This window comes from Candidatus Saccharimonadales bacterium (assembly GCA_039928925.1).
Classification (GTDB): domain Bacteria; phylum Patescibacteriota; class Saccharimonadia; order Saccharimonadales; family Saccharimonadaceae; genus UBA6022.
Genome location: JBDSSF010000001.1, coordinates 173015 through 229788, shown reverse-complemented (window position 1 = coordinate 229788; position 56774 = coordinate 173015). Strand labels below are relative to the sequence as shown.

At 40.8% G+C, this 56774-nt stretch carries 65 protein-coding genes and 1 tRNA gene (2 of these 66 running past the window's edge); 21 read left to right on the top strand and 45 right to left on the bottom strand.

Annotated elements, in window-relative coordinates; all coding sequences use genetic code 11:
* The 13 genes from ABIS22_01220 to ABIS22_01160 form a co-directional block, all read right to left on the bottom strand.
* Positions 1 to 17: the beginning of an FKBP-type peptidyl-prolyl cis-trans isomerase gene (locus tag ABIS22_01220; protein MEO7740516.1), read on the bottom strand. Its footprint begins 550 nt before the window's first position; the window shows 17 of its 567 coding nt (coding positions 1–17); its start codon is at positions 15 to 17; its stop codon lies off the left edge, out of view.
* Positions 18 to 65: 48 nt separating this feature from the next.
* Positions 66 to 1259 (bottom strand): FAD-dependent oxidoreductase, encoded by a 1194-nt coding sequence (locus tag ABIS22_01215; GenBank protein ID MEO7740515.1) that lies wholly within the window; start codon positions 1257 to 1259, stop codon positions 66 to 68.
* 38 nt (positions 1260 to 1297) lie between these two features.
* Positions 1298 to 1570, bottom strand: coding sequence for a hypothetical protein (locus tag ABIS22_01210; GenBank protein MEO7740514.1), 273 nt, complete (start codon positions 1568 to 1570; stop codon positions 1298 to 1300).
* 16 nt (positions 1571 to 1586) lie between these two features.
* Complete coding sequence (cyoE, locus tag ABIS22_01205; protein MEO7740513.1) at positions 1587 to 2456, bottom strand: heme o synthase; 870 nt, start codon at positions 2454 to 2456, stop codon at positions 1587 to 1589.
* Between the two features lie 5 nt (positions 2457 to 2461).
* A complete protein-coding gene (gene cyoD / locus ABIS22_01200; protein ID MEO7740512.1) occupies positions 2462 to 2845 on the bottom strand; it encodes a cytochrome o ubiquinol oxidase subunit IV in 384 nt (127 codons plus the stop codon).
* 1 nt (position 2846) lies between these two features.
* Positions 2847 to 3452 (bottom strand): cytochrome o ubiquinol oxidase subunit III, encoded by a 606-nt coding sequence (cyoC, locus tag ABIS22_01195; protein ID MEO7740511.1) that lies wholly within the window; start codon positions 3450 to 3452, stop codon positions 2847 to 2849.
* The gene (locus ABIS22_01190; protein MEO7740510.1) at positions 3452 to 5443 is read right to left on the bottom strand and encodes a cbb3-type cytochrome c oxidase subunit I; all 1992 of its coding nucleotides are present in this window, start codon (positions 5441 to 5443) and stop codon (positions 3452 to 3454) included. Before ABIS22_01190 ends, cyoC begins: the two co-directional genes overlap by 1 nt.
* On the bottom strand, positions 5443 to 6378 hold the full coding sequence (gene cyoA / locus ABIS22_01185; protein ID MEO7740509.1) for a ubiquinol oxidase subunit II: 936 nt from the start codon (positions 6376 to 6378) through the stop codon (positions 5443 to 5445). The genes ABIS22_01190 and cyoA overlap by 1 nt, the downstream gene beginning before the upstream one ends.
* Before the next feature lie 41 nt (positions 6379 to 6419).
* Positions 6420 to 8912 (bottom strand): phenylalanine--tRNA ligase subunit beta, encoded by a 2493-nt coding sequence (gene pheT / locus ABIS22_01180; protein MEO7740508.1) that lies wholly within the window; start codon positions 8910 to 8912, stop codon positions 6420 to 6422.
* Positions 8909 to 9346, bottom strand: a complete 438-nt coding sequence (locus ABIS22_01175; protein MEO7740507.1) for a pyridoxamine 5'-phosphate oxidase family protein — start codon at positions 9344 to 9346, stop codon at positions 8909 to 8911. The genes pheT and ABIS22_01175 overlap by 4 nt, the downstream gene beginning before the upstream one ends.
* Positions 9343 to 10353, bottom strand: coding sequence for a phenylalanine--tRNA ligase subunit alpha (locus ABIS22_01170; GenBank protein MEO7740506.1), 1011 nt, complete (start codon positions 10351 to 10353; stop codon positions 9343 to 9345). The genes ABIS22_01175 and ABIS22_01170 overlap by 4 nt, the downstream gene beginning before the upstream one ends.
* 79 nt (positions 10354 to 10432) lie before the next feature.
* A complete protein-coding gene (locus ABIS22_01165; GenBank protein ID MEO7740505.1) occupies positions 10433 to 11476 on the bottom strand; it encodes a hypothetical protein in 1044 nt (347 codons plus the stop codon).
* A gap of 38 nt (positions 11477 to 11514) precedes the next feature.
* Positions 11515 to 11757 carry a hypothetical protein gene (locus ABIS22_01160; GenBank protein MEO7740504.1) on the bottom strand — a complete coding sequence of 81 codons (243 nt, stop codon included), beginning with the start codon at positions 11755 to 11757 and terminating at the stop codon, positions 11515 to 11517.
* An 80-nt stretch (positions 11758 to 11837) separates the two neighbouring features.
* On the opposite strand from ABIS22_01160, the gene ABIS22_01155 reads away from it, so the two are divergent.
* Entirely contained in the window at positions 11838 to 12680 is an 843-nt protein-coding gene (locus ABIS22_01155; protein MEO7740503.1) for an aquaporin, read from the top strand.
* Positions 12681 to 12740: 60 nt separating this feature from the next.
* On the opposite strand, the gene ABIS22_01150 is transcribed toward ABIS22_01155, so the two are convergent.
* The 4 genes from ABIS22_01150 to ABIS22_01135 are packed head-to-tail and all read right to left on the bottom strand — an operon-like array spanning position 12741 to position 15250.
* Positions 12741 to 13811: a DNA recombination protein RmuC gene (locus ABIS22_01150; protein MEO7740502.1), complete on the bottom strand. Its 1071-nt coding sequence runs from the start codon at positions 13809 to 13811 to the stop codon at positions 12741 to 12743.
* A gap of 19 nt (positions 13812 to 13830) precedes the next feature.
* Complete coding sequence (locus ABIS22_01145; GenBank protein MEO7740501.1) at positions 13831 to 14316, bottom strand: hypothetical protein; 486 nt, start codon at positions 14314 to 14316, stop codon at positions 13831 to 13833.
* 27 nt (positions 14317 to 14343) lie between these two features.
* The gene (locus ABIS22_01140; GenBank protein MEO7740500.1) at positions 14344 to 14856 is read right to left on the bottom strand and encodes a phosphatase PAP2 family protein; all 513 of its coding nucleotides are present in this window, start codon (positions 14854 to 14856) and stop codon (positions 14344 to 14346) included.
* Positions 14857 to 14884: 28 nt separating this feature from the next.
* A complete protein-coding gene (locus ABIS22_01135) occupies positions 14885 to 15250 on the bottom strand; it encodes a hypothetical protein (protein MEO7740499.1) in 366 nt (121 codons plus the stop codon).
* 128 nt (positions 15251 to 15378) lie between these two features.
* Here ABIS22_01135 and ABIS22_01130 point away from each other — a divergent pair.
* Positions 15379 to 15453, top strand: a tRNA-Gln gene (locus ABIS22_01130).
* 1670 nt (positions 15454 to 17123) lie between these two features.
* Here ABIS22_01130 and ABIS22_01125 read toward each other — a convergent pair.
* Both ABIS22_01125 and ABIS22_01120 read right to left on the bottom strand, forming a co-directional pair.
* On the bottom strand, positions 17124 to 17918 hold the full coding sequence (locus ABIS22_01125; GenBank protein ID MEO7740498.1) for a hypothetical protein: 795 nt from the start codon (positions 17916 to 17918) through the stop codon (positions 17124 to 17126).
* Positions 17919 to 18445: 527 nt separating this feature from the next.
* On the bottom strand, positions 18446 to 19798 hold the full coding sequence (locus ABIS22_01120; GenBank protein ID MEO7740497.1) for a hypothetical protein: 1353 nt from the start codon (positions 19796 to 19798) through the stop codon (positions 18446 to 18448).
* Positions 19799 to 19999: 201 nt separating this feature from the next.
* Here ABIS22_01120 and ABIS22_01115 point away from each other — a divergent pair, with 201 nt between their 5' ends.
* Positions 20000 to 20506 (top strand): DUF2726 domain-containing protein, encoded by a 507-nt coding sequence (locus tag ABIS22_01115; protein MEO7740496.1) that lies wholly within the window; start codon positions 20000 to 20002, stop codon positions 20504 to 20506.
* A gap of 243 nt (positions 20507 to 20749) precedes the next feature.
* Here ABIS22_01115 and ABIS22_01110 read toward each other — a convergent pair whose 3' ends face one another.
* Positions 20750 to 21277 (bottom strand): hypothetical protein, encoded by a 528-nt coding sequence (locus ABIS22_01110; GenBank protein MEO7740495.1) that lies wholly within the window; start codon positions 21275 to 21277, stop codon positions 20750 to 20752.
* Between the two features lie 172 nt (positions 21278 to 21449).
* Here ABIS22_01110 and ABIS22_01105 point away from each other — a divergent pair, with 172 nt between their 5' ends.
* From ABIS22_01105 to ABIS22_01095, 3 genes are all read left to right on the top strand, one after another.
* A complete protein-coding gene (locus ABIS22_01105) occupies positions 21450 to 21860 on the top strand; it encodes an NUDIX domain-containing protein (GenBank protein MEO7740494.1) in 411 nt (136 codons plus the stop codon).
* A 367-nt stretch (positions 21861 to 22227) separates the two neighbouring features.
* Positions 22228 to 23025, top strand: a complete 798-nt coding sequence (locus tag ABIS22_01100; GenBank protein ID MEO7740493.1) for a hypothetical protein — start codon at positions 22228 to 22230, stop codon at positions 23023 to 23025.
* Positions 23026 to 23320: 295 nt separating this feature from the next.
* The gene (locus ABIS22_01095) at positions 23321 to 24415 is read left to right on the top strand and encodes a reverse transcriptase/maturase family protein (protein MEO7740492.1); all 1095 of its coding nucleotides are present in this window, start codon (positions 23321 to 23323) and stop codon (positions 24413 to 24415) included.
* Here the strand turns inward: ABIS22_01095 and ABIS22_01090 are convergent.
* Positions 24405 to 24797, bottom strand: coding sequence for a hypothetical protein (locus ABIS22_01090; GenBank protein MEO7740491.1), 393 nt, complete (start codon positions 24795 to 24797; stop codon positions 24405 to 24407). The genes ABIS22_01095 and ABIS22_01090 overlap by 11 nt on opposite strands.
* 365 nt (positions 24798 to 25162) lie before the next feature.
* Here ABIS22_01090 and ABIS22_01085 point away from each other — a divergent pair, with 365 nt between their 5' ends.
* Entirely contained in the window at positions 25163 to 25606 is a 444-nt protein-coding gene (locus ABIS22_01085) for a hypothetical protein (protein MEO7740490.1), read from the top strand.
* Positions 25607 to 25810: 204 nt separating this feature from the next.
* Positions 25811 to 26302, top strand: a complete 492-nt coding sequence (locus tag ABIS22_01080; GenBank protein ID MEO7740489.1) for a YbaK/EbsC family protein — start codon at positions 25811 to 25813, stop codon at positions 26300 to 26302.
* A 148-nt stretch (positions 26303 to 26450) separates the two neighbouring features.
* Here the strand turns inward: ABIS22_01080 and ABIS22_01075 are convergent, their stop codons facing one another.
* From ABIS22_01075 to ABIS22_01030, 10 genes are all read right to left on the bottom strand, one after another.
* Entirely contained in the window at positions 26451 to 27686 is a 1236-nt protein-coding gene (locus ABIS22_01075; GenBank protein MEO7740488.1) for a hypothetical protein, read from the bottom strand.
* Complete coding sequence (locus ABIS22_01070; GenBank protein MEO7740487.1) at positions 27683 to 28201, bottom strand: RNA polymerase sigma factor; 519 nt, start codon at positions 28199 to 28201, stop codon at positions 27683 to 27685. The genes ABIS22_01075 and ABIS22_01070 overlap by 4 nt, the downstream gene beginning before the upstream one ends.
* Positions 28202 to 28472: 271 nt before the next feature.
* Positions 28473 to 29696 (bottom strand): hypothetical protein, encoded by a 1224-nt coding sequence (locus ABIS22_01065; GenBank protein ID MEO7740486.1) that lies wholly within the window; start codon positions 29694 to 29696, stop codon positions 28473 to 28475.
* Entirely contained in the window at positions 29693 to 30220 is a 528-nt protein-coding gene (locus ABIS22_01060; protein MEO7740485.1) for an RNA polymerase sigma factor, read from the bottom strand. Before ABIS22_01060 ends, ABIS22_01065 begins: the two co-directional genes overlap by 4 nt.
* 255 nt (positions 30221 to 30475) lie before the next feature.
* Positions 30476 to 31330 (bottom strand): prenyltransferase, encoded by an 855-nt coding sequence (locus tag ABIS22_01055; GenBank protein ID MEO7740484.1) that lies wholly within the window; start codon positions 31328 to 31330, stop codon positions 30476 to 30478.
* Complete coding sequence (locus ABIS22_01050; GenBank protein ID MEO7740483.1) at positions 31323 to 31613, bottom strand: lycopene cyclase domain-containing protein; 291 nt, start codon at positions 31611 to 31613, stop codon at positions 31323 to 31325. Before ABIS22_01050 ends, ABIS22_01055 begins: the two co-directional genes overlap by 8 nt.
* The gene (locus tag ABIS22_01045; protein MEO7740482.1) at positions 31607 to 31915 is read right to left on the bottom strand and encodes a lycopene cyclase domain-containing protein; all 309 of its coding nucleotides are present in this window, start codon (positions 31913 to 31915) and stop codon (positions 31607 to 31609) included. Before ABIS22_01045 ends, ABIS22_01050 begins: the two co-directional genes overlap by 7 nt.
* Positions 31912 to 33441: a phytoene desaturase family protein gene (crtI, locus tag ABIS22_01040; GenBank protein ID MEO7740481.1), complete on the bottom strand. Its 1530-nt coding sequence runs from the start codon at positions 33439 to 33441 to the stop codon at positions 31912 to 31914. The genes ABIS22_01045 and crtI overlap by 4 nt, the downstream gene beginning before the upstream one ends.
* Complete coding sequence (locus ABIS22_01035; protein ID MEO7740480.1) at positions 33438 to 34268, bottom strand: squalene/phytoene synthase family protein; 831 nt, start codon at positions 34266 to 34268, stop codon at positions 33438 to 33440. Before ABIS22_01035 ends, crtI begins: the two co-directional genes overlap by 4 nt.
* Positions 34268 to 35335, bottom strand: coding sequence for a polyprenyl synthetase family protein (locus tag ABIS22_01030; protein ID MEO7740479.1), 1068 nt, complete (start codon positions 35333 to 35335; stop codon positions 34268 to 34270). The genes ABIS22_01035 and ABIS22_01030 overlap by 1 nt, the downstream gene beginning before the upstream one ends.
* Positions 35336 to 35607: 272 nt before the next feature.
* On the opposite strand from ABIS22_01030, the gene ABIS22_01025 reads away from it, so the two are divergent.
* The 3 genes from ABIS22_01025 (at position 35608) to ABIS22_01015 (ending at position 37938) form a co-directional block, all read left to right on the top strand.
* On the top strand, positions 35608 to 36813 hold the full coding sequence (locus ABIS22_01025; GenBank protein ID MEO7740478.1) for an MFS transporter: 1206 nt from the start codon (positions 35608 to 35610) through the stop codon (positions 36811 to 36813).
* 62 nt (positions 36814 to 36875) lie between these two features.
* Positions 36876 to 37235 (top strand): hypothetical protein, encoded by a 360-nt coding sequence (locus tag ABIS22_01020; protein MEO7740477.1) that lies wholly within the window; start codon positions 36876 to 36878, stop codon positions 37233 to 37235.
* Positions 37236 to 37248: 13 nt separating this feature from the next.
* The gene (locus ABIS22_01015; protein ID MEO7740476.1) at positions 37249 to 37938 is read left to right on the top strand and encodes an FAD-dependent oxidoreductase; all 690 of its coding nucleotides are present in this window, start codon (positions 37249 to 37251) and stop codon (positions 37936 to 37938) included.
* A 373-nt stretch (positions 37939 to 38311) separates the two neighbouring features.
* Here the strand turns inward: ABIS22_01015 and ABIS22_01010 are convergent, their stop codons facing one another.
* On the bottom strand, positions 38312 to 38791 hold the full coding sequence (locus ABIS22_01010; protein ID MEO7740475.1) for a hypothetical protein: 480 nt from the start codon (positions 38789 to 38791) through the stop codon (positions 38312 to 38314).
* 113 nt (positions 38792 to 38904) lie between these two features.
* Between ABIS22_01010 and ABIS22_01005 the strand changes: the two genes are divergently transcribed.
* Entirely contained in the window at positions 38905 to 41133 is a 2229-nt protein-coding gene (locus tag ABIS22_01005; protein ID MEO7740474.1) for an excinuclease ABC subunit UvrA, read from the top strand.
* A gap of 17 nt (positions 41134 to 41150) precedes the next feature.
* Here ABIS22_01005 and ABIS22_01000 read toward each other — a convergent pair whose 3' ends face one another.
* Positions 41151 to 41483 carry a glyoxalase gene (locus ABIS22_01000; GenBank protein ID MEO7740473.1) on the bottom strand — a complete coding sequence of 111 codons (333 nt, stop codon included), beginning with the start codon at positions 41481 to 41483 and terminating at the stop codon, positions 41151 to 41153.
* 78 nt (positions 41484 to 41561) lie between these two features.
* On the opposite strand from ABIS22_01000, the gene ABIS22_00995 reads away from it, so the two are divergent.
* From ABIS22_00995 to ABIS22_00985, 3 genes are all read left to right on the top strand, one after another.
* On the top strand, positions 41562 to 41819 hold the full coding sequence (locus ABIS22_00995; GenBank protein ID MEO7740472.1) for a helix-hairpin-helix domain-containing protein: 258 nt from the start codon (positions 41562 to 41564) through the stop codon (positions 41817 to 41819).
* 28 nt (positions 41820 to 41847) lie between these two features.
* Positions 41848 to 42378 (top strand): hypothetical protein, encoded by a 531-nt coding sequence (locus ABIS22_00990; GenBank protein MEO7740471.1) that lies wholly within the window; start codon positions 41848 to 41850, stop codon positions 42376 to 42378.
* 97 nt (positions 42379 to 42475) lie between these two features.
* Complete coding sequence (locus ABIS22_00985) at positions 42476 to 42670, top strand: hypothetical protein (protein MEO7740470.1); 195 nt, start codon at positions 42476 to 42478, stop codon at positions 42668 to 42670.
* 69 nt (positions 42671 to 42739) lie between these two features.
* On the opposite strand, the gene ABIS22_00980 is transcribed toward ABIS22_00985, so the two are convergent.
* The 4 genes from ABIS22_00980 to ABIS22_00965 form a co-directional block, all read right to left on the bottom strand.
* On the bottom strand, positions 42740 to 44107 hold the full coding sequence (locus tag ABIS22_00980) for a ferredoxin reductase family protein (GenBank protein ID MEO7740469.1): 1368 nt from the start codon (positions 44105 to 44107) through the stop codon (positions 42740 to 42742).
* 12 nt (positions 44108 to 44119) lie between these two features.
* Positions 44120 to 44491, bottom strand: a complete 372-nt coding sequence (locus ABIS22_00975; GenBank protein MEO7740468.1) for a cupredoxin family copper-binding protein — start codon at positions 44489 to 44491, stop codon at positions 44120 to 44122.
* Between the two features lie 94 nt (positions 44492 to 44585).
* On the bottom strand, positions 44586 to 45275 hold the full coding sequence (locus ABIS22_00970; GenBank protein MEO7740467.1) for a hypothetical protein: 690 nt from the start codon (positions 45273 to 45275) through the stop codon (positions 44586 to 44588).
* Between the two features lie 306 nt (positions 45276 to 45581).
* On the bottom strand, positions 45582 to 46448 hold the full coding sequence (locus ABIS22_00965) for a hypothetical protein (GenBank protein ID MEO7740466.1): 867 nt from the start codon (positions 46446 to 46448) through the stop codon (positions 45582 to 45584).
* A 119-nt stretch (positions 46449 to 46567) separates the two neighbouring features.
* On the opposite strand from ABIS22_00965, the gene ABIS22_00960 reads away from it, so the two are divergent.
* The 3 genes from ABIS22_00960 (at position 46568) to ABIS22_00950 (ending at position 48201) form a co-directional block, all read left to right on the top strand.
* On the top strand, positions 46568 to 47230 hold the full coding sequence (locus ABIS22_00960) for a hypothetical protein (GenBank protein MEO7740465.1): 663 nt from the start codon (positions 46568 to 46570) through the stop codon (positions 47228 to 47230).
* Positions 47231 to 47371: 141 nt separating this feature from the next.
* A complete protein-coding gene (locus tag ABIS22_00955) occupies positions 47372 to 47680 on the top strand; it encodes a hypothetical protein (protein ID MEO7740464.1) in 309 nt (102 codons plus the stop codon).
* 131 nt (positions 47681 to 47811) lie between these two features.
* Entirely contained in the window at positions 47812 to 48201 is a 390-nt protein-coding gene (locus tag ABIS22_00950) for a VOC family protein (GenBank protein MEO7740463.1), read from the top strand.
* 224 nt (positions 48202 to 48425) lie between these two features.
* On the opposite strand, the gene rsgA is transcribed toward ABIS22_00950, so the two are convergent.
* The gene (gene rsgA / locus ABIS22_00945) at positions 48426 to 49496 is read right to left on the bottom strand and encodes a ribosome small subunit-dependent GTPase A (protein ID MEO7740462.1); all 1071 of its coding nucleotides are present in this window, start codon (positions 49494 to 49496) and stop codon (positions 48426 to 48428) included.
* Position 49497: 1 nt separating this feature from the next.
* The gene (locus ABIS22_00940; GenBank protein ID MEO7740461.1) at positions 49498 to 50478 is read right to left on the bottom strand and encodes a D-alanine--D-alanine ligase; all 981 of its coding nucleotides are present in this window, start codon (positions 50476 to 50478) and stop codon (positions 49498 to 49500) included.
* 253 nt (positions 50479 to 50731) lie between these two features.
* On the opposite strand from ABIS22_00940, the gene ABIS22_00935 reads away from it, so the two are divergent.
* The gene (locus ABIS22_00935) at positions 50732 to 51700 is read left to right on the top strand and encodes an ATP-binding cassette domain-containing protein (protein MEO7740460.1); all 969 of its coding nucleotides are present in this window, start codon (positions 50732 to 50734) and stop codon (positions 51698 to 51700) included.
* Positions 51700 to 52509 carry an ABC transporter permease gene (locus ABIS22_00930; protein ID MEO7740459.1) on the top strand — a complete coding sequence of 270 codons (810 nt, stop codon included), beginning with the start codon at positions 51700 to 51702 and terminating at the stop codon, positions 52507 to 52509. Before ABIS22_00935 ends, ABIS22_00930 begins: the two co-directional genes overlap by 1 nt.
* A gap of 46 nt (positions 52510 to 52555) precedes the next feature.
* Here ABIS22_00930 and ABIS22_00925 read toward each other — a convergent pair whose 3' ends face one another.
* From ABIS22_00925 to trmD, 3 genes are all read right to left on the bottom strand, one after another.
* A complete protein-coding gene (locus ABIS22_00925; GenBank protein ID MEO7740458.1) occupies positions 52556 to 53089 on the bottom strand; it encodes a hypothetical protein in 534 nt (177 codons plus the stop codon).
* Positions 53090 to 53144: 55 nt separating this feature from the next.
* Positions 53145 to 53624, bottom strand: coding sequence for a hypothetical protein (locus ABIS22_00920; protein ID MEO7740457.1), 480 nt, complete (start codon positions 53622 to 53624; stop codon positions 53145 to 53147).
* Positions 53625 to 53855: 231 nt separating this feature from the next.
* Positions 53856 to 54509, bottom strand: coding sequence for a tRNA (guanosine(37)-N1)-methyltransferase TrmD (gene trmD, locus ABIS22_00915; GenBank protein ID MEO7740456.1), 654 nt, complete (start codon positions 54507 to 54509; stop codon positions 53856 to 53858).
* A 20-nt stretch (positions 54510 to 54529) separates the two neighbouring features.
* On the opposite strand from trmD, the gene ABIS22_00910 reads away from it, so the two are divergent.
* Positions 54530 to 54955 (top strand): hypothetical protein, encoded by a 426-nt coding sequence (locus ABIS22_00910; protein MEO7740455.1) that lies wholly within the window; start codon positions 54530 to 54532, stop codon positions 54953 to 54955.
* A 605-nt stretch (positions 54956 to 55560) separates the two neighbouring features.
* Here the strand turns inward: ABIS22_00910 and ABIS22_00905 are convergent.
* The 3 genes from ABIS22_00905 to rnc all read right to left on the bottom strand — a co-directional run.
* Entirely contained in the window at positions 55561 to 55953 is a 393-nt protein-coding gene (locus ABIS22_00905) for a KH domain-containing protein (GenBank protein ID MEO7740454.1), read from the bottom strand.
* A 115-nt stretch (positions 55954 to 56068) separates the two neighbouring features.
* Positions 56069 to 56434, bottom strand: a complete 366-nt coding sequence (gene rpsP / locus ABIS22_00900) for a 30S ribosomal protein S16 (protein MEO7740453.1) — start codon at positions 56432 to 56434, stop codon at positions 56069 to 56071.
* A gap of 54 nt (positions 56435 to 56488) precedes the next feature.
* On the bottom strand, positions 56489 to 56774 hold the end of the coding sequence (gene rnc, locus ABIS22_00895; protein ID MEO7740452.1) for a ribonuclease III. Its footprint extends 455 nt past the window's final position; the window shows 286 of its 741 coding nt (coding positions 456–741); its start codon lies off the right edge, out of view; its stop codon occupies positions 56489 to 56491.

The window sequence follows — 56774 nt, the reverse complement described above, 5'->3', positions numbered from 1 at the left end:
CCTTTTGGTGTGGCCATATCTATATCCCCCTGAAATTTAACTCTCTTAAGTATAGCAAATTTTTACTATTTGGCGTCAGGTTTTTCGCTTGCAGGAAAATAATCATCCTCAAGTACTTTATGCGCGCGCCATGCACCAAGTGCTTGGCCAAATGGCAATATATCTGAATAGCCAACCATGTCAGCTGCATTACGAATTAGTGAAGCCATCCATCCGCTAAGACGAATCTTTCTCCATTCGAAGACTGCCCACATATCACCCACAGGAACGACAACTGGAGGTAGTTTTGCTTTGTATAGTTTACGCTTTTTACCAATCTGTTTTCTTTCAAGATTCCGTGCGACAAAAATAGCATCATGAAGGGCAGTTTGAGCAAGTCCGCTATAGGCAGTAAATGCGTTATCACCTATTACATGGACATCCTTAAATGCCCTCATGTGTTCGTCAACGACAACCTTACCATTTTTTGCAAAAACAAAATGCTCTGCATTAGCCTGATAGAAAGGTGAGTTAGCAACACCCGCTGTCCAAATTACCGTATGGCTCTTAATAGTCTTTCCGTTTACGATAAGCGAGTCTGCAGTCTGCTCTTCAACTTTTTGATTTGTCATCACATGAACACCAAGTTGCTGAAGACGCTTTGCCACCTTCTTACTCGATGCTTCAGACATACGAGGAAGTACTCGTGGAGATGCTTCGATAAGATTAATGCGAACCCTCTTTTTAGGAAGTCTATAGTCAACTCGAAGGCGCTCTATATACTCATTCATAGCCGATGCAAGTTCAACGCCTGTTGCACCAGCGCCAATAATAACGTAGTCCTTTTCCATCTTATGCTCTTCGAACATGGACTTGTAAAGATGCTGTTTTAGTTCGCGGATTTCTTCTGCAGACTTTATACCGTATGAATATGTTTCAATTCCCTTTATACCAAAGTAGCTTGTAATTCCACCAAGAGCAAGGATCAGTAGATTGTATTTATATGTTCTTCCAGAGTTACCAATAAGCATTTTTGTGCTTGGATCAATCTTAACCATTTCATCAATAATAACATCGATATTTGGTCGATTTGCAAATATTTTTCCAAGTGGAACCCATGATTGAAGATGGCTTTGGCCAGTAGCTGTTCCGTAGAGTGCTGGGTAATATTGGAAATCTGCTTTATCACTGATAAGTGTCACATGATTTTTACGATTTTTTGCAAGTTCGAGTGTTGCCTTCACACCACCAAAGCCGCCACCAACAACAGTAATATTCATTATAAATCCTTTTTAATTTCGTTTATTACACGGACCACTTAGTTAGAAGTCACATTACTGTGATCAAGCTTACTTAGTTTCGCTCTCACAGCAACTGTGCCACTTGCTACAACGACTAGATAAAATACACCGATACTACATGCCTCAAGCATATGAGATGGTGATTGCACTACCATATAGATACCACTTGCTAACGTTAGTCCAATAAACGCATAACTTGCATTAAGCAGTTTACGTGATGGTCGAAAGAACGCATAAGTTGTCAAAATGATACTTGAAAGTGCAATTAAAACATGGAGAAAAACAATCATAGGATCAGTATAACACTTACGGTAATAGACTACTAGCACTTATTAATGCACAAAATACGAGTAGAATTATAAGTGAAAATCTAAACATTTTTCGTGCCCAATCATCGCTATCTTTTTCTTCAACACGAAGCCCTTTTGCGCCTAGGTATAGCCAGTACCCACCAAGAATCATCATAATTACTAAATAGATATATCCCGTATAGCCAAATGCGGTTAACATTGCCGTTGCTATAACAAACGCCGCCGTGTAAAAATAAATTTGTGTTCGTGTTTTCTTAGCGCCTTTTATAACTGAGATGACTGGAACCCCAGCGGCTTCATACTCCTTACGTCGATACACAGAAATGGAATAAAATTCTGGCATCTGCCACAAGAATAAAATTGCAAAAACGATTATGGCTCCTGGATCAATGACTCCACCAACGGCACAGTATCCAGCAAGAATTGGCGTTGCTCCAGAAATACTCCCAACAAGTGTTCCGTGATACGAAAGACGTTTTGATAGCATGCCATAGAATAAAACATACACGATAAAGCCAATAATACCGATATATACAACGAGAAGATTCGTATAAAGAAGGAGTATAGCAAGTCCAACAATACCGAGCACGATTGATAGTACGACTGCGTGTGATCCAGGAACAATACCTGCAACGATGACCCTTTTTTTCGTACGGGCCATCTTGCTATCAATATCTTGATCAAGAAAGTTATTAAGTGCACAGGCCGATGCAATAATAAGTGTCGTTCCGACACACAGCGCAATGAATAGCCATACATCAATGTGACCCCTACTTGCTAATAAAAATCCAGCAGCAGCAGTCAGTGCGTTTCCATACAAAACACCAGGTTTGGTCAGAGAATAATAGTCCTTAAAACTTGCCATATAAATTAAAACCCTTTATTGCTCTGTGTTTGCATGTAGGTATTTTTTTGATCAGGTGTCATTGTCATCATATTGTAATTTAAGTTATACATAATCCATATCGAACCGGCCACAACGACAAACAACATAATGCCCATGAAACAAAACGCGAGCATGTTCCAACGTGGCCTTTTCTCGTGACCAAAGTGCAAGAAAAATACCAGCTGAACCATGAGCTGAACTAATGCTAGGATAACAAGCACTACTGTTGCCGTAACGCTATCTTTAATATTACCAACTGCAACAAAGTAAGCACAAAGCGTCAAACTGACAGACAGAACGAATCCAGCCGTAAGACTCCAAAATGCAACAAATTGAGGTGATCGAACTAGCTTAGTATCGTGATTCATATTATATAACCCCCAATAAATAGACAAATGTGAATATGAATATCCAAATTACATCAAGAAAATGCCAGAATAAGCTAAAGAGTGTCAATCGGCGTACTACGCCCTCCGTAAGCCCAATCCGAGATATTTGCCATATCATCACACCGATCCAAAGTAATCCAGCTGTTATGTGCAGTCCATGGGTTCCAACCAGCGTGAAAAACGCTGAAAGAAACGCACTCGCTTGCCAACTATGACCTTCTGTCGCAAGTTTTGTAAACTCAGTCAACTCAAGCGTTAGAAAAGCTGCACCAAGTAAGAATGTCATGACGAGGCCAGTGATAACAAGTTTTTTACGGTTTGCTTTTGCAGCAAGCATCAGTAAGCCACATATAAAACTACTCGTAAGTAGTATGAGTGTTTCAACAAGCACAAATGGCATGTCAAACAGTTCTTTACCGGATGGACCACCGAATGTACTGTCGCGGAGGACAGCATAAGTGGCGAAGAGAGCGCCAAATAGTAGACAGTCAGTCATAAGGTAAATCCAGAAGCCGAGTGCTGAGGTACCCTGCCTGGCTTTATCGACCATGTCCATCTTTACATCTTCACTATGTTTTACATTCATTAGATAGTACCTCCATGAGCTGCTCGGTCAAGTCGCTCAATCTCTGCAGCTGAAATTGTATACTCGGTATCGTCATTACTTGTGCGAATAATTATTGTAATAATAATGCCCAGTAAACCAGCAATGGCAAGCCACCACATATGCCAGATAAGTCCAAAACCTAGAATATAAGCAAACCCAGCAATAATTACTCCAATACCACTACTCTTTGGTAATTCGATAGCTTCGTATACGCGTTTTGCTGGTTTTGATCCATTTTTTATAGCTTGTTTTTGTTCCCAGAATTCATCTCGGGATGTGACTACAGGGCTAATTGCAAAATTATAAAAAGGAGCAGGCGAAGGTACTGACCACTCAAGAGTTCGGCCATTCCATGGGTCGCCTGTTGTATCAAGATTCTTTTTACGTTGCCACACGCTCACGCCTATTTGAAGCAGTTGCAAGAATATACCAAAGCAAATGATCACAACACCTACTCCTGCGACAATGAATAGACCTTGCCAACCAGTTGATGCTTCGTAGTGATCAAGTCGTCTCGTTGCGCCCATAAGCCCTAGAATATAAAGCGGCAAGAAAGCTGCTAAAAATCCAACTGTCCAGCAATATGATGCGTATTTTCCAAGGCGTTCGTTAAGAGTAAAGCCAAATATCTTCGGGAACCAGTACGAAAGTCCCGCAAAGTAGCCGAACACAACTCCACCAATAATTACGTTGTGGAAATGGGCGACCAGGAACAAACTGTTGTGCACCTGGAAGTCGATTGCTGGTACCGCCATGAGCACACCGGTCACACCACCGAGTGTAAAAGTCATAACAAAGCTAAAGAACCAAAACATTGGTGATTTAAAATGAATACGGCCGCGATACATCGTAAATAGCCAGTTGAATATTTTAACGCCTGTAGGAATTGCAATAATCATTGTAGTTATACCAAAGAATGCATTTACGTTTGCACCCGCGCCCATCGTGAAAAAGTGGTGCAACCAAACAACAAATGAAAGAAATGTAATAGCAAAGAGTGCAACTACCATTGTCTTGTAACCGAATAAACGCTTTTGAGAATATGTTGCGACTATTTCTGAGAATATGCCAAATGCTGGCAAAATAAGAATGTAGACCTCTGGATGTCCCCATGCCCAGATGAGGTTGATATACATCATCGGATTACCGCCAAAATCAGACGTAAAGAAGTGCATGCCCATCAGACGGTCTAGCCCTAACATACCGAGTGTAGCCGTAAGGATCGGGAAAGCAAATATAATTAAAATTGTCGTGACAAGGACGCTCCACGCAAAAATTGGCATTTTCATAAGTGTCATGCCTTTAGCTCGTTTACGAAGAATCGTTACGAGAAAGTTTATGCCTGATAGTAAACTTCCAACACCTGCTATTTGGAGTGACCAGATCCAAAAATCAACTCCTGCTCCTGGATTATAAGCAAGTTCTGTAAGAGGTGGATATCCAAGCCAACCACCAGGTGAAAAACCGCCGACAAGAAGAGATGTGTTTATGAGGATCATCCCAGCTGTAAATAGCCAAAAGCTAACCGAGTTTAGAAATGGAAACGCAACATCACGAGCACCTATAAGTAACGGTAGTACAAGATTGATGAGTCCAAACATGAGGCCCATTGCAACGAAGAAAATCATAATCGTACCGTGCGCTGAGAAGACTTGTTGGAATGTATCAGAACTTACAAGGTGCTCAGTTCCGCCACTTCCTATTACTTGCTGAGCACGGATCATCATTGCATCTGCAACTCCTCGAAGCCCCATGATAACGGCAACGATGATGTACATAACACCAATTTTCTTTGCATCAAGTGTTGTTAGCCAATTATTCCAGAGCCATGTCCATTTTTTAAAGTAGAACATAGCTGATACGGCAAGAATTCCCATAACAACAATGCTTACCGCTCCAACTTGTGTTACGAGTTCTTTTGGAAAGGAATCGAAACTGAGTCTGCCAAACACATCGTCAATAAAACTCATTACATTCCCTCCATTTGCATGCGCGACATACTATCATGACTATCGTCAATGACTGGTGCCATATATTTCATCACTATCTTATCATAGAGGCTATTATCAGCGAGTAAATATGTGCGTGGATTATCAAGTGTTCCAGGCTTAACCAGGTCACCATAGCTTACATCATCAAGAGTCATAGAAGACTTTTTACTATTTTTAACCCAATCGTCAAAGTCAGATCTTGAACTTGAACGTGCAATAAAATTCATGTCCGCAAATCCTGTACCGCTAATATTTGACGAAGAGCCTCTGAAGTCACCCTTACTATTTGCGATTAGGCTCAGTTTTGTCGACATGCCGCTCATGGCATAAACCTGACCCCCAAGACTAGGAATCCAGAATGAATTCATTGGTGCATCAGATGTCAGAGTAAAATTAACTGGTGTATTTTCAGGGATTTGTAAAAGATTCACACTAGCAATATGCTGATCTGGATAAATGAATAACCACTTCCACTGAAGTGAAACAACCTGCACATCGATCGCTTTTACTGGAGAATCAAGTTTTTTAAACGGATCAAGATCATGGCTTGATTGCCAGGTTACAACGCTTAACACTAGGATGATAATACATGGTATGCCCCACCAAATTGTTTCAAGTGTTCTACTTCCATCCCAATCAGGAGTGTATCTAGCTTTTTTTATATTGTTAGCATTGTAGCGCAGGGAGAAAACAATAAGCATCGTAAAGACTGGGACGACAACCACAAGACTTAAAAGTAGTGTGAACATAATTAAGTTACGTTCTTTCATTGCAACTTCACCTTGTGGATTTAATACATCAATATTTAAGCCATTTAGGAGCATGCGGACACCAAAAAATAGTGCACCAATTACTACAAGAAGAGCGAGAACTTTCGCAAATCTCTTCACCGCACGACGTTTAAGCTTAGGCATATCTCCCTCCATCATACACTGGTATAAGCATAAATGGTACTCTAGATAACGATTGCGTTTGTGGCGCTTATAACTGCATCAGTCAGGTTATTTACCACTTCATGTACGTCATCGCTTGTCAGTGTTTTATCACGAGGAGTGAGTCTAAAACGAACTGTAATATTTTTAGATTGAAGATCTTCAGCCTGATAAATATCAACCGGGCTAACCGCAATAGCTATACTTTCTTCAACAGGAGTTATATTGATTGCATCGATGACACTACTGTACGAAGTATTCGTATCAACTTTGAAGCATACATCACGCTCACTGGCAGGAAAACGGCTTAATGGACTATAGGCAGGTTCAACATTTAGAAGAGCGAGCGAAATAGCCGCAGGTAGAAGTTCAAATCCAGCAGTATATTCTGGTAATTTAAAGTTTTTTATGACAGATCGTTTGTATTCACCAACAATACCAATTGATTGGCCTGTAGCGACATCGACAACTCGGGCACTACGACGAAGTTCGAACGGCTTCGTAAATGCTAGGTCTGTTTCATCTGGAAATGATTTGTATGCAAGCTTTAAACCGAGCGAGGCACCAAGATACTCTACAATTTTCTTTGCCTTATAGTACGGAGCACCGTTACCACTTACCTTACTCGCTATAATGAGTGCGAGGCGGTGCTGTTCAGCAGGAACGTTATCTTCTACCAAATCTGCTTTTTTAGTATGCGTTTTATTCATTTCAAATAGTGAAAAACTCTCGTACCCACTTTTAATATTTGGATGAATAAGGCCAAGCAGGCTCGGTGTTAAACTTTGACGATAGTACTGGAGATCAGGACTTAGGCTGTTTGTGATTCGATATGAATCTTGAGGATTTTGATTGGCTTTTTTTAATACATCACCGTGGATGAAACTATACGTGAGAACTTCATTTGTACCAGCACGGACAAGCACATCGCGAATCCGAGAACGAAGTTGATCAAATGTATCAGGCCGTACGGCTGTGAAGTCCCGGGTCGGTAGAGTTGGTGTTATAGAATCAAACCCATGTAACCTACCGACTTCTTCAATAATGTCTTCGATGATATGTATGTCGGAGCGCCAATATGGGGCGGTGACTTCACTCATTTCATCATCTATCTTCTTAATGTGAAATTCGACGTGTCCTAATATACTGCGAATATCGTCGCCAGTAAGATAACTTCCAAGTACATTGTTAATCGTAAGACTATGAACACCTAGCATTAGGGGCTCGTGCTTTACTACGTAGCAATCAGCAATATCACTTACTCGCTTCGCACCGGCCCATTCATCCATTAGTCGAACCGCTTCTGCAAGTACTGGTGCCGTGAGCTCAGCTGGCTGCCCTTTTGTAAACCTTGTGATAGCCTCGCTAAAGATACCATGACGCATCTGAGTAGATCGAAGATTATAGAGATTGAACGTCGCACTCTCGATAATAATATTTTTTGTATTCTCATCAATTTCTGTATTCGAACCACCCAGCGCACCAGCAAGTCCAATTGCAGTTTTCCCACTAGCAATAACGATATCGCCTGAATCGAGTTCAACACTGCGTCCATCGAGTAGCTCAAGTGTCTCACCTTCATATCCACCACGAACGTGAATTGTCGGATCTTCACCACCAACAGCTAGGACCTTATCGTAATCAAAAGCATGAAGAGGTTGACCAGTCAGCATCATTAAATAATTAGTAACGTCGACTACTGCATTAATAGGACGTACGCCTACCCTTGAAAGATACGTTTGAATCATCAGCGGTGATTGACGTGAAGCATCTGCTCCGCTAAGCACAACTGCTTGATATCGAGCAGATAGCTCAGGCGAATCAATCGAAACGATCGGTGCTGGCAGATCACCACTTTTGTCTCCAAAATCTGGATTCAATGTTTCAAGCCAGCTTGGAGTTGTAAACTGTTTTTCTTGAATTGCAGCTACTTCACGCGCAAAACCGATAATCCCAAAAGTATCAGGACGGTGCGTGAGTGATTTGTTCTCAATATCAAGTAAGCAATCATCAAGTTCAAATGCATCCGCAAACTTTGTGCCTGGATGGTTATCACTAGTTACCTCGAGAATACCACTATGGTCCTCGAATAAATCAAGTTCATGCGCACTTGCAAGCATCCCATTACTTATAACTCCTCTTAACTTTCGAGCTCCAAGGACAAATGGTTCTTTATCAGTAACAGTTGACGGAACAGTGCTACCAGGTGTCAACCATACAGCTAAGATGTCTGCTCGCACGTTTGGAGCACCACATACAACTTGAATGTACCCATTTTCATCCCGTTCTATATTTTGAGTAATACCACCATCGTCAATTTTTGTAACATTCAAATGGTCACTGCCTTCAAGTTTTGCACACTCAACAACCTTAACAATAAGAGCACCGTCATATTTTCCAATTAAAGAAACGGTCTCTTCAATTTCAACTAATCGTGCACCAATAAGATTTGCGAGTTGATCGACAGGTATGTCAACAGAAGTAAATTTCTTTAACCAGTTAAGCGAAATAATCACGCGACGTATCCTTGATTAAAACAGTAGTATATTCTCTGTGCATTTGACCTATCCTCATCGAGCTCACCAAAAGGTGCGCTGTAAAAATGAGCACCCTCACCTAGTGGTCGGTCATCTTGAACTCGATCTGCGAAAACATCCTGTGCGTAACGTTCTTCGTCGCCTTCGACACTATGTGCAGTAGTTGCAATGTAAAGTGCAGCACGCTCATCGAGGCTACCGATGTTTTGCCCTGAGTTGAAGATAGTAATAAAAATTCGAGGTTCATGAGCAATATTGACAGAATGTGAAGAAGCATCAAACGAGAACCAATAAATATTCTTGTCGTCATAAGCAAAATGAACAGGTGTCCCAAGTGGTGACCCATCTTCACTTACGGTTGATAGTGTCATAAGTGTATTAGTGCTTAAGATGCTTTTGGCTATATCGTTCATAAAAACTTTCTCAAAAATGATAGTTTACCTGATTCAAAATGACGCAAATCTTCTATACCATACTTCAGCATGACAAGACGCTCTATACCGCCACCCCATGCAAATCCACGATACTGCGTCGTATCAATACCCGCTGCTGTTAGTACATTAGGATGAATCATACCGCACCCAAGCATCTCCAGCCAATCACCCGGCTTACCACCAAGCGCGGCTGGTTTTTCAATGGCAAACTCAAGGCCGGGTTCAACAAATGGAAAGTAGGCTGGCTGAGTTTTAATTTTTAGCTTTTGACCATAATATGTTTCAAAGAATGAACGAAGTGTTCCGAGCATATCACCAAGGGTTGCATCCTTACTGACAAAAACTCCTTCACATTGGTAAAATGTGTGTTCGTGAGTGGCGTCGACATCTTCATTACGAAATACACGCCCATAGCTCACAGCAGCGATTTGGCCACCCGCTTCAAGCTTTGCCTTACCTAATTTAAGAATACGGTGCTGCATTGTTGAAGTGTGAGCGGGTGGAATAAATCCTTCCTCTGTTCGAAATGTATCATAACCATCCCGTGCTGGGTGATTTTCTGGAAAATTTAACGTTCCGAACATGTGGTGATCATCATCGATCTGACGAGACTCAACAGCCTCAAATCCCATTCGGGTAAAAATATCGACAACATTCTCAAGTTCGCGTGTTAATGGGTGTTTTGTCCCAAACTCAGTTGGCAGTAGTGACTGCGCAGTACCGTTAATATCCCAAGGAGCAGTTACATCAATTGGCACGATAGATATAGTATCAATCTCTGCAACCCGTTCACCAACAGCATCTTCAAGTATCTTTTTAGCTTTATTAACAGACTGTCCATACTGACTTCGTTCACTTGGATCAAGAGTTGCGATACGTGAGTATAACTGTTTTAGTTCACTCGCTTTTAGAATGTCCGTCGGTTGATCACTCGATTTTACACGGGCAAGTAGTTCGTCAAGGACGTTTCGGACGCTTTCATTCATAGTAGTTCCATTATACATAATGTCGCGTCTTATAGACACACCTTTCACGAGACAGATGTGTCATATGTCTATTTAAATACTAGACGAGGTCTTTATGAAACGAATCAAGCTTATCTAAGAGATCGTTACGTTTCGTTGAAAGACTGTAGTAGTAAGTGTTTACAGTATCAAGTGCTGTTGATTCATCATCACTAGCGGTTGTAAAATCTTTTAGAGCTGCTTCGTAAGCTGTTGAATCTTTTGCCTTGCGAGCATCAATCAGTGCTTGCCAGTATTTAGTCTCATCTTTGTATGCATTGATCAAACTTGTCTTTGTTGTCGCAAGTTCGGTTGGAAACACTGCTGATTCTGTTGAAGTTTGTGCATCTTTCATGACGCTAAGCGCATCGTTCATAGCACTTAGCACAGTTGTTTCGTTAGATGATGATTGAATTGTACTTATCGCTGTAGTGATCTTTGTGTAATTTTCTTTATTATGGTTGATATAGCTATCAACACCAGCAAGGTCATTGATACCAGCATCAAAGGTACCTAGCTGAGTTTCAACTGTCTTTTGTAGTTCAGTTGCTTTTTTGTACTTATCACTAAAGCTACTTAAAAATGCAGTTTTAAGAACTGGCTTTTTAGAAAGATCATTATCGAGATCTTTTTTAGCATCTGAAGCACTGGCAGATGCGCCGACATCTGTATGAATCTTATCAACGTAGCTTGAAACAGATTTTGTATAGTCGTCAGCAACTTTGTCAGCATTTTGCTTTGAGACAAAGAAAAGAACTGCAGTGATAACTGCGAGTAGGAAGACAACACCAATAGTGATCCATAGCCATAGGAGGTTTGATTTTTTCTTAGGTGATTCGACTGGCGGAAAGCTTTCCGGAGCAGCAATAGGCTGGCTTGGAGCTGGGGATGGTTGAGTAAATGAAGATATTACTGGCGCTGATACCGTCGTAACTGAATTAGCTGGAGTAGAGGATGCGTTAAACTCTTGAGCCGGCGCTATGGGTTGTGGTTGATACGCAGCTGGTTCAATAGAGGGGCTAGCATTTATAGTTTCGGGAGGTGATACTGGCGTTGGTTCAGGAAACTGTGCTGGGGTTGGCGTTATGTTCTTCTGTTCATCCATGTGAGGTGAAATTCCTATTATATTTACTTATGTTTATCTTAGCGCATCGATGCCTTGATAGTCAAAAAGATTAGCGCTGCGATCGCGATAAGAACAATGACAACCCATATCCATGCAAGTGATGTTGTTTTTTTAGTACCATTCAAATACGCGGAGTCATTTACGCCATCATGAATGGTCGTATCTAGCTCTGCACGCTTCTTAGCCTTTGCTTGTAGTTCGGCCGCAAGTTGTTCTTGAAGTTTTGTTCGATTTGAGTTCTGATTAACGAATAATGCCATGATCATAGTATAGCACTCATGTTTATTACTTTTATGATATGGTATACTATCGTCATATTTCACTGTAAGGAGGGAAATCAATGGCAACGAAAAAAGCCGCTGTAGCGACGAAGAAGTCGGCAGCAAAAAAACAATCAATTACTAAAGTAACAACGATCAAGGCGACTGAACCACGTGCACATACCGTTACGACAGCTGTGACTAAATCGAATTCTCGATTTATGCTTAGCCAAGTATCAATAAGCGCAGTACTCGCAGAGTTTGTCGGTACGTTTATTTTTACCGCAGCGATCATTGCATCACAAGGCAGCCCAGTTATTGTTGGGTTCACACTTATTGGACTCGTTCTAGCAATAAGCACACTTTCAAATGCACATTTTAACCCAGCACTATCTATTGCTGCTTGGCTTACTCGCCGCATTAGTGGCAAGAGAGCACTCGCATATGCTGTAGCTCAAGTACTTGGTTCGATGCTTGCGCTCGTGATCCTGAACTGGTTTGCGCATGCTAGCAATGCCAGTACAGTCACCGACCCTACAACAGGTCAAGCCACAACTGGTGCACTTCAGCTATTTGCAGCTGCAGCAATCCCTAGTGGTAAAGAATGGTATGTATTTGCCGCAGAAGTTCTTGGAACATTCATCTTCGGATTTACAGTTGCAAGTATCATTCGTGCAAAAGAACGTGTTTCTGTTGCCTTCACTATGGGCTTCGGACTTTTTGCTGCCCTACTTATCGCTAGCTCAGCAGCTGGTGTGATCCAGGCTACAGCTATCCTAAACCCAGCCGTAGCAATCGCTCTTCAAGCCCTATCATTCAAAGTGTGGCCAATTGCAATCTACGTACTTGGACCAATTCTTGGTGCAGTCATCGGTTTCATTATCTTTGACCTACTAAAGAACAACGACGAAAAAGTAGCCTAAGCTACTTTAAGTCATATAAAATATCCTCCCGATCGGGAGGATATTTTATATGACTTAAATCTATTCATCTTGCTGTGGTCGACTAATTATAACGGGGTCGACGCCCGCAGCAGTACCAGCGATTTTAATCACGTCTTTATCAACCTTACCAAGTTCTTTATGCGCTGAGTTAAAATGATTGACTGTCGTTCCAAGACTAGAGCCAAGTTTTTGCATGTACTCTTCAAACTTTCCAATATGCTGGCCAAGTTTACCTACACGAATTTGAATATCTTTAGCTTGTTCTTCGATTTGAAGACTTCGAAGGCCTTGGAGTACCGTTTGAAGATACGCCATGAAACTTGTAGGACTGACAATGATAACCTTTTTATCGCGAAATGCATACTCAATCAAATCACGTGCGCTGCTTCCAGTACCTACATCACCAATAAGTAGGTCGTAGTAAAGTGACTCACTTGGGATGAACATAAATGCAAAATCCATTGTATTTTCATCAGGGCGAATATATTTACTTGTTTCATCAATTCTCTGCTTTAGATCATTCCTTACTTTTGCGAGCAGTTTTTCTCTCTCAGGCCTGCTTGACTCACCGACCATTCGGTTATAGTTTTCGAGACTAAACTTACTGTCTATTGATAGCATCTGGCCTTTTTCTAGAAATATGACTGCATCAACTATTTCACCATCCTTAAACTTATACTGCATCTTAAAGTTTTTTGGTGGCAAAATATTATCAAGAACTGACTCTAAATAGTATTCTCCAAATACTCCACGCTGCTTAGGATTTTGAAGTACGTTTTGTAAGGTTTTTAATTCATCAGCAACATCGACAACTCGGCGATTTGTTTCATCTAGTTTTGCAAGCCTCTGCGTCACTTCAGCAACAAGTTTTGAGCTTTCACCAAGCTGTCTCTGGACAGATGATTGAACGGCGAGTTGGTTTCGTTCTAACTTATCGCCCATGGCCTGCTGAAGCAGTGCAATGCTGCGAGATAGTTCAGTAACGTCGGCTTTCATTAGTTCAACAGCCCCAGTATTTTTCAGTTCACGAAGGCGGCTCTGTAATATAAAAACAGATACTCCAAAGCCTACAATAACAACAATAAGTACGATCGAGATAAGTAATTCCATACTTATCAGTATACCATCGCTAATTGATTGCGAAACGAATAAACACGAGCGCAATAATGATGAAAACGACACAAATTAGAAACGATCGAATTCGTGCAACCCAGCTAAATAAACCATACACGAAAGCGTATAATACTGCGGATGAAGTAAGACTAAGTGCCCACGTCATGTCACGCGTGACAACAAATAGTCCCCAGAGTGCAATAAGAGCGCTGAGGACAACGAGAAGTGGTCTATAGACACGTAGTCGCACGAGCGCGACGAGTCCAGCTAATGTACCGAATACAGATGATACAATTTCTGAATATGTGTCAACTGAGCGGCAGCTCGCCTGACCTGCATCATGACACATGATTGGTCCAAAGACATATGTTGCAAGAACAGCTTCAAGTGCCCATATAACAATCCCGACACCAAGTCCGGTAATCAAAATACTCGCAAATTGGCGAACCTCCATATCTATATACGGTACAACTTCTCGCTTTTGCTCAACTACTTTTGACATAACACTCTCCCTCGTTCAATATGGAGATTATTGTACTAGTTTTTTGTGTATTTTGCGAGTGTTTGCTTTGACTAGTATTTTGTCCCGTTCAAAATACCATAATGCACCAACGCTTGCGACAACCACCGCACCTATGACATCAAGAGGGGTATGAACAAGCGCAAGCACGCGACCAATAGCAACGAGCACCGTTAGTATTACCATAATGACTGCGAGTTTTCGTGCTTTAGTTTCAAACCAGACTGCAAGTGTGAGAGCACTCAAGAATAAGACGTGATCGGATGGAAAACCAGGATTGTTGAGATAAGATGCCCCGGGTGCAACACCAAGTATCTCAAACGGACGTTCGTTACTTGGCTGGTAAACAGACGCGAGTAACTTAGCAATGAGGTAAGAAGTGAGGCCAGCCATTAAGATACGACAATACGCTTCGAATCTTTGGCCCTTAGGTATACGCCAGACAAGCGCGTATACTCCGATGAGAACTGCGGGGATAATGGCACCGTCTGCAAGAAATTTAATAAGAGTTTGTGCTGTCATGATTATTAGTATACTCGCCTATGCTTACCTAGCCAATGCGACTACTACGCATAACAACGAAGTTATCAATCTTTTGCCTAGTCCAGCCTCTGGCGCGTAACTCTAATCGAAGCTTACCAAGTAGAGCTAATCTAAATGCTCTCACGTTTTTAAAACCTTGCCTCTGGATAATTTCTTTGAATGTTTTTTTCTTTTGTAGAGCGTGAAACACTTCAGGAGTTAAACCAAGCACATCAGCTCTAATACAACCTTTACGATCATGGCGTTGCAATAGGCGATCATACTGTGATTCACGTCGTCGCTTACTGCCAGAAACTGTACTAATACCCGGTATGGCAGCAGCTACTGCTGTAACCAGTAAAAGCGATGTGAGAGTTTTCGTTGATAAGTGCATTGCAAGCCTCCTATGTTCATAAGTTATTGCTTACGCTTTAGTATATGACGTGAAAATATGTGAAAATAAAGTTATTTTGACAACAAGTTGAGACTTATGTCTGACTAGTGTACAATTTGTATTGCTAATGGGATGTCGCCAAGTGGTAAGGCACTGGTTTCTGGTACCAGCATCCGGGGGTTCGAATCCCTCCATCCCAGCCAAGAGGTATGATTGTTATAAGAAGCCATCGTATTGAATGGCTTTTTATATTTCCACCTCAATTGACCATCTAAAAGTTCGAGGTTCTGAAGTACCAAGTTTACTAAACGTCTTTTTTCCTCTAGTTTAGAACTTTCAAATAAGTCGCCCCCGTTACGAACGAGATTCATGATCATTTGCGCATTTTCGTAGAAGTTTTCATTTGCACTATCAATTGACTGAAGTTTGTCATTTATTGAACGGAGTTGTGATTTCATATCTTCGCGTTTTGACTTATAGAAATCCTTCTCAATATCTCCATCTAGGTATGAATCATAAAGTTTACTCATTCGTATATCTATCTTTGATAGTTCGGCATGGAAATGAGCTGTTTGGTTGGCTTTATAATTGATCTTATCGTGGTTCGAGAGCTTCAAGGCAGTCATTACCTCATCGTATTGCTTCTCAGTTGGTTGGATCGCTTTAAAGGCATCGGTAAGCTGTCTGGTAATAACTTCTTCACGAGTAGACTTCGCACCATGTTTGCCTTTGTACTGGGTGCAGTGATAGTAGATGTATTTCTTTGTCTTTTCCGGCGTGATACTACATCCACAAGTGCCACACGTAATCAAACCTCGATAAAAATATGGCAGTCCTGCATATTTAATAGGCTTTATTTTGAACCTGGAAGAAAACTGCTGAGCGGAGTCGAATGTTTTCCCTGTAATGAGAGGAGTGTAGCGATGAGCGTACATCTCACCTTTAACACGCATGATGCCGTAATAGAAAGGGTTTTTTAATATTCTGTCTACCGAGCTTAGTGCAAGTGTTACCTGACGTTCTTCGGCAAGCTTAATGCGAACTTGTTGCATCGAGTAAGACCCAGACGCATACCAATGATAAATATCTCGGACTGCATCGGCATTTGTTTCATGTGGTTCTATCCATTTTTTGCCATCTGATAGATCAATATTCTTATATCCGAATGGAGCCTTGCCAGACCACTCGCCATTTTGCCTCTTTTGCTCATTACTACGTTTCACATTATCACTCAACTGCTGAACGTAATTTTTTGCAAACATTACACTCATATCCCATCGCATAATTTCAGAGCTGTTTGATGTTTGGCTGATAACAAGACCTTCGCGCATGAAATGGAGTTCAAGCTTGCCGCTTTTTCGTAATTCATCAAGCACGACTGATTCTTTAAAGTCTCGTTGTTGACGATCAACAGTATCGACAATAAGTACGATAATTTCTGACGAAAGTTTTATATAGCCAATTAGTTCATTATATTTGGTTCGATTAGCTTTGGTTGAAGATTCAACTAATTGATAAGTTTCGATGATTTCAAGTCCAACACGACCTGCGTATTCATTAAGACGGCGTGTTTGCGCGGGGATGGAATTATTTTCTTCCTGTTCCCTACTGGAAACCCTTGCTAAGATGATGGCTTTCATTGAATTCTCCCAACTAAAAATGGACGGTCATGGCTCTCCAAATCAGACATCCCTAAGGAAACTTTTCTGGCACGACCGCCCATTAAGAGCAGAAATACAAAATTCCTTAGGTATAGTCGTCTGTTGAATTGGAGAGCCTTTTTATTATACATCTTCGTCTTTTTTATCACCAATAATAGCCGCAAGTATTTCTACATACTCTCTAAAAGCATCTAGCTCCTCACGGCTCATACTCATGGTATGAATATCTCGATTCGTTTATTATCGAAAAAGAGGAATTTCCCATACTCACTCTCAATCATGTGATCTGGTGTGAAAGCAAAGTACCATTCCTCTGGGTTTTCTATCGTAACTGGCTTATCGAGTCCACGTGACGACCAGTAACGTTTCTTATTCTTGAAGCTGGGCATATCTTTTTTGATGTACTTGAGAAGATAAAAACCACTTTTAATACGGTCTTCCTCGGTTTCACCTATTTCATATACTTCACTATGTCCAAGCGTGTAGTTTGGGACGTCATATACTTCACGACGGCCTTTCACTAGCGGTCTATCGGTCTTAGGATTGATAGCTCGAACGAGTTTGCCAGTGTAGCCACTGATTAATGCGTGAAAGTGTAGTGAAACTCCATCTTTATGAAACTCTGATACGATGACGTACTGGAACAACTTATCCTGTTTACGCTGTCGCTTGAGCCAACCGTTCATTTTTTGCTTGCAGAGATCTGGATTGTCCCTCCCCTCTTTAAAAGTCAATGTGGCAAATAGTTCAAATACGTTACTAAGTGCGATGTCTTTTACGGCTGTGTATGTGCGACGCTTCGACCGCTCTTCTTTATCTTCGGCACTCGTCGGAACGGGTATGCCGGACGAAGAACGCCTATTCGATAGTTCATAGCCATCTTCAAGTTTTTCGTATGGGTGCCTTGGCAGATATATTTCGGTTGAGTATTTGTATGTTTTTTGACGAGCATTAACGAAGTATGAAATTTCCTTTATTGCTTTTGGTTTATAGAGTTCATTGTTCATGATAAAACCCCTTATGTGTCCTATTAATCAAGTTATACAGGACACCCTCTCGAGGGCGCAGCACTGAGTGCTCTGCGCCAACGAAGCACGTTTTTTGGTTGTAGTTTAATCCACTGTTTGTTTGATTTTTGGTCAAAAGTAATAACCCTATATGTCGATTCATATAGATTTCTCCAATTAAAAATAGTATTGATTTTTCATCAATACCTTGTAGTTCATCTAAAAAGGTGTGTGATTATAGCAAACTACAGGTAAAGATTAAGCTAGTTTCTTTACGCGGTAGACCCCGGGAGTGTATCCTTTGCATAACTTATTCGGAAGTTACTGGATTAAACCCTGTTTTTGGACCGTTTTCTATGACCACACTCGTATTTGATTACGTAGCTATGACTAATTATAAGATTATGTCTTATTGTTGCAAGCATAAAGATTATGACGCCAAATTTGAGAAGTGTGAAGATAGTAAGGATGCGAATGTCATGCTGACTATTACTAATTACTTGGTGTTAGCAATGAATAATAAGTAATTAATGTTTCTGATTCCATAAAAAATAATATTGATTTTCTTTAACTTCGGTTGGCTGTTCCTTTCTCCTTAGAATATGTTTTATGCCGCTAAGTGCTGAAGGAGAAGCAATTGCACCTAGTCCAATTACTGCACTAGGATCTAGATGGTATGTTGTAGTGGCAGCTATCCCTAGGGTTACTGTTACTGCTGTTATTTTCCCCATAGCTTTTAAATCACTCATACTTGTTTCAGAATGTGCCTTAAGTATCTGATCAAGTTTAAGTAGATGCGGCAACACTTCCTGATCCAGTGCTTCTTTTACATCTTCAGATTTAGGATTAGTGCCTAGTTGTTTCAAAACCAAGGAGAGCGAGTGTTTATATCTTTCAAAATACTCGATTTGGGAACTCCTTACGTTTACCAGAGCAATAAAATCATTTCCGTTAGCAAGTGGCAGGTTATGTGTAATATTTTTCATTAAATCAGAGTTGTTTTCGAATGATAGACTTTTGTTATTGAGCGTATCAATTAAAAATGCATCCACTAATCTAGGCGTAAGATACGTCGATCGGCTTTGCATTTGTCCTACATTTTGCTGTAATACATCATCCACTATTCCGTTGGAAACATACTCCGCTAATTTTAGGTCTATGACATCGGATTCTTTAATAATTCCGAGAGGTAGGTTTTTCATTAATGGTTGATCAATAAGCGTAAGTGAATGTCCATCCGAATCAGTATATCCATTTGGGTCGTAGATATCGATTCTGTTGTTCAAACTGTGCTCAAACACAACATTTTTACGAACCATGCTAAGTGTCATCTTATTCAGCTCATCATATCTTTTAATAATGGTTTTCTGTTCGTTACCTACCACCATTCTTTGCATGCATCTCGTGCAGTGCATTACCTGATTTGCACTGAATTTAATTAAACCGGTTTCTAATAAATCTCCATATACCATCAATACAGCTATGTCTCCATGCAATACATTTATGAAGTGATCTAAATCTACTTTCATTGATTCTGATTTGCCTATGTTGCCATGAGTCTCTAAGAAATTTGGTATTGTTATTCGATCTCCATATAGTGCTGCGAATTGACCTAATTCTCGCGCTTCGCTAATTCTACAACTTATGCCTGAACAACTTTGACCACTGCCCGATATTGAACCACTTGCTGTGAAATTAAATATATTTTTATCACCGATACCAGTATTAGATTTGTATCTTTTAGTAAGTTCGGCTAAATCATTGGAGATTTCGAAAAGTCTTTCTCTTGGTGCAACAGATAAAACGTTCTTTGCGGAAACAGTATCATTAATTCCCAATTCATTTAGGTATCTGATTATAGCTGACGATGATATATTCATGTCCACATTATATGTCAAATGTAAAATTTTATTCGTAATTTCGTTAGTATTAGTTAATACGGCTATCTATATGTCTTATATAGTACAGATGCCAGCATGCAGATCAAAATTTGTTTGCCAGCTTTGAGCATATTGACTTGCCCCAGCCAAGATGATTATGCTTAACTACTCCTTCGAGAGAATTTTTGTTATGATGAAATCATGGAAGTATTATTCTTAGCTGGATTTCTTATCGTTGCTGCTGCATTTGTTAATCTAGTACGACGAAATTCTCAAGTTGAGCGAAAGATTCGTAAAAAAGATACTTATACATACACAGCTAAAAACTTATTAATGTCGAGGGCTGAGTCGGAGTTTTTTACAAAAATAGAGGATGCTGTGAGCGAGCGATATTATGTCTTCCCTCAAGTGCACCTATCGGCAATCCTTGAACACCGAGTTAAAGGTCAGGATTGGAGCTATGCATTCAAACACATTAACGGTAAGTCAGTTGATTACGTGCTTTGCGATAAGACTACACTCCAGCCAATGTATGCCATAGAACTAGATGATTATACACACGAAAGTAAAGACCGTATTGAGCGTGATACTGAAGTTGAAAGAATATTTAAACAGGCTCACTTACCTTTAGTGCGATTCGCAAATAAAAATGTGTCGAATGAAGAGATTATTCAAGCACTCGTAAGCGCAAATTCTAAATTTAGCTAGTAATTTTTTTCTAGAACATAGCTTAACTGGAGCAAAAAAACATTCAACAGTGCTTTCTAATAGTAACTAGTTCTATAAGCATCCGAAATATGGATTATGTTATTGTATTTTTATTCTCTAGTCACTTCTAGTAAACTTATACTTCTGAAGTTATATATTAGGTATCCACATTTTTCTTGAGTTTACAAATTTCAGAGGAATTCAGAGTCAATTAAGTACATGATGATTAATCACTAGTGTAGGCTAATAAGTGGATTTTTCTGTAGATGTTACAATGTCGTTAACGTAATTTATCACGATTATACCATGATCCCCTGCTCCCCCGTATGAGCATGAAGCGTACTGATCTGCTGATCCGGATTGTTCACTTCTTGCACAATTTGCTGCAGGTTTTTTGATCACTGCTTCCACTGCCGCTCGTGTCATTCCTTTGCTAATCTTTACATACGCAGCTTCAATATCCCAAGGGGGACTAGTCGGTGTCAAGTTAACAGAAGGTGAATCTAAAGTACTAATCGGTATAACAGATGGTGTTCTAGATGATACAAAAGAGAACCAAATGAAACTAATAACAATGCTAGCAAGTATACTGATTGCGATTAGATGCTCGCCTAGCTTTTTATCTTCTGCCTTGTCCTTTGTCAGATATACTACTCCCATGATAATTCCGACAATTGGAAGAAGGAGCGAGATAATTGTAGCTACTCCATAGGTGTCATGATCAGATGCCTTTACCTTCACTGGCTTAACATCTACGGGTACATCTGTCATTTACTTCTCCTAGGTATGTTTATAGTAATCATAGTAACATAATAAGCTCAGTAAAATACAAGGCATAGGAGTTAGATACTAAAAATTTCTCAACATATCCACTAGCCCCAGCCAAGATGATTATGCTTAAATGACGAGAAATCGTCATTTTTTGTCTGTTATAATAGCTTTTATGCAAACAAAAGTCCTTATCGTTGGTGTCGTGAAAAAAGATGGTGCAATTTTAATGCGTAAAAAACCAGATGGCTCACCTCCTTATAAAGAAACGTGGTACATATTTGGTGCTGAGGCCACGTCAAACGTTGACCCCGATGATGCAATCATCGCCGAAGTACGCACTAAAGCCGGCGTAACAGTAACCGTAAAGAACAAAATATCTTGGGATACGGAAGTTAAACACGATCTCGATGGCATCAAAAAGTTTTTCATCTATCTCGATGTCGAATGTGAGTACGTAAGCGGAGATATTCAAGTCGCTGAAGGAATAGAAAAGATTGAGTGGGTTAAGCCTGAAGATCTTTCATCCTATGATATTGTTCCCCCGTCTCGAATTCTATTTGAAAAACTTGGCTACATAAATTAAAAGTTCTAAACATATCCATTAGCCCCAGCCAGATGCGACACAACAAAATGAGACCCACATCCTTCAATCTGTTGGAAAGGTCTCTGATGAACAAAAACAAGCACTTTCGGGTGCTTGTTTAATTTTGAGTTAAAAATAACTAACAGAGATAAGTTGGTTCGAATCCCAGGTACTTCCTTTGGCGGAGCTTTTTATTTGCAAAACGCTTGTGTATATTGCAAAATACACTCATTTATGCTATAATGTACCCGAACCTTAATAATCTAGCATTCCCCTGAGGACGGCGTTGTGTATTGATATCAGCACTGAATATACCACGCCGTTCTCAATGATAAGTTGAGATCGTTGATGCACATTATGTGTGTCGATGAGCCTCTACGGCAATCCAAAGAAAGGGTCTCTCGTGACCACCACCGATCAGCTGTTCAGCCTTCAGGCTCGCCAGAATGAAATCTCGCGGCGTCTCAAGGCGGGTAGTCTCACTGTCGAAGATGTCCTCGACGCAACTCAGGGCATTCTCGACGGGATTTATCCCACAAAGAAGACCACCGATTCCATCGTGCAGTGGGTCGAGCGTCAGCTTGCCCGCTGGGAAGAACTCGGCGTCGTCATCGACGAGGAAACGCGCGAGCGCATCCTCCAGCAGGCGGATGTCTTCAAGCCCTTCACCGACACGGACACACCTCTCGTCAGCGGTGGCTTCGGCTACACGCTTTCGAGCTGCTTCGGTCGCCTGTGGGATGCATTCGTGCCTCCCGCTGGATACACCAAGTATCGCTATCCGACGGCGGAAACGCCGCTCAAGTACGCGGCTGGTATGAAGCCGACTGGTGTCCTGCGTCTCGTCCACTTCGATCCGAACGGCTATCAGGGCAAATCCCCCAAGGATGCGCTCTCGCTGGCCAAGAAGGACAAGGTGCGACTCGCGAGCATCGAGGTGCTCGAGAAGCTCGTCCTTGACCCTGACTGGGCCATGAGCTGGGACGGAAAGGGCTCGCCCTATCCGAAACTCTCTGGCCTTCAGGCGAAGTACGGTTCCGACTGGTCGAACGTTCCGTACGTCAACCGGTGGGTCCTCGACCTCGGGGTGAACCTGAACGCCAACGACGCTGACAATGCCAATGACAACTGGTCTTCGCCTGTCGTTAGGGACTACTCGAAATAGATCTTAACCAGCCTCCCAGCATGCGACCGATTCCAGATAACTTGGAATCGAGCTGCTGGTAGGATTGGTTGGAGATACATCTGCAATCTTTGCAGAGACTCAAGAGCAGTCTTAGGGTGTCGAGATTTGCTGAGGCATTTTTTAGATTTGTAGCTTTGTATTCAATCTTGCTTGAGCCTGCTGCTCGTAAACATTGCTTCATAATCTCTAGTATTTCGTTTTGGCAAGTTGCGCCTAGATTATAGCGTTCTGACTTAGGAAAATTTATTAATTCGTCGTGAAAGGAGCTGTAAAGTTGATACAAACTGACAATGACGGGAATGTTTTGAAACTGCCCAGGCAACTTGAGCTGGACCTTGATCTTGTGGTCAAAGCTGTCGGGGGGGGTCGGATTAGCAGAAAGTCTGTTCATTCTTTCGATTTTACTACAATCAGTTCAGAAAAAGCACTGTGGCAAGCATGGAAAAAGTTTTCTACAGGCAAGAAATCACGTTTTGATGTTGGCGAGTATCAAAAGCACATTACTGAAAGCATCCACATTTTGAGCAGAGACCTCGAAACGCATAGTTACATACACGGAAGTTACCAACCATTCACGATTTGCGACCCAAAAACTCGAAAGATCCACAAAGCAAAGGTAAGGGACAGGCTTGTTCATCAAGCGATTGTTTCGGCGACTGAGCCATTATTTGAAAAACGATTTATTCACGACAGCTATTCATGTCGAGTCGGTAAAGGTACGCATGCTGGTGTGGCACGACTGGGGTTGTTCCTTCGTCAGGCAAGCCGTAATAATACTCAGAAGGTATATGCGCTTAAGTGTGATGTACGACAATTCTTCGCCTCGATCGATCACGAAATTCTTATGCGTCTTATTGAGTTAAGGGTTGATGACAAACAAACCATAGAATTACTACGGACGATTATTCTCAGTCACGGACATGAGAACGGAAAAGGCATTCCACTTGGCAATGTCACAAGCCAGCTATTCGCTAACATTTATCTGCACGAACTCGACTGGTTTATGAAACAAACCCTCGGTATCAAACACTACCTTAGGTACTGTGATGATTTTGTCATCGTTTCAACAGACAAAGCGTATTTAGAATCGCTTATCGAACCGATCGGAATATTCCTGAGAGATAATTTAATGCTAGGGTTGCATCCAGATAAAGTGTCTATTCGTTCATGGCATCAGGGAATTGATTTCTTGGGACATGTCTTGCGACCATATGCGATTACTCTCCGGACGAAGACGAAACGGCGGGTGCTTCTACGAATTAGTGAAAATAATCTCAGCTCGTACTTAGGGATTTGTTTACACACGAATGGATATCGGCTGTCGCAGGTAGTGAAGAATATTGCTTGGAATAATGAAATTACTGAATAACGATATTGAACTTGCAAACAGTTCTCACCCAAGCTACCATACGACGAACCTTTAGATCAGGAGGTAGTTTACAGTAGTCGTTCGAATCCCGTTTCCCCAGCCACGAGTCATTATCTGTATAAAAAGCCATTAAACTGAATGGCTTTTTATATTCCCACCTCAGTTGTTCATCGTATATAGTTAAGTTCAAAAGTACCAAAGTCATGAGTGCTCGTCTTTTATCAATCTTCGAACTGAGAAGCGTTAATGGTGCATCACGAGCGATCTCCATAACACTCTGAGTATTTTCATAGAACTCTTTTGATGCTGTACCAAGATTGGCAATTCTTCTCTCAATATCAAGTTGTGTAGATCGTAGGTCATTGAGCTTGTTCTCATACATTTCTTTAGTGATAATATTATAATAAACAAAAAACTTACGATTACAAAAATCATTGAGAAATAACTGCAATTTGATCAGCAAACACATGTGCGACTTTCTTCGGGAAGTCATTAGTTTTCTCTAATATCGATTATAATGATTGAAGTTATCATCAATAATAGTATATGTACTTCTATGTGTTCAGTGTTGTACACGAAGTTGCAAAATCTTCATAATGTGATAATATATCAGTAGTAAACTTATTTAAAAATTTGTTTACGTATATTTGACAATAATAGTCTAACTTAGCAAAGAATAGTTGTCACTAATTCGACTCATCTTTGCTAAGCTAGACAGTCTAGCGGCACTGAACGAAGGAACCTACCATGGGAATTCTTTTAGTCCTTGGCAGCGTAAGGGCTCGGCAGTATTCTAGAATGCGTCAAGCAATGCAGTTGGCTGGTATGAAGCCGCAAGTGTTGCGGATTAAGGGTCCGATCCCTTCGATTGAAGATGTCATGCGTCAAGTCGATGCTGATATGAAAGGCACACCAGTCGATGAGTTGAAATGGGATGCTCGTTATGACCAGATCAAGCAGGACTTGCTGATCACCTTGTTCGGAGATCAAGGTCTTGCTGGCATTGATGCAATAGTTCAAGAAGAGCCTGATGCAACACATTCTAACCTTGACTTCTGGGGATGCATTGATGATGCGACTGAACTTGACGTGCCATATTACATCGTCAGAAAGGGTGAAGATGGAAGCCACTGGTTAGACGGCACGGGATTTGAGGGTTTTGGTATCGGGTCTAGTAGATCTGAGATCTGATTCTACTGGGTCCCATTGTCGATCAACGTTGTTGTCAAATACGCCGCCCGAGAGCGTTCAATCTCGGGTAAAAACTATAGTGATTTAATATTTAGATCTTTATAGTATTTACGCTATAAGTTCTAAACACATCCACTAACCCCAGCCAAGATGATTATGCTTAAACAACTCCTGTTACGGAGTTATATTTGTTATAGTAAAGTAATGACGATACTACATGAAAAAGTTGCTAATACTGTGACTCTCAATAATCTTGAGGTTGAGGAAATTGCTTGCGATCCTGACTTTGCTGATACGGCTGTATTCTCGGAAAAATATGGCTTCACCATCGAGCAAGGTGCCAACACAATAATCGTTGCATCGAGAAAAATAGAGCCCACTCGATATGCAGTATGTGTAGTGCTAGCCTCAACTCGATTAGACGTAAATAAAGCAGTTACAAAACTGATGGAAGTTAAGAAGGCGTCCTTTGCTGATGCTGAAGTTACGCGACAGCTTTCAGAAATGGAAATTGGTGGGGTGACAGCAGTAGGAATAGATAACATTCCGATATACGTTGATGGTGCAGTGTTTGGTCAGCTAAAAGTAGTCATGGGCGGCGGAAATCGTAGTAGCAAGATATTGCTCAACCCAAATGAACTACTAAAACTATCAAATGTAAGAAGGGTCGAAGGTCTAGCTAAGCCGGTTGTATAGTAATATCTTCAGTTCGAAACACTTCCACTAGCCCCAGCCAGATGCGACGGCGCGAAATGCGACCCATATCCCTAATCGTGCTTTTGCATGAGCAAAAAATAGAATCGCATTAGCGATTCTATTTTTATTGTATACCTCTCACTATAGTCTAATATTTTCTCAACTGAACTGTATTTGTATTGTTTGGCACATGCTCCACTACCAGCTGTATGCCAAGTAGATTTGAATATAGAATATTGCTTGAGGACTGGCTAGGATCTTCATCGTAGGCTATATCAAGGCTATCACCCTTATAGATCTTTATATCTTCAGGCTTAGTGTAGGCATATATATCGTCCAATGATTTAAGCGTATAAACAGTGATTGTGTTATAAGTATCGATCACATTTGACTGGGTATGGACTGTATACACAACGCCACCTCCTACGTCGAGTTTTATTTCGTTGGCATCGTATGAGAGGACTTTACCTTGAACGTTCTTGGTATTTCCTGGCTTCTGGATTACGTGGCCGTAATAAGCTCCACCATGTGCAACCATTAGTGCCGTGTAATCCCTACTGCCGTTAAGTAAACATTCACGAGTAGGATTGTTAGGGCAGTGTCCACGTTCGTTTACATAGGATTGGTAGTCGTGACTGTAATATTTAGTTGGTTGAGACACGACGAAGATACTCAAAGGGAGAGGAGTTTTGGTCATTAATTGACTCGAAGCATCGGGGAAAACAATAACCGAATCACCTACTTTGAGCGTATCTTTTGATACTTCATTATTATCATATACCACCACCATGTCGTTCGTGAGTTTTTTGACACCACCCTCCTTTAGTGTAATAGAGTCACTATTTATAGAACTGATAGTATCTGCTTTACTGCTGTAAGCTAAAAATGGCAGTGATGAAGACCATTGAGGATGAGCGAGTATCCAGTTGTTAATGGCATCAACATCGCATCTTGCTTGGAGAGTTCTGGCTGCATCATCATTACTGAGCCCGCTTCCTTTAGTAAGTTCATACTTCGTTCCGTCGGTAGTCTTTCCTCCACAGTTCTCTAAATTAACATTTAACTCTTCTCGACCGAAAGTATTTGTACCTGTTTGGTTCACTTTGACTTGCGCGAGGCTTTCAACGGTTTTAACAACAGCGTACGTTGTACCGGTCAGCAAGAACAATGCTCCGAAAGCGAGTAATATAGCCGTCATTCTTGGTAAGTGTTTTAATTTCATTACGAATGTCTCCTTTTTATTGACATTCATACTACGTATTTGCTTTGTAAATATTGCAGATGGGTGGAGTGAATCCATGACCTTATCTGTAAAAATGTGGTTTAATTCATATTTTTTCGATTTTGCCGCTATAAGCATGCCGCTAAGTCGCATATCTTTCATGATAGTTCCTTCCTGAGCTGTGATTTTGCTCGATTAATCCAAGAGCCGATTGTGTTTGTCGTTGTATTGAAAATGGCTGCTATCTCCTGGTAGCTTTTACCTTCCCAGAAATAAGCTTTAATAACCTCGGCGTATTTAGGAGGCTCAAGTTGTTCGACAAGCATACGAACTTTCTCGATTTCATCCATCTCAATATAAGCCGGGTCGATTGCTTGGGTGTATCGCTCAATATCTTCTACGTTAAAAACTTTCTTATTTTTTCGTAAAAAGTCGACACAAAGATTGCTAGCAATTCTGTAGAGCCATGTAGAAAATCGCGCTTTTTCACTCGAAAATGTTTTCAAACTTTTAAATGCCTTGATGAATGCTTCTTGCGCCATGTCCTCACCATCCTGCCTATCGTTGAGTATATTTTCGCAATGAATAATTAGGCCGGTTTGGTAGCGCTCAACAAGCTCCCGATATGAATCAGTTTCGCCTTCGAGCACTCTTGTAATAATTAATTTTTCTTTCACTATGTTCATAGTATACGCAACTCTCTTTCGTGTGTTCCTTTCCTTATACGCAAATAATGGCTATAATATTGCAGGCAAATTTATAATTTGTATTCTCAGCCAGATGTAATATCACAAAATGCGACCCATGTCCCTAATCGTGCTTTTGCATAGACCTTAAATAGAATCGCTTTCGCGATTCTATTTTTATTAGTTTGATCCCAGAGATATGCATGCTATCTAATTGTTATTTCGTGTTTACGTCCCTAAATGGGTATTCTAATCTGTATATTTAATATTTCCTCAGTACATCTAGATTATTTGGGATTCGCTCAACCTGCAAAGTTATTCCTGTCATTTGCGACCAGGCAATATCGTGGCTAGCGGTGTCTTCTGCTTCAAGATAAAATAAATCAATGTTGTCACCAACAATAATCTTGAGGGCTTCCGGGTCTGTCTTTGCATAGATGCCATCAAAAGATGCTAGGTTGTAGACCTTCACGCAATTGAAATAATCAAAAATGTTTGAAGTAGTAGAGAAGGTATATATAACACCTTTTCCGACGTCCAGTTTGAACTGTGAAGCGTCGTAACTAATAAGCTTACCTTGTACTTCTTTCGGCACCTCGGTTTGATTAATACTTGGCTTTCCTCCCCCAGAAGCGATAATCAAAGTAGTTTGATTAATATGATTACTCTGTAGACATGTGCGCTCTGGATTAAGGTGACAAGGACCTCTAGGGCTCACATACGACTGAATATCCGATCCGTAGTATTTTGCAGTCTGAGAGACTTTGAACACTGCCACTTCCTTTGAACCGTGCTCCGCGTAAGTACGGCTGCGTGTGTCTGGATAGTAAAATACTGTATCACCTACTTTCAAATCCTTGCGTTCGATAATTGAGTCCACAAGCAGAACTTTTGAAGATTGAGGAAATGGTTTCTCTCCAAATTTAGCGAGAGTGATCGAAGTATCGCTGATGGCAGTTACTGTATCCACTTGATCAAGGAGGAACGCCGGCGGCTGATCAGGTGATAATACGTTATTCTTCATCCAATCACCTACGTGAACCATGTCGCAACTCGCTTGCAATGCCTTAACGCCATCTTCAGCACTCAAACCACCACCTTCTTTTAGCTCATAGGTAGTGTTCTTGTCGTTGGGAAGGCTACATCCTTGAAATGATACATCAAGTTGCTGGCGACCAAACTCGTTCGTTTTTGAATTTTCAATTTTGATATTGGCATGTTCTTGAATTGTTTGCACAACCGCATATGTCGTGCCCGTTAAAAGCGCTAAGGCTCCTATCGCAATTGCCACAATAGCAATTCGAGGTAAATGTTTAAGCTTCATAATGAATGTCTCCTTTTTATTGACATCCATTTTACGAACGGCAGACGATAATATCTCATAATGCTGCACTTTTTGCATTACTGTATCCGTAAATTTAAGGTTCCTTGAATAGCTACCCGGCTTAGCAGCGAGTAAAAGCGCATCGAAGTTTAGATCTTTCATACAAGCTTCTCCTTCAACTGCAATTTTGCACGGCTCATCCACGTACTAATTGTACTGGTGTTCGTATCGTATGACTCTGCAAGTTCTCGATAGCTTTTGCCTTCCCAGAAGTAAGCTTTGACAATTTCCGCATATTTTGGTGGTTCGAGTTCTGTAACAATTTTACGTATGTGATCAATTTCTTCTTGCTCAATATGCTTTGGAAGCATAGCTTCAAGGTGAAACTCTATGTCTTTAACGTGTACTTTTCGTTTGTTCTTTCGGAGCGAGTCGATGCATAGGTTTGTAGCTATGCGGTACAGCCATGTAGAAAAGCTCGCTTTATTTGCTTCAAATCCATACAATTTCTTATACGCTTTAATAAATGCTTCTTGAGCTATATCTTCGCCGTCTTGGCGATCTTTGAGAATATTCTCACAATGAATAATGAGACCTGTTTGGTATCGCTCTACAAGTTCACGATATCGTTCGGTATCACCTAATAGTATTTGAGCTATGCAATCTTTTTCTTCCATCATGCTCATTATACGTAACTCCGCATTCAAATATCTCAATGATCATACATTATTGTCCGATATATAAGTTTATTTTTTACAAAAAGCGGTATATTTAAACCTCGCATGAAGGTGTCCTGCTCATTAATACTTCCTTATCGAAGAATATAACTTGCATAAGTTCTAAGTGCGCTCGCTCGTTACTTGTTATGCCGTGATCTTTGAATAATCGACTCACCATTATGAATCTCATAATAGATGTTCATATATCAAAGTTACTAGTGACTAAATGAACTCTACTATGAAAAACAATGTAATTACAAACCCTGAAAATAGATTTAACCAGATAAAGCGACGCCAAGCTTTATTCGCACGGTTTGATGTTTTGTCAGTTATGTTGATGTAAGGTAAAATATTAAACACATAGATAAGTCCTATTAATCCAATAATTGGGGATGGCCAAGGTTGCATGATAATAATCAAGCTTGCAGACATGTAGAGAGCTAGCACGATGAGCGTGGTTGCCTTGGCTCCGAAGACAGTTGCGATTGATGCAAGCTTACCTGCGCGATCAGGGATAATATCCTGTACAGCTCCAAACGCGTGACTAGCCATCCCCCATAAAAAGAATGCCACTACGTAAGCGATATAATTTGTCATAAAACCAGTTAAGACCATGGCATAAATCATAGGACCTACAAAGTGAATACTACTAGTGACAGAATCTAAAATGGGAATTTCTTTGAATCGTAAACCAGCAATAGAGTACGCAAGTACAAAGAATATGAGTAGCAAAATAACGACATTCGACAAAAGCGCTCCGATGAAGAGCAGATAGATGATAAAAGGTACATTAGTGATTATTGTCGCCCACAATATAATTGGATGGAACGCTTTTTGCTCGACGGCGCCCTCTATGCCACCCTTACGTGGGTTAAGAATATCTGATTCATAGTCGAATACATCATTCACTCCGTACATAAGTAAGTTATATGGTATTAAGAAATACAATGTTGCGATCCAAAATACTGGACTAATTGTACCGCCTGTGACTAAGTAGGCTGCCGCAAATGGGTATGCTGTATTCGGCCATGAAACTGGTCGTGCGATAAAAAATAATTTCTTTATATTACTAAACATTCTTTTTACCAAGCCGTAACCATATGAATGGCACGAGTATGACAGCTAGGAATGCATAAGCAAAGTCTTCTATAGGTGCTTCTCCGATCCGAATGCCAAGTATCTTGTTATTATCATAATTAACAATTGAAAAGCCCACGATTAAATTGTCAAATAAAGCCGTCAAAATCAGCAATGCAATCATCGTGAATATTATTGCTTTAAATGGGCGGCGTATTTTGACTCGAGCCAAAATACAAATGACTAGTATAAATACTATGTTGAGAACTAAGTATGTTACCATTTTCTTGATATTCCCTGATAAATTACTAATGTACTGTAACAAAGAAGCGTTAAGAAAAACAACTCTTCAATTGGAAATTCCGGCAACAAGCGGACCGGTAAGCTTAGATTACTATTTCCATGAAAAAATATACCAAGTGCAATGCCTAGAACATCCCAGACAATAAAAACACCTATGCAAATCGCTAATGTTCTGAGTGTCTGCGCACGATCGCACCAATATGCTAATTTATAACGGCGATCAATAAAGCTGACGCCAACTATTCCAAACACTAAAAAAGTTAAATAAGTAAATCCTATCATTTAACTTTTCCAACAAAATTTATGACACTTTTGATTGGACCACCGATTTTATCACCCGCCAGTCTTTTATAAATTAGCTCCGCACCAATGAGGCACATCGGTAAGCCTATACCAGGTGCCGTTGAGCCGCCTACATAATACAGGTTTTTGAGCTTGCGACTTTTATTTGGTGTACGGAACATTGCACTTTGACGCAGTATGTGCGATGGACCGAGCGCAGTACCCTGCCATGCATTAAACTTATTAACAAAATCATTTGGACCAAATAATTTTTTAACTACTATACGACTGCGTAAATCCGAGACACCAGTAATTTTTTCAATCAGCGATAAGTATTTATCAGCGAGTCCATCCATATCTTTTTTTGCGACAGATACTCCTGAAGGAAGTGGCACTAATACAAATACATTTTCATAACCTTTTGGTGCAACCGATGTATCGGTTGCACTTGGCTTACAAATATATAGAGAAGCTGGATAAGGCAATTTTTTATTCCCAAAAATATCTTCAAAATTTTGTTTCCAATCATCAACAAAAAACAAATTATGATGTTCAAGTTCAGATAGCTCACCCTTCAAACCAAGATACATCAATAAAGCACTCGGTGCTGATTCTTTTTTATTCCAATATCGGGCTGGATAAGACTGATACTTTGGCTGAAGGAGCTGTGTTTCCGTAAAGTGTAAATCAGCATTAGATATAACAATGTCTGCATCTACATGTGTTCCATCGCTCAGAATAACACCAGCTGCTGCTTGATGACTTACTTTAATCTGTTTTACTGGTGAATCATAATGATATGTAACATCAAGCTTTTTACCGATTGAAACAAGATGCTCGATTATAGTGTATAGCCCGCCACGTGGATAAAATACTCCCTCGCGAAAATCAAGTGCGCTCATAAGACTATAGATAGCCGGTGCTGAAAATGGTGACGAACCCAAAAAAACCATTGGGTATTCTAATATCTGCCTAAGTCGTTGATCACTCACAAATCTACTAACATATTTATCGATTGGAGTAATAGCAAGTCCTGCCATCACGTGACTTTTTTGTAAAATATCTGGTTTCATAAAATCTCGATATGATGAAAAGTTAGTATACAAAAAATGTTTTAGCGAAAGTTGATAAATGTCATTACTTTTATCAATATAGGTGCTTAGTTTAGCACCAGCTCCAGCCTCAATTGTTTCAAACGTTTCAGTATCTGTTTTACTATCACCTGTAATAGTGATCGGTGTATTGTTTTCAAAAAAAACTTTATATGCGGGAGAAAGCCGTACTAAGTCTAATTCCTCTTCAATTGACTTTTCAAATAGTGAAAAATAATGCGCAAAAACCTCTGGCATTAAATACCAGGATGGTCCGGTGTCAAACGTAAAACCGTCTACAATCATTTTTCCAGCTCTGCCACCAGGCTGAGAGTTTTTTTCATAAATAGCTACGTCGTAGCCTGCCTTTGCTAATAAATTAGCCGTTGCAATACCTCCAATACCGGCGCCTATAATAATAACTTTTTGACTCATTTTTTAAATACTCCAAACAATACTGTTTTAATCATTAGTATCAATTTACGTATGGAAGTAATACGGACTCTGTTGTGCTTGATCGTTTCAGCAGAAGTACGTTCAAGTTTTTTAAGAAGTTCAGAGTAATATACATAGCTGATTAATGTTGCCCTTTTACTTGAGTTAGGCAGTTTATTAATAGCTAAAATTGCTTTTGAAAAATCATTTTTAATATCAAGAATAATAATCTGCTTTTGCTTTTCATTAAAGGTATCATAAGTCACCTGTGGAAAATAAATACGTCCAAGTTCTTTATAGTCAGTAGAGAGGTCACGAAGAAAATTGACTTTTTGATATGCTGAACCAAGTGCAGTAGCTCCCGGCATAAGTTCATTATAACTAATGCTATTACCATCTAAAAATACCCTGAGACACATCAGCCCAATAACTTCAGCAGATCCATGAATATATTTAGTGTAATTCACACTTTTATACAACTGAGGTGTTAAATCCATACGCATGCTGTCAAAAAAAGGTTTAATTAGGGTTCTATCAATGCCATATACTGTTGCAGTCTTGCAAAATGCGTGAATAACAAGATTGGTGTCATATCCAGTCTGCAGTGTTTCATATATTCGCTCTTCAAGCTCATTCAAGAGTTTTGGCCCATGAATACCTGCATATGTATCAACGATTTCGTCAGCAATACGGACAAGCGCATAGATTGCATAGATATGATCTTTTATAGATTTACTAAAAAAACGGCTACTTATACCGAATGATGTTGAATATCTTAGTGTTAAATGGCGACTATTTTCATAGGCGACTTGGTCGTACAAATCCATTATGATGACCTCTCAATAACTTTATTTACAAAGCTTGCGAATTTATCGTAGTGATGCTGCTCAAGTTCAAGTTGAGCAAGAGAGTCTAAGGCACTTTTCACATATTCGTCAATTTTTTGCTCAGTAGCGGATCTTGCGCCAGATTTCTCGAGTAACTGTCTAATGTTCTCAACTTCAAGTGCGGTTACATTTGAATTGCCGAATGCATGCATGAAAACAGACTTTTCATTCTCTGTGAGTGATGTGAGCGCAAACTCGACCATATACGTACGCTTGCCCTCTATAATATCGCTTGAAGTTGATTTTCCAATTTCACTTTCGCTACCAAATACACCAAGCAAATCATCTACTAATTGATAAGCAATACCGAGTGACTCACCAAATGATCGCAGCGCTTCTGCCTTGTGATGGTCGATACCCGCGAGAGAAGCGCCCGTCAATAATGGAGATACGAATGAGTAACTTGCTGTTTTGTATTTCGCGACCTTAAGCGCGTCTCCGCTGGTATATGGAGTAAAGCTAAGTTCAGTATCCAGTAACTCACCGCAGGCAACCTCAAACACACTTGTTGATAAATACCTTTGTGCTACCATCTTCTGTTGATCATTCAACTCACTAGAAGCAATCAATTGGTGAGCACCAGACAACATTAAATCTCCAGCTAATATTGCAGCGCTGTGTGCGTAATGCGTCTGATCTTCGGCTAAAGTAATATACTGTGAATATGCGATTTTATAGCGGCCAGCAATGTTGGATACGCCATAACGTACATAATCACGGTCAATAACATCATCGTGAATCAGTAGCGAAAAATGCAAAAGTTCCTGTGCAGCCGCGATTGGAACTATTTTGTTTGTTTCAGTGCCTCCGAATGCATCATATGCCATTAGAGTCATTTTTGGACGAAGCCTTTTACCACCGGAACGAATTAAACCATACAGAACTTCCCAAAGTTGGCGATAAGAAGGGTCAAGGCGTGTCGCATATTCAATCGATCTTTCGAAAAAACTATTAATAGTCTGATCAAGTAAGATATTTTGACTCATCTCTATCGATATTTTTTTCACTTAAGGTAATTATATAGTATCTGAAATTATATATACCATACATTTCTTAAAATATTAACTAACATGCACCAACTAGGCATAGTCAAGTATGGAGACTTTTAATTTACAATATATTCAAGGTTGCGTGAACTTGACCGCAATTATACAAATTGATATTATGAGCGCATAAGAGGTAAAAACGTCAACCTTCGGCACTATATAAAAACACGCCTTAGTATGCGCACATAAACGGACTGCATAATGCACCGTTACTTCATAAAGAAGGACTATCTATGTCTATAAATAAAAAAAGAAATCTTTGGATTATTATTGGGATCACAATTCTATACTCGATTGGAATGACGATTGTTCTTCCTCTTTTTCCATTTTTACTGGGTGAATATGTAGAGTCTAAGAACATAGCAGTCGTAATGGGGGCACTTGTTGCGGTATTTGCTATCGCGCAGTTCTTTGCTGCGCCCATCTTTGGTGCGTTAAGCGACAGATTTGGGCGAAAGCCAGTTCTACTTTTTAGCCTGCTTGGATCGGCTGTTGGGTTTGTACTACTAGGTATCGGTGGCGCGCTGTGGGTTCTATTTCTTGGACGAATAATCGATGGACTAACGGCTGGTGATCAAGGCTCTTTATTCGCCTATGTAACCGACAGTACTGAGCCCCATGAACGTGGTAAATGGTTTGGATATCTAGGCGGTGCAATTGGAATTGGTTTTATGATAGGCCCTGCAATCGGAGGAATTTTGGGATCTATCTCAATAACTCTTCCCTTCTTTGCGACTGCTGGCATCACTGTTCTTTCAATGATTATTATTTCGGTATTTTTAAAAGAATCACTCTTGCCCGAAAAGCGAGCGAAGAACTTAACGGTTCATAGTTTTAATACCTTTTTACATTTCAAAGAAGTCTTCTCAATGAAAGATGCCCAATCACTCCTTATCATGGGTGCATTCTTCTACGTTGGTTTAAATATATGGCAATTCAATGCAAGCATTTTCTTCAAAGATGTTTTTACGTGGGGTCCATCATTTATTGGTGGAGTTTTCGTACTGGTGGGTATTTGCGATGTACTATCGCGAGTTATAGTCCTTCCACTGCTCTTAAAGATATGGAGTGAACGAAAAATTGGGATAGTTGGCTTATGCGGTCTGATCATAGGGCTGGGACTGATATTCTTAAGTGCGTTCCTGCCTTCGCTATTTATAATCATTGCGGCTATTGCGTTTATTGTTCTGGGAGAAGGTTTATTTGATCCATCATATAACGCTCGCTTATCACTATCTGTCAGTGAAGCAAAGCAAGGACTACTTCAGGGTACGAATCAAAGCTTGCAGGCCCTGTATCACGTCATCGTTCCACTTGGTGCTGCCGCTATATATACCTATAGCCATAGTACTGTGTTCGGCCTCGCGTCGTTATTTATGATCATTGGACTAATATTATTCATAAAGCTCAAAGCAGCTCCTGTAGTAGCTACATCATAGAGCATGCAGTAATTAAGTATCTTAAAGACCGCGCTGTACTATGTTTGATATAATGATTAGTAATGATCATCAACGATAAGACCCCTTTTTACGATGAAGACACCAATGAATTCTTGGGCTTTATAGCTAGCGATGGAGATACGTGGCAAGTTCAGACAATCTTTGGTTACTTAATTGCTCGAACAAATACCCTCAAAGAAGCAGAGCAGGCTTTATACAAAGTTGGTTTAACATATCTAAAAGGTATCTGGCAATATTATGATAAAGAAGAAAAAGATTGGTTTCACTGTGTCATCAAAAAGGCTTTTGAACATCAAGTTATCGTCAACCGCACGAATACACTCGGCTACCAGGATGAGGATAATGACAAACAAGTGATCCTTGATGATCCTACTGATAGTGACCTCATTAAATCTTCTTAAAAGTAACATTTAAATGATCACGAATAATCAACACATAAAACTAGTCGTTAAAAATCTTCAATGTGAAGTTCTCGATTATTGGAGTATTGTTTTCCTGAGACCTCCTGGGTTTCTTTTTGAAGCGGGAGACTGGATTGATCTAAATTTTATCAATGGTCCTTTAAAAGGTGGCAAGACATATTCAATCTCTTCATCACCAACTGAGCTTGATATAGTCATTACATTTCGTGAAGGCTTAAGTGAGCTGAAACGTGCATTACAAAAAATTAAACCCGGTGATGAAATTTATATTTCGCAGTATGGTAATGACTATGATTTCCAGCTCAAAAATAACCGTTCCAACGTACTAATTGCAGGCGGCGTGGGTATTGCACCGTTTCGAAGCATGCTTAAAGAAATGTACGATAATAATAGTAGGAATGATGTCTCATTGATTTATTTGAACCAAAACGAAACATTTCTATTTGAAGATGAGATCAATAACTGTTCTGCTAAACTTCCAAATATTCGTGTGACATATATAAATACGATAGATATAAATAGAAAAAAGAGAGAAAATATCATACGATCTTTAGTTAAAGATACATCACAGAACTTTTACGTATCTGGTCCACCGACAATGGTTGAGTCAAACGAGCATCTACTTATTGATATGGGGGTCCCGATTCGTAAGATACGAATCGATAGCTTTGGTGGATATTAATATTTCACAATAATAGATGCCCGTTCAAATATTCCACCTAGCTCGCGTTCAGCAAACTTGTAAATAAAAAGACTTCAGTTTTGAAGTCTTTTTATAAATTTAGTGTGCGAGAAAGTTAGAGGCCCGGCCACCGAGTACGCTGGTTTGCGCATCGGTGACCGGGAGGACAGACAAGCACTCGGCTTTGCGTTTCTTACGCTCGAGGCGCATGGGGTCGTGCGCATTGCACTAGTCACACAGGACGGAGTTCTCGATGTTTTTTTGTTCTAGCCCGAAGGCCGACATTTCAACGAACTCGAGTCAGTAACTTGCTGTTCCTAAAAATACTATATCACTTGTTTTTAATTCGTACTAGTAGATTTTATATATACATCTAGCGCTTACGAATACCTGTTAATTCCCAGGCTCTGGCAAGTGCAGCACCAAATAAGAAGATGAACATGCCCATTATAATATTGTTACTAATAATGTAGCCTTCAGGACGAAAGATAATAAATATACCATATAGTAACTCTGCAACATAGAATAATCCACCTACGATAAGAATTGAAACATTGTGACGAAGCTGTGGACCAACTCTAAAGAAATGAATTGTATTTAGTATGCCAACAGCTGCCATTGTTACCATTACGTATCCCAGTGAAGTATTTGGGATGAGTGCAACGAGCGAAATGAAAAATATATTTAGAAGTGCAGTATAAGAACTTTCCGCGAGTATACGTTTGGTAGTTTGGTTAACTATTGAAAGCTTTTCACTAGATTCGAGACTTAGTGCCACAAATAGCAGTCCAATGAAAGATGCCGATGCACCAGTCGTTGCGATAAGAAAATCTTTTAGAACATCTAAAACCATACTTACCATAGTATCAAATATTATGTAGGTTATGGCGGCACATTTTTTTCTCTCAATGTCGTTTATGGGAAATAGCAACGTAATATGATCCTATGTGAAATAATAGGTTTACTATGCAAGAATATATTGAAATTAAGGGTGCTCGTGAGAATAATCTAAAGAACGTATCAATACGTATTCCTAAACGCAAAATTACAGTTTTTACGGGCATATCAGGTTCAGGTAAATCATCTCTCGTATTTGATACGGTCGCAGCCGAAGCCCAGCGTCTCCTTAATGAAAATTTCAGTATGTTTGTCCGTAATTTTTTGCCACATATGACACAGCCACATGTTGATGAAATTAAAAACCTAAGCATGGCTGTTATTGTCGATCAAAAACGACTTGGAGGTGGCTCGCACTCAACCGTAGGAACTGTCACAGATATTGCTACTGCCCTGCGGCTCATGTTTTCACGCGTCGGCGTACCATCTATCGGCTACGCTAACCTTTTTTCGTTTAATGACCCTAACGGTATGTGTCCAGAATGTAATGGTATGGGCCGTAAAATGACAATGGACCGTGAGCTCGTTCTTGATCTTGCTAAATCCATCAATATTGGAGCAATTAGACTTCCCGGCTATGAGCCAGGGAATCTTTGGGGATATAGTGTTCTTGAAGCTGCAAATATTGATATGACCAAGAAACTTGAGAGTTTTACTGAAGATGAGATGCATGAACTTCTCCATGGTCAGCCACGAAAAGTAAAGGTCAATGGTATTAACCTCACGTTCGAGGGTATTGAAAGTGTCTTTATAAAGAAATATATTCTACGCGATCTAAAGACAATGTCAGAACGTACTCAAAAAACATACGCACCATTTATCACAATGGGCGCCTGTACCTTATGTCATGGCGCACGTCTTAGTCAAAAAGCTCTATCTGTTAAGGTCGGTGGTCATACCATTGCAGAGCTATCATCGATGCAAGTTGATGCACTCCTCGAAGTAATCAAATCAATACAAACACCTGAGGCAGCGGCTATTGTCACATCTCTTCATGACCGTATATCTAATCTTGTAGATATTGGCCTTGGCTACCTCAGCCTTGACCGCGTCACGGATACTCTGTCCGGTGGTGAATCTCAGCGTGTCAAAATGGTGAAGCACCTAAACGGTAGTCTTGTCGATGTTATGTATATATTCGATGAACCAAGTGTTGGTCTTCATCCCCGTGATGTCCACCGACTGAACGAGCTACTCCAGAGACTACGCGATAATGGTAATACTGTCATCGTAGTTGAACATGATCCTGATGTTATTATGGGAGCTGATTATATTGTTGATGTTGGTCCAGGGGCTGGAAGTAAGGGTGGTGAAATCGCATTTGAAGGAACATATCAGAACCTACTTAAGACGGATACACTGACTGGTCGTCATTTAAAAGATACATCGCCAATTAAAAATGAGTTCCGAAAAGCAACTGGCATACTTGAAATTCGTGACGCGCATGTTAATAACCTACATCATGTGAATGTTGATATTCCAACCGGGATCTTTACCGTTGTAACTGGCGTCGCTGGCTCTGGCAAAAGTTCACTGATTAACCAAGTATTTCTCCGTCAACACCCAGAGGCGATCATTGTTGACCAGTCGCCTATTGGCACATCAAACAGATCAAACCCTGCGACATATACCGGTATTATGGATGTTATTCGTAAAGCTTTTTCAGTAGCAAATAAAGTTGACATTGCTCTTTTCAGCTTCAACTCTAAGGGTGCCTGTGATAATTGCAAGGGAGCTGGGTTTGTTACTACTGACCTTGCATTTCTTGATGATGCAAAACTGCCCTGCGAAATTTGTGAAGGCAAACGCTTCAAACCTGAAGTTTTAGAGTATACGCTTAGTGGCAAAAACATTTCAGAAGTATTGAATCTCACTGTTGCACAGTCCATAGATTTTTTTGATCTAAAAGAGATAGCCCAAAAACTTGCAGCGTTAAATGATGTGGGACTCGACTACTTAACACTTGGGCAGCCGCTCAGCTCTCTTTCTGGCGGAGAATGCCAACGCCTCAAACTTGCGAGCGAACTTCACAAAAAAGGTAGCATTTATGTTCTCGATGAACCGACGACAGGACTTCACATGTCTGACATATCACGTCTGCACGCAATCATTAATCGTCTTGTGGATGCTAAAAACACCGTCATTACTATTGAGCATAACCTCGAAATTATACGGCAAGCTGATTGGATTATTGATCTAGGACCAGAGGGTGGTAACGCTGGAGGTACTATCATGTTTGAAGGTACTCCAGCGGAACTTGTCAAAAACAAGAAGGCTTTGATAGCAAGCTACCTGTAAACTATAAATACTAATGGTTAATTTGAAGATTGACGAAGACCAAGAACATTTCCATTTCCGTCTTTTACCTTTGCGATAAGCATCCCGCCGCCCACGTCAGTGGCATCCTGATGCATCGTTGCCCCAGCTTCGAGTAATGTTTGCATATACTCTTTAACATTTTGTACTTCGACATAACTGATGATCTCTTGTCCATTTGGATCAAGCCCGATTTCAAGTTCATCAGTTTTATATCCAACATAGTATGGGCCATCTACATATGCCTCAACTCCTAAGAATTTACCATATACCGTTTTAGCTGCTTCTAAATCTTTTACTGGATACACCATGAGTGTTACTTTTTGAGTCATTACTTATCTCCTCATTACATAGTTATGATTTTATTGTACACCTCTACAACTGGCTGCGCGGTTTGATATACTCATGGAATGAATGGTAGTAATCTTTTAAATATCCCTGGTGTTGGTAAATCTATTGCAAAAGATCTTCAGAGTCTAGGATATATGCAGGTCAGTGATCTTGTAGGACAAGATGCAGAGCAAATGTATTCATCACTTATAGATAAAGCAGGAGAACATGTTGATAGATGCATGCTCTATGTATTTCGATGTGCAGTCTATTATGCAGAGACCTCTCACCCAGAAAGTGAGAAACTAAAATGGTGGTACTGGAAAGATCAGAACTAAATAATGCGTACCTTGGTATACTTAACATATGTTTTCAAAGATTCGACCAACAGAACAGGAGGTAGCAAGGCCGCTACCGGGTGATGAAATCGTTGAAAATGCCGATGTGATTATGGACCGAGCATTTACATTAGCTGGTAGCCCAGAAGAAGTCTGGAAGTGGTTTATGCAGCTAGGTAAGAATAGATCAGGCTGGTACTTCCCTCGTTCTGTAGAGTATTTTATACTTCCAAAAAAACGTGCACTACGAACAATCGATCCACGTCTCCAAAATCTACGAGTTGGCACAGTTATAGACGATTGGGGTGGCCGTCATGCGACCTTCGAGGTGGCGGTTCTCGATCCACCTTTTACACTCGTGCATATATCAAAACGTGGGAATACATATTTAAGCTGGGCTATTATTTTAGAGCCTGCTAAAGATGGCTCGACTCGTGTGCAGCTACGACTTCGTATATCACCTGTTCGTCAAAAATGGCTTGTGGTTTCAGTTGGTGGTTTAGCAGATATACTGACGGTTGCGGGGCTTGCTGCAGGATTACGCGAACGATTATCATAGATACGTAGTTAGACATTTATTATCTATGAATCTAGACATCTTTTAAAAGCCTTGATATAATTAACAAGGTAAACAATTAGTACGAAAGGATATCTACATGGGATTAATGGAAGATGCTAAAGCAAAGCTTGATGAAGCGAAAGACACTGCAAAAGACACTGCAGATAAAATTTCTCAAAAGACAGACATTGCGAAGCAACGAGTTGAAGGTGAGATCGACAAAGCCAAAGGTGATAACCTTAAAGGTGAAGCAAAGATCAAAACTTCAGAAGTTCGCGACAAGCTAAGCTAATTTTATTCTTAATAAAAGTAAGCCTCTTTTGAGGCTTACTTTTTAATTTATCAGTTTTTACTAACTGTTCTATTTCTGAAGACTAAAGATTTCATAGTGTAACTGACTCTCATCAAAATTAATTGTCTTGAGACCATCAATAATTGCAGCCATCATGGGAGGGGGGCCACAGAGATAAATATCATAGTTCATGAGATTAGGTACTAATTCTAAAAGCATATTAACGTCAACACGGCCTACCCTACCTGAGCCTTTATACGTCGATGGTACATCAGCAAAGATACGATACGCAGATAGGAATGTCGTTTCGAAGCCCATAATCTCTTTGTCAAAGACAACATCATCTGGCGTACGGTTTGCATAAATAAGTATGCTTGGAGTTCGCTCATTCGAAGACTCTTCTATCATGCTACGAATTGGTGTAATGCCAACTCCACCAGCTATATAGAGTGTTTTAAATGTCTTTGAAACATCTTTTGTAAACCGGCCAAATGGACCAGATATAATAACTCTTTTGCCAGCACGGATATCTTTTAGCGTTTGGGTGTAGTCCCCGACTTCTCGCACCGTTATCCTTAGCTGGTCATCACTAACAATTGCCGACAGTGAGAATGGATGCTCCTGGCGCCAATAGTTCTTATCGAGTATACGGAGAAAAATAAATTGGCCCGCTATGGCATTAAGATGAAGAAGGTTCTTGCCTTTTATATATACTGATACGGTCGTAGGTGTCTCTCTCACGATTCGGTCGATGCGAAAGTCATATCGATACATATTTAAAACTGGCAACCCAAATCGCCAGATGAGTAAATTCACGCCTACAAAGGCATAAAGAACGACCCAGTATGCACGTGCCAGTGCCTGATCTGTAAAGCTACCACCAATCATAACCTGATGGAAAAATGCGACAACGATAGCGATATATACGAGTAGGTGGACATAATACCAGCTCTCAAATTTTAGCTTAGTGCGAACAATATAGATTGATGTTCCAGCGACAATAATAAATAAAATCTCAGCTATAGACGCAAGCCACACGTCTGGATAGTTTAGTACAAGATCTATGTACTGTTTAACGACATTTGAGTCACTTGCAAGCGCGTAGCCAATTGTAATGAATATTGGATGAAGAATGATAAGTATAAATGCGTAGTTACCATTTTTACGGTGATAGCTCGCGAGATGATCGAGCCCGAATGGCCGCTCAAGCCACGGAACTCGCCCCATGAGGAGAAACTGTGTCAGAGCGAAGAATACTGCAAGGAGACCAAAGAGACGCCCGGCGGCAGTAAGGATACCTGAACTACCGCCGTTTATCAATATATCGATTGAAGTGTACTGCCATATGAATAATATGACAATAAAGTTAATGACCCAAAAACCAATTATTATGGCCTGCGCACGCGTTATCTTATCCACAAATAACTTGGTTTTCATAGATCAATATACCTAGTTTACGACTTCTACTGTACCGTGCATGCTTGGATGCGGCGTACAGTGATATGTAAATGTTCCTGCTTTTGTAAATGTATAGCTGTATGTGTCGTTTTGATTTATACTATCACTTTTGAAAGTATCAGCTGATGAATCATCAGAAGTGACAGTGTGAGCTACGGCGTCTTTATTTGTCCATGTAACCTTCGTACCAACTTTTACTTTTATTGGTGTTGGGTTAAACGCGTAACTTTTTATTTCAACGGTATTCGATGTCGATACTGCTTGGTTAGAACTTGAAGTATTTCCTTTTGACATAATAACCACAAAAGCGACAACCGCGATGATGGCTACAATGATTATGCCAATTATTGTATTCTTTTTCATAAGATGTCTTCTTTCTAGAATAAGGCAGGTATCACTGACGTGACGACCTGCCTTACTGACTACTTGCACTCTCTATTTCAAAGAGTTGATTTAATTATCCCTGGAACTTGTCAGGATATTGTTGAACGATTCCGTTAGCAAGTGTGCTAAAGAGTCCTTCGATGTGCTTGTTAGCCATATCTAGCTGCATAGCTTCGTTAGCGTAGTCACCAGCAACTCGGTAGTCAATCATTTTAGCAGTCATGCTAACGTGGTCTCGTAGAGCTGATTCTAGTGTTGCTTCTGGAAGATTTGGGTTTGCTTTTGCAAGGTACTGAGCAAGTGGTTTTGTGTAACTTGCATCGATGTCAGCAAGTGCTGCAGATTTACCTGCTTCGTCGCCCTTGCTACCAGCAACTGCGTACTTAACAAAATCATCAAGGTGAATTTTCCATACTGTGTTGAATGTTGTCTCAGCATCTTTGCCGTATACACTACCAACAGCAGCACCAATTGTTGTACCGTTATCGTAAAGAGCTTTTCCGGATGCATCTGCGCCCTTGCTTGCACTAAGTGCCTGATCCACAGCTTTGTCTGTGTAGATCATGTGTGAAACACCAAGAGTTACTAGATCTGCACGGAGATCAGCAGCTTTTGTGCTAGATGTTGCTGTTTTTGACATTGATGAATTTGAAGAGCTTGAATCTGAGTGCATATTACCAATTGCATACCCACCAAGTCCTCCAACTACTAGTCCACCGACTACGATTGCAGCAGTAAGACCCATTTTATTTTTAGATTCCATTATAGAATCCTCCTTCAAATATATTATTGTTTAGAACTATGTTAAGCAATTTGTAAGTATTGCAAATTTATTTTTTACATTACTTCACTAACTTAACTAGTCTTATCATAATCCACTGAATCACAACTTGTCAATTATAAATTTCGAAGATTGTTCTAAACCTGAGACCCACGTATCCACTACTCCCTAGTGAAGTATATGTTGAATTTCTGTTAGTCTCTAAGCAGACAGATTTTCAAGAATTATCATGTTACTAGCCCCCTAAACATCACATTCATTTTTTTTAGATAAAGATATATAAAAATACTAATGTTCATCAAAATAATCAAAAATTTCTTGAAGAATTTGATCAACTTCACCATCAGTCCAACCGATACGTCTAGCGGTCTTAACTGCACAATCGTACTGCTGTGCGATATTATTAGGTTCGTTAGTATCCAACAGATCCATAACGGTACAATATGTTATGCACTCAATGAGCATTTCAAGATCATCATGAAAACATATCTGCCTCATCTCTATAATTTTCTGAAGCGCTACTCTTACTTCTATACTAAGGACAGTCTTCACCTGTATCCTATCTAGAATCATTTGTGTTTGTTCACGCTTTTTATCTATAAAAGTAAATGAACTTGGATCATCAAAACTAAGTGACGGTCCAGGTAGAAGTTGTTCCGTAACTACAATCATCTGCTGCTGTTTTTCGCTTCCAACTGTTTGGTCGAGATAGATTTGGCATTGTATATCCATCTTTGTTGTATCTTCTATGTCAGGTGGACGTGTATTATGACAAGTTGCTAAGGCAATTTTCTGGATTAAGCTGAGCTCGCTGTACATAGCTTCGAGAGCAGCGTACCTATCATCTACGTTCTTATCTCCATGGGATTGTCCTACGCAGTTCTCTGCTTCAAGGTCTAATAGAATAAATAGCTCTCCAATTACAGCACCTGGCTTTAATCTCAGTAATAGAGCTTCAATACGGCTTATATCAAAACCCGTGGCATGAAGACTAGCAAGGATGATGGCCTCCGCTTGGTGTATCTGCTCGAGTAACAACCTGTGCTCTGGTGATACATCGGTCTGTGACGCAAGTAATGACTCCATGTCACCAACTGGTGAGTATGGCTGGCGGTCTGATGGAGGTAATCCATCCATGAAGCCTGGGCTTGTCATGCAATACTTATATCACGTTATTTATCGAATATCAATTGACATAAGTATAATAAAGATGTATAATAATCAATTAGATCTTACACTCCGTGTAGGACGCTATTTGAAATAGAGGTGAATGCATGTACGCACGGCAGACCTACTTCCTCGTCATTCTCATGATGTACGGAGTATTCATGTTTCTTGCCCTGGTACACAGTGCAAGACGGGGAGACATCGCACCATCCGTGCTGATCATCTGGTTAGCATCTCCCGTTCTTCTGGCAGCCGTGAGGCTCTCATTGGAACGAGAGTTCGACGCGAAGCTCATCAGCCCGAAGACACAGGCATGGTCGTTTCTCTTCGGAGATACGATTTCGCTACCGATCGTGGCTGGAGCGCTTGCTCTGGGCTGGAGGTCGATGCCGATCGCCAGTCGCTGGTACAGTCCGATCTGGACTATCGTGTCAGCCGCACTCGGTATCTGCGCTGGCCTCGCGTTCCATCTCATGGCAGTTGGAGAGACGCGTGCCGCTAATGCTGCCCTGTCGATCAATGCTCCGACCAAGCTGGCCCACGATTTTGTGGCCTATCCTGTCATCTTTGGCGGGCTGGCCTGCATTGGGGTACCCGTTGTTGCCTGCGCCATCAGCCAAGGCTTATGGCCATGGCATCTGATTCTCGCAATTGCGGGAGTGTTGAGCTGGGTGGGCCTGGTCGTCCACGATGTACAGGGCCTTGACCCAAAGGAGCTTCACCCTCAGTGGAGCACCTCTCAGTTCCGTGTCATTCCCTACGACAAGTAGTCTGCGCCACCCAAGTACCTTCCGCAGACCAGCGGATTGGGAACGGGTGGCGTTTTCAATATTCGAAGTACCTATCTTATTTGTATTTTATGCTATAATATACTTTGTACAAATCGTACAGTTCAAGGACAGGGGTAAGAGATGGACACAAGCATCAATCTCAACACAACTGTGAGGGTTCAACTCACAGAAGCTGGAGAGCGTGTGCTTCTGGAGTACTACGATACTCTGGTGGAAAAACATCAAGAATATCAAGTTCCAACCTCATTTGAGTACTCGATTGCGAGGCTCCTCAGCTACTCCCTCGATAATGAGACGCTCAACACGAGGAAATTTCAGCTCTGGGATTTGCTTCAGATTTTCGGTCCTCATACGGGCTACAACCAGGAGCAGATGTTCGAAGGCAATGTGATATTCGTCTTCATCCCTCCGACGGAGTCGCCCGACTGAAACACAACTCCACGCTATCCGCGAAAAGCCACCATGAAAGGCTACGCGTCGATGACGTGGAGCTTTTCATATATCAACATAGCACTTTTTTAAGAGCGTATAATAGTAAGGACAACACAAGAAGGAGTACTATGGTTAAAGCAATTACATCCTTTAGCGGAATTTCAGTGACAGATAGCATCAAAGCAAAAGAATTTTATGTGGGTACTCTAGGACTCAAACTTGAAAATGAAGAGATGGGCTTACATATTTTACTTCCAGGTGGTGGTCGGTTATTCCTTTATGAAAAATATGATCATCAACCAGCAACTTTTACGATACTCAATTTAGTCGTTAGCAATATAGACGAAGCTGTTGATGATCTTGTATCACGTGGCATCAAATTTGAACGCTATGATAACATGCCCTCCGCTCAGGATGATAAGGGTGTACTCCGAGGCCTCAGCGTTAACCAAGGGCCTGATATTGCATGGTTCAAAGACCCTTCAGGTAATATACTTTCACTTCTTCAAGAAAAATAAATAAAGCCACTACCGTGACTTTATTTATTTTTTAGCATGTCCACTTGGACTATTTGTTTTGCTGTGCTTTGAGTTTTTTCTTCAAAATACGCTTACGAGATGCGCCGTGCCAATTCTTGTGTTTAGCCATATTATATAATCCAATCTTTAATACTTGTCTCCATCATACCACGTTAGTAGGGTTTAACCTCCGAAACTAGTTGTAGATTCGTGTCTTTTTTTATTTAATTAATGTCTTGTTTCTCATCATTGATGAGATCGCGCACTTGGCGTTCAACTTTCTTTTTAGATTTTTTGTTAAGCCATTTCGAACGTTCATTGCTCTTTGTCTTCAGTGTAGCAAGCTCACGTTTCATTTTATTGTAGCTTGCAAAATGGGCGCTAGTCAGCTCGCCATCATGTATTGCCGCCTGAACCGCGCATCCTTTTTCACTCCCATGCTGACAAGTTGTATATAGACATTCAGAGATAAGACTCGCAACATCGTCAAAGTTTTCGTCCAAGTCTTCTTCGGTTCCCCATAGCTGTAGTTCCCGAATACCAGGAGTATCGATCAAAAGCCCACCATTTGGTAATATAAATATTTCACGGTGAATAGTCGTGTGCTTTCCCGTTGAGTCTGAGCTTCGTACCTCCTGAGTTTGTTGAGCGTCACGCCCGAGCAGATTATTTGTAAGTGTTGATTTACCAACACCAGATGATCCGAGGAGAATTGCCGTTTTAGCAGGTGTAATATAGCCACGTATTTCTTTCATACCTTCTCCAGTGAGACTACTACTTGTAATAATTGGAAGCTCAAAAGTTTTTAACTGTGATATGTATGCAGCGCTATCATTTGTTTTATCTGCTTTCGTGAGAACAATGATTGGTTGAATATTATTAATCGACAATTGATATAAGAACCGTTTAAGACGCTCGACACTAAAGTCACCATTCATAGAAATGAGGACAAATGCGATGTCAATATTTGCTGCAATAACCTGTTTCACTGTTTGGTTACCAGCTATTTTACGAGCAATTTCACTGTGTCTGGGAACGACATCAATAATAACAGCGTGCCCGCTGTCTGCAATAGTTACGGCTACCCAGTCCCCAACCTTTGGAACGTGCTCTCGGTTTGAATAGTGAGCCATCCTACCAGATAGTTCTGCAGTTATAATCGTTGGCGTCGCTAGCTTTAAAGACGTACCAAAATCCGCAATCACGCGTGCTGGTACAGCATCCTTCACTGCAAGCTTCTCCCATTCGTCTGTAAAATACTCATTCCAGCCAAATGTTGAAAGCGATTGATCCATGTTAGCTCCTTAGCATACCCGCGTGGGCAATAGAAAGAATCATTGGTTTATATTCGATACCACCATTTAATATACACGCTTTAGGGAATGATCCATAGCCGCTTATGAGGCTAGGAATAAGATTTGCCTCTAGAAAGTGAGGGACTCCATCTTCGTCGAGTCGAATATCAATCCTGCCATAATCACGTGCGCCGAGTGCATTAAAGACACCGATTGCAAGGTCGTTGATCCTTGCTCTTAACGGCGCATCTAAGACGGCTATTACCTGTTCTTCGTTTGAGGATTTTACAAAGTTACTTAGCATACGAATTCCACGGGAATCAGGTTTTGCAATGAGCTCAATAGGCATTGCCGTCAGTGCTTTAGTCTCGTCACGAAGTATAGCAACGCTAAATTCACGTCCTGGAAGGAATTCTTCGATAAGTGAATCGGCAAAAAGTAAGTTTGCAATTGAATTAACTTTAGAGTGAAGTTCTTCATTGTTATGAACGACCGAATTACGATCAATACCCTGTCCACCACCGCGGTTTGTTGGTTTGACGAATAGTGGAAATTTCAAATCAGTATCGACATCAAACGTGTCACCAAGCTGTATGACATGAAAAGGAGACGTCTTAAAACCAGCGTTATGAACCTGTTGTTTTGCAAGTTGCTTGTTCGCCTCAAGAGCATGTGAAAATTGATTTGATCCTGTATAGGCAATTCCTTTGTTATCCAAATACTCTGATACCCAAATCTTTGTGCTATCTTCCCGACCACTGTACTTTGCATCAAAAATATATTTAAGGCCTAGGAAAACAAGATCGGGCCGACGGGCCGCGATACCTTCAAGATCTGCGATGTTGTTCACGATAGTAATCGTAACTTGTGAATACTTATCAGCAAGGACAGCCTGAATTGCTTCGGCTGAATCCTGACCCATAGAGCTCAGACGGCCCGTTGATGATCTGACGATTTCGATCGTCTTTTGTATTTTTTGCATATTCCACCACTTTTCGTATTAGTTTACCTTACAAGTACACCGTGACACGGCATGAACAACAATGCGTTCGACTCATAATTCAATAAATTAATTCGACAAAGACTTCGTGATAACCACTTGTTAATTATAGTATATCATGTTTATGTAAATCTGTATATTGTCTGTTCATCATCCATTCTCCCCTACTAGCGCCCTTTCACTCGGCTTGGTACAATTGAGACAATAATTAACTATATGTATCTTAAGGAATCTTATGCCAACAAATGACTACGTTATTGAAACAAAAGGCCTTACAAAATCATATGGCAAAAATGAAGTTTTAAAAGGTATTGATCTACGCGTACGTCGCGGGACAATGCTGGCACTGCTTGGACCAAACGGCGCAGGCAAAACAACAACTGTTCGTATTCTTAGTACGTTACTTAAATTTGATAGTGGAAGTGCGATTGTCGAAGGCTACGACGTCAAAGATCATGCAGACAAAGTCCGCGGTGTCATTGGCCTTACAGGACAATCTGCTGCAGTCGATGAGCTACTTACTGGCCGCGAAAATCTTATCATGGTCGGTCGTTTATACCGACTGACACCAGCTAGCGCAAAAGCGAGAGCACAGGAACTACTTGAAGAGTTCGATCTCGTTAAGGCTGCTGAACGACCAGCAAAGACCTACTCGGGCGGTATGAGACGCCGCCTCGACTTGGCTGTAAGCCTTATCGCGGCACCACCAGTCATTTTCTTAGACGAACCTACGACAGGCCTTGATCCACGTTCTCGACTTGCGATGTGGAATATAATAAAGAAACTTCTCGAAAATGGTACGACCATACTCCTTACGACCCAATATCTCGAAGAAGCAGATCAGTTAGCAGATCAAATTGTCGTGATCGATGGAGGTAAGGTTATTGCCCAAGGGACAAGTGCTGAGCTAAAAGCAAAGATTGGTAAAGACCGACTTGAAGTAACATTTAAAAACGAGGATACATTTTCAAGAGCAGCCAAATTGCTCGGTAAAAATGTCGTTGAAACTAACCTCGCGGAATTTTCGGTCACCGTTGTCATCCAAGATACGGATAAAGATGTTCGAAAGACGCTTAACACACTTTCAGATTCAGGAATAGAAGTTACGAATCTTCAAATCCATAAACCAACGCTCGACGACGTGTTCTTATCCCTTACGGGCAAACAGAATAGTGCCAAAAAAGCAGTCAAGGAGACAAAATAATGCCAGTAAAACTTGAATTTGAAACAAAGCCTAAAGCAATCATGGCGATTAATGACTCGTTCATTATGATCAAGCGGAGTAGTACGCATATTTTGCGTAACATGGACCAGCTTCTTGGAACATTTTTTCAGCCAATTATGTTTTTGGTATTATTTGCAGCAGTCTTTGGTGGTGCCATATCAAATTCATTACCAAAGGGAGTTGGCTATCTCGACTTTTTAATGGCAGGTATTATTATACAAACAGTTGCATTTGGATCAACGACAACCGCCATTGCTATTTGTAATGATCTTCAAAAAGGTATCGTTGATAGGTTTCGTTCACTACCAATGTCGACAGCAGCTGTACTAAATGGTCATATTATCTCCGACCTCCTACGTAACGGACTGTCGACAATTGTTATGGTTATTGTTGGGTTAATTATAGGATTTCGTTCCAATGCAAGCGTGACCGATTGGCTACTTATCGCTGGGATTATCATGCTCTTTACTCTCGCTTTCTCTTGGCTTATGGCTATCATGGGAGTTGTCGCAAAAAGTGTTGAGGCAGTACAGTGGTTAACCTTCATTATTATATTTCCTCTCACATTTGCAAGTAGTGCATTTGTGCCGACTGCAGGAATGCCTAAGTATCTTGAGTTCTTTGCGACTAACCAGCCTATTACTCAAATCATAGAAGCTGTGCGCGCACTTATGCTTGGAACACCGATCGGTAACCATGGCTGGATCGCAGTTGCATGGTGCCTCGGAATACTCATTGTTGCTATACCAGTTGCAACGAGACTATTTCGTAATAAAACGACAGTGTAATAAAAATGACCGGTTACACCGGTCATTTTTATTATCTCTGCATACGTTACTTTGTAATGGTTACGATAGGTTTTCGAGCACCCTTTTTATGATCAACTGTCTTAAAGTAGCCTATGATTTCAAACAGGAAATAGCTACTTACTCCTGCGCTGAGTACGCTTGTAATAACACCAACTACATCGATTCTAATGAGTGCCGATACAAGCCCGAATAGAAGACTGACAATTGTGACGAGAAATAATAGATCCCATCCCTTTTTATTTAGTACCTTGAGTGGTTTAATAGCCATTGATTCTAAAATGACAGTAATAATAAGAAGAGCGAGGGATACAAATGTAGCGATAAGCAGCGTTCCAGTTAATGCTGCGCCGACGACGACACCGCCTAGTGCGGTAGAGACACTACCAACAACCGCAACAGCGAGAAGTGCACCTATAATACCAAAAGCTCCGAAAACAACACCAACAATTGTAATCCACCAAATATTTTGAGCAATCCATTTACGTACCTCTACTGGCAAATGCGGTACATCTTTAAGCCACTCTGCAACAGTGAGCTGTAGTTTGTTTATTTGTTCCATGTGAATCACCTCCTTAGGTTATCTTTATCATACGTTGAGGAAATGAGTGAGGCAACTATTTCTTCTTGGGATGTCCAGGCCACATGCCCCAGCTAGCCCATATTGCTAAAACACCTAGTGCAAGACTAAAAAAGACTGTCCACCAACCACTCGGTAGCTTAACTGTCGCACCTAATAGTCCGGCTGACGTGACGATGCCATTTGTAAAGTTAAGCCACAGGCTAATAAATATCCATATACCCGCAGCAGCCCAGCTACAAATCATACTCAACCAGCGCATAAGAGGGCTAACGGACATACCTAGAAGAAACGGCACAGCAAAGACTTCAAATGAGACAATGAGTGCCGCTAGAAGATAGGCAAATCTATCACCAGTTGGTAGTAAAAAGCTTTTAATTAAGCTTGGAAAATCTTCATAAGTAAAAAGTTGTGCCACGGCCATGACAACTAATATGCCTGCAAATAATAAAGAAATCTTACGGACGCTATCAGTCTTTGGCGCGACTCCACTGCTTACATTTACGAATATGCTCATGTCTGTAGTATACTCTCTGATAATCCGGTGCGCTAGATTGTTGTTATTTTTATTAATGTACTTGTGCTTTAGGACGCTACCATGTACAGTAATGACTAGCGAAAGTTACAAAAATAAACATAACTCCAAAAAATAAATTGTGACACAAATCGCTCTACGATAAACCACCACAACTTAAATACACCTCGTCATTGAGGTGTATTTATTTTGTGTAGTAATTGTCTTAAATTTCTAATCTGCTTTGAATGAATTTTCATTTCGCCATTTTGCGATCAAAGCATGATTACCACTGATGAGCACTCCTGGTACTTTCATGCCCCTGAAGTCTTCAGGGCGGGTATATTGTGGAAATTCTAAAGTCTCACCATCACTAAAACTCTCTATGGCTGCGCTATTTTCACCGCCAAGGACACCCGGAATTAAACGTACAATACTATCGATAATAGTCATTGCGGGCAACTCTCCGCCAGTAAGGACATAATCCCCAACACTAATAGATTGATCGACAATACTCATAATTCGTTCGTCATAGCCCTCATACCTGCCACAGATAAAGATGTAGCCATGATCTTGCTCAGCATATGTTTTAGCCACTGACTGCTTCCAGCGAAGCCCTCGAGGTGTCATAAGAAGTACTTTAGCTGTTGGATCAGTTTCTTTAGCAAGTTCAACTGCAGCAAAGAGAGGTTCGGGTTTTAACAACATTCCATCACCTCCACCGTAAGGCGTATCGTCAACTGTGCGGCGTGGCCCGAGGCCGAACTCACGAAGATTAACCATAGAAAAATCAGCCACATTTTTATCTTGGGCTTTCCACATCATTGAATTGTTGAGCACACCGTCAAACATTTCAGGAAATAGTGTGATAACTTGGAATTTTCTCATCTGTTATATTGTACAGTCTATTGACCAGTTTGTCTATATATGATAAAGTATGTATAACTTTTCACTCAAGTCAACTTGGGCGAAAAGCCCTACTTGAGTATATGAGAGGACTATTCATGTCTCCCAGTACTACTGTCCCTTGCAGCATCTCCGGTGCTGAACTCCTCGAAGAGAATGTGGAGTTCTACGTCGAGGTCGTGACATGTTCACATGGCACTTCCTACTTCGAAGGCCCGTTCACATTCACGACCTGGGGCCATGATTCCGAAGATGTCGTGATCGTCTACGGCCAGGGAGGTCGTCGACTCGACACCTTCATCCTGAAGTTGTCGGAAGACGGTACGCATGTCGAAGAAGATGACTATGTCGTCCTGGATGCGTCCAGGATCATTCTCGCCGCCGATCTCGAAGCAGCTTGCAACCAAACGGACTGCGGTTGCCAGTAGAACCCGCCGCCCGAGGGCGTCATCCCGAATTCGCTATAAGCTAGAGTTCGGGGTGGAATCTCGGGCAATAGCCAGAATTATTGATTAGTATCGATAATTGTGGCTATTGTAATATGATAAGTATTGACTTTTTATTGTTATTATGTTAATATACATTTACGTTTTGCTTACCTTATGATTTAAGCATGCGTGTACAGTATACGAGGCCACTCCGGACTCGTAACTGTCCTCACAGAGGAGAATGAACATGAGTTTCGAACTCGCAGTAACTCTGGCTGTTTTTGGCGTCCTGGCACTGTTCGGCATCATCATGCTGGCCACCAGTGGCGAGCGTCACCCCGGCCTCAACGACCAACTCATCCGCTGAAAAGCGCCAAGTGGGTCATCCAGCCGGTTGCGACCAGAGTCATTTCTCCTCTGTTCGCAACCAAAGTGCTTAATTTATTTAAGAAATTTGGTTGCGACAATTCACAAATATTTCAGAAATCACAAAGCCCGCCATTACTGGCGGGTATTCGTGACACATATAAAGCTCTCAACAATTATGCATGTTGCTCGCATGAGCTCATTTCTCGCAGTTCAAGTGTTCTTCGAACTGTTTATGATTATATATCTAAGTCATCTAGTTCTGCAAGCTCTTTTCGAGTATTTTTTGCAAGGCTAGACTCGTTTTCCACAACTTCCTCTGGTGAGTTTTTCACAGGTTCGCTTTCGGTGTTATCCGACGAGTGAGAATAGTTTTCACGTTCCTCATCATTGTTAACAATTTTAAGATTGTAGCGCGCGTCATTTTTGGTTCCAAGTGCGCGAAGTAGTGTCCGTAAACTCTGAGCCGTAACGCCTCTTTTACCAATAACTCGGCCAAGATCTTCAGGATTAACGGTCAAAGACAGTAATACGCCTTTCTCATCAATAACACGCTCGACGATGACATCATCAGGATGTCCGACGAGAGATTTTACGATATATTCTATGAATTGTTGGTCTATTGTTGACATTTCGGTGCCCTCCATTGCCACTGTGGTCTCACTAACATACTATCGTAGTGCTATTGTAGCACGAAAAATGCCCGCTTGCAGAAGCGGGCATTTAAGATTATTAGCGTGAAATAGTTTACTCTGTTGCTTCTTCAGCAGCAGGAGCTTCTTCAGCGAATACTTCTTCTTTTGGCTGATTTTTACGAAGTTTTTCAGCGTTCTTGATAGGTTTTGATTTAGAATCAGCTTTTTTCACCCAGTTAGGTAGCTTAACGCCAGCTGCATCAAGTAGCTTTACGATTCGTGGAGTTGGCTGTGCGCCATTGTCGAGGTATTTCTGAGCAAGCTCTACCTGTACGTTTGATTCTTTAGTGTGCGGGTTGTATGTGCCGACATAAGCGACAACACGACCACTAGATGGATGACGCTGAGCCTCCTGAACCGCAAGGCGGTAGATAGGGTAGCCTTTACGGCCAACACGTTGCAATCGAATTGCGAGCATAAAAATGAATTTCCTTCGTTAGTAATTAGACTTTATATAAGTTCTTGTACAAGTCTACACTGTTTTTGGTGTATCGTCAATCTGTTTTTGGCGCTTTTCATAGGTTATTAAAGAGGCGCGAGCCGCTTCTTGCTGTGCCGCCTGTTTACTTGGGCCAGTTCCTTTACCCATCAACTTATCGCCAACAAATGCGCCTAGTGTAAATATCTTGTCATGATCCGGACCGATTTCTTCAATCACTTTATAGACTGGAGTGTGGTTATCAAGCCGCTGAGAGACTTCTTGAAGATGTGATTTTGGATCACGCCAACTTCCTGACTCTAGAATGGTCTCGAGTTTT

Coding starts and splice junctions, on each gene's coding strand:
- ABIS22_01215 (MEO7740515.1), bottom strand. CDS start 1,259: ATGAATATTACTGTTGTTGGTGGCGGCTTTGGTGGTGTGAAGGCAACA.
- ABIS22_01210 (MEO7740514.1), bottom strand. CDS start 1,570: ATGATTGTTTTTCTCCATGTTTTAATTGCACTTTCAAGTATCATTTTG.
- cyoE (MEO7740513.1), bottom strand. CDS start 2,456: ATGGCAAGTTTTAAGGACTATTATTCTCTGACCAAACCTGGTGTTTTG.
- cyoD (MEO7740512.1), bottom strand. CDS start 2,845: ATGAATCACGATACTAAGCTAGTTCGATCACCTCAATTTGTTGCATTT.
- cyoC (MEO7740511.1), bottom strand. CDS start 3,452: ATGAATGTAAAACATAGTGAAGATGTAAAGATGGACATGGTCGATAAA.
- ABIS22_01190 (MEO7740510.1), bottom strand. CDS start 5,443: ATGAGTTTTATTGACGATGTGTTTGGCAGACTCAGTTTCGATTCCTTT.
- cyoA (MEO7740509.1), bottom strand. CDS start 6,378: ATGCCTAAGCTTAAACGTCGTGCGGTGAAGAGATTTGCGAAAGTTCTC.
- ABIS22_01175 (MEO7740507.1), bottom strand. CDS start 9,346: ATGAACGATATAGCCAAAAGCATCTTAAGCACTAATACACTTATGACA.
- ABIS22_01170 (MEO7740506.1), bottom strand. CDS start 10,353: ATGAATGAAAGCGTCCGAAACGTCCTTGACGAACTACTTGCCCGTGTA.
- ABIS22_01165 (MEO7740505.1), bottom strand. CDS start 11,476: ATGGATGAACAGAAGAACATAACGCCAACCCCAGCACAGTTTCCTGAA.
- ABIS22_01160 (MEO7740504.1), bottom strand. CDS start 11,757: ATGGCATTATTCGTTAATCAGAACTCAAATCGAACAAAACTTCAAGAA.
- ABIS22_01155 (MEO7740503.1), top strand. CDS start 11,838: ATGGCAACGAAAAAAGCCGCTGTAGCGACGAAGAAGTCGGCAGCAAAA.
- ABIS22_01150 (MEO7740502.1), bottom strand. CDS start 13,811: ATGGAATTACTTATCTCGATCGTACTTATTGTTGTTATTGTAGGCTTT.
- ABIS22_01145 (MEO7740501.1), bottom strand. CDS start 14,316: ATGTCAAAAGTAGTTGAGCAAAAGCGAGAAGTTGTACCGTATATAGAT.
- ABIS22_01140 (MEO7740500.1), bottom strand. CDS start 14,856: ATGACAGCACAAACTCTTATTAAATTTCTTGCAGACGGTGCCATTATC.
- ABIS22_01135 (MEO7740499.1), bottom strand. CDS start 15,250: ATGCACTTATCAACGAAAACTCTCACATCGCTTTTACTGGTTACAGCA.
- ABIS22_01125 (MEO7740498.1), bottom strand. CDS start 17,918: ATGAACAATGAACTCTATAAACCAAAAGCAATAAAGGAAATTTCATAC.
- ABIS22_01120 (MEO7740497.1), bottom strand. CDS start 19,798: ATGAATATATCATCGTCAGCTATAATCAGATACCTAAATGAATTGGGA.
- ABIS22_01115 (MEO7740496.1), top strand. CDS start 20,000: ATGGAAGTATTATTCTTAGCTGGATTTCTTATCGTTGCTGCTGCATTT.
- ABIS22_01110 (MEO7740495.1), bottom strand. CDS start 21,277: ATGACAGATGTACCCGTAGATGTTAAGCCAGTGAAGGTAAAGGCATCT.
- ABIS22_01105 (MEO7740494.1), top strand. CDS start 21,450: ATGCAAACAAAAGTCCTTATCGTTGGTGTCGTGAAAAAAGATGGTGCA.
- ABIS22_01100 (MEO7740493.1), top strand. CDS start 22,228: ATGAGCCTCTACGGCAATCCAAAGAAAGGGTCTCTCGTGACCACCACC.
- ABIS22_01090 (MEO7740491.1), bottom strand. CDS start 24,797: ATGTATGAGAACAAGCTCAATGACCTACGATCTACACAACTTGATATT.
- ABIS22_01085 (MEO7740490.1), top strand. CDS start 25,163: ATGGGAATTCTTTTAGTCCTTGGCAGCGTAAGGGCTCGGCAGTATTCT.
- ABIS22_01080 (MEO7740489.1), top strand. CDS start 25,811: ATGACGATACTACATGAAAAAGTTGCTAATACTGTGACTCTCAATAAT.
- ABIS22_01075 (MEO7740488.1), bottom strand. CDS start 27,686: ATGAAAGATATGCGACTTAGCGGCATGCTTATAGCGGCAAAATCGAAA.
- ABIS22_01065 (MEO7740486.1), bottom strand. CDS start 29,696: ATGAAAGATCTAAACTTCGATGCGCTTTTACTCGCTGCTAAGCCGGGT.
- ABIS22_01060 (MEO7740485.1), bottom strand. CDS start 30,220: ATGAGCATGATGGAAGAAAAAGATTGCATAGCTCAAATACTATTAGGT.
- ABIS22_01055 (MEO7740484.1), bottom strand. CDS start 31,330: ATGTTTAGTAATATAAAGAAATTATTTTTTATCGCACGACCAGTTTCA.
- ABIS22_01050 (MEO7740483.1), bottom strand. CDS start 31,613: ATGGTAACATACTTAGTTCTCAACATAGTATTTATACTAGTCATTTGT.
- ABIS22_01045 (MEO7740482.1), bottom strand. CDS start 31,915: ATGATAGGATTTACTTATTTAACTTTTTTAGTGTTTGGAATAGTTGGC.
- crtI (MEO7740481.1), bottom strand. CDS start 33,441: ATGAGTCAAAAAGTTATTATTATAGGCGCCGGTATTGGAGGTATTGCA.
- ABIS22_01035 (MEO7740480.1), bottom strand. CDS start 34,268: ATGGATTTGTACGACCAAGTCGCCTATGAAAATAGTCGCCATTTAACA.
- ABIS22_01025 (MEO7740478.1), top strand. CDS start 35,608: ATGTCTATAAATAAAAAAAGAAATCTTTGGATTATTATTGGGATCACA.
- ABIS22_01020 (MEO7740477.1), top strand. CDS start 36,876: ATGATCATCAACGATAAGACCCCTTTTTACGATGAAGACACCAATGAA.
- ABIS22_01015 (MEO7740476.1), top strand. CDS start 37,249: ATGATCACGAATAATCAACACATAAAACTAGTCGTTAAAAATCTTCAA.
- ABIS22_01010 (MEO7740475.1), bottom strand. CDS start 38,791: ATGGTTTTAGATGTTCTAAAAGATTTTCTTATCGCAACGACTGGTGCA.
- ABIS22_01005 (MEO7740474.1), top strand. CDS start 38,905: ATGCAAGAATATATTGAAATTAAGGGTGCTCGTGAGAATAATCTAAAG.
- ABIS22_01000 (MEO7740473.1), bottom strand. CDS start 41,483: ATGACTCAAAAAGTAACACTCATGGTGTATCCAGTAAAAGATTTAGAA.
- ABIS22_00995 (MEO7740472.1), top strand. CDS start 41,562: ATGAATGGTAGTAATCTTTTAAATATCCCTGGTGTTGGTAAATCTATT.
- ABIS22_00990 (MEO7740471.1), top strand. CDS start 41,848: ATGTTTTCAAAGATTCGACCAACAGAACAGGAGGTAGCAAGGCCGCTA.
- ABIS22_00985 (MEO7740470.1), top strand. CDS start 42,476: ATGGGATTAATGGAAGATGCTAAAGCAAAGCTTGATGAAGCGAAAGAC.
- ABIS22_00980 (MEO7740469.1), bottom strand. CDS start 44,107: ATGAAAACCAAGTTATTTGTGGATAAGATAACGCGTGCGCAGGCCATA.
- ABIS22_00975 (MEO7740468.1), bottom strand. CDS start 44,491: ATGAAAAAGAATACAATAATTGGCATAATCATTGTAGCCATCATCGCG.
- ABIS22_00970 (MEO7740467.1), bottom strand. CDS start 45,275: ATGGAATCTAAAAATAAAATGGGTCTTACTGCTGCAATCGTAGTCGGT.
- ABIS22_00965 (MEO7740466.1), bottom strand. CDS start 46,448: ATGACAAGCCCAGGCTTCATGGATGGATTACCTCCATCAGACCGCCAG.
- ABIS22_00960 (MEO7740465.1), top strand. CDS start 46,568: ATGTACGCACGGCAGACCTACTTCCTCGTCATTCTCATGATGTACGGA.
- ABIS22_00955 (MEO7740464.1), top strand. CDS start 47,372: ATGGACACAAGCATCAATCTCAACACAACTGTGAGGGTTCAACTCACA.
- ABIS22_00950 (MEO7740463.1), top strand. CDS start 47,812: ATGGTTAAAGCAATTACATCCTTTAGCGGAATTTCAGTGACAGATAGC.
- rsgA (MEO7740462.1), bottom strand. CDS start 49,496: ATGGATCAATCGCTTTCAACATTTGGCTGGAATGAGTATTTTACAGAC.
- ABIS22_00940 (MEO7740461.1), bottom strand. CDS start 50,478: ATGCAAAAAATACAAAAGACGATCGAAATCGTCAGATCATCAACGGGC.
- ABIS22_00935 (MEO7740460.1), top strand. CDS start 50,732: ATGCCAACAAATGACTACGTTATTGAAACAAAAGGCCTTACAAAATCA.
- ABIS22_00930 (MEO7740459.1), top strand. CDS start 51,700: ATGCCAGTAAAACTTGAATTTGAAACAAAGCCTAAAGCAATCATGGCG.
- ABIS22_00925 (MEO7740458.1), bottom strand. CDS start 53,089: ATGGAACAAATAAACAAACTACAGCTCACTGTTGCAGAGTGGCTTAAA.
- ABIS22_00920 (MEO7740457.1), bottom strand. CDS start 53,624: ATGAGCATATTCGTAAATGTAAGCAGTGGAGTCGCGCCAAAGACTGAT.
- trmD (MEO7740456.1), bottom strand. CDS start 54,509: ATGAGAAAATTCCAAGTTATCACACTATTTCCTGAAATGTTTGACGGT.
- ABIS22_00905 (MEO7740454.1), bottom strand. CDS start 55,953: ATGTCAACAATAGACCAACAATTCATAGAATATATCGTAAAATCTCTC.
- rpsP (MEO7740453.1), bottom strand. CDS start 56,434: ATGCTCGCAATTCGATTGCAACGTGTTGGCCGTAAAGGCTACCCTATC.